Genomic DNA, 57,671 nt, shown 5'->3' on the forward strand with positions numbered 1-57,671 from the left:
GAAGTAGTTTGGCTGTTAGAACTCAATCTGTACGAGTGCCCACACAGATGATTGCTTTATATTGTTAAAGAACGTTTTGAGTCGCTTTAGCGTCTCAAGGGATGCGAATAATACACCCTTTATTTTTCGAGTCAACACTTTGTTTTAAACTTTCTTTCGACAATTTAAAACCGAAGTTTTACTTAACTCTCTGAGTAGTTCGTGCCTTGCTATGCTTCAGCGTTTCCCGTCTCAGTGGGGTCGCATTATAGGGAGATCCGAAAACAGATCAACCCTTTTTTGAAGAAAACTTGAAATAATGTGCTGTTCGCCGAGTATTTGAGCTAAACGCTCAAAAACACAACTAAACTACCACTATTAATAGGTTAACAGAGCTATTTAAAGTGAAAATTATTATAACTACTAACGGATAGAGACACATTTCGATCATCTATGCAGAAAAACCAACCAATAGAGCAAGATTCATATTGCTAAAAATCATTTAAATTAATCAAAAGCTGAGAATTGAATTGATCAGGTTATATTTAATAATAGTTTTACGTATTTAAGAAGGAAGTTTACTTAGGCCGTAATTGTTAACTTTACTATGAGGTTCTTAGTACCGGTATATAGATAAGAGCGCGCACGTTATATCTTCTAATCAGCTCTATAGTTGAAACTTCGTTAGAAATTGATCTAATTGTAGCTCGATTCACAGCGGTATTATTAATAACTGTAAATCGCTATTATAGTTGAAATGATCTTTAACTAGAATCTGATAGGCTATTTTGGATGAATGACAGGTAAAGGTTAACCAGGTAGAGCTATTAAAGCAGCTGTCAAAACAACTTATCGATTCAGAATCTATGAGTCGATGTCCATAATAGAAGGTAATTACTGGTTCATATAGTTTGACAAATTTTAGGCAAGAAAAAGCCGAGCATAAGCTCGGCTTTTAGGTTTCTTTAAGACTTACTCTGCAGACTGTGCGTCTTCTTGAACTGCTTCGCTAGTCGCTGGGCGACCAACTAGTTCAATATAAGCCATTGGTGCATTATCACCAGTACGGAAGCCACACTTAAGAATACGAGTGTAACCACCTGGACGATCCGCATTACGTGGACCGATTTCACTGAATAACTTACCAACAACTTCTTTATCACGCGTGCGAGCAAACGCTAAACGGCGGTTTGCTACACTGTCAGTCTTAGCCAGTGTGATTAAAGGTTCAATTACACGACGTAACTCTTTTGCTTTAGGCAAAGTAGTTTTGATGATTTCATGTTTCACCAAAGAACCTGCCATATTGCTAAACATCGCTTTACGATGGCTACTGTTACGGTTTAATTGACGACCACTCTTACGATGGCGCATGACCCTATCCTTCTAACTAAACTAATATAGTGATTTAGATTATTCAGCTAGACTTGCAGGTGGCCAATTTTCTAGGCGCATACCCAGAGAAAGTCCACGTGAAGCTAGCACGTCTTTAATTTCAGTTAGAGACTTCTTACCTAGATTAGGCGTTTTAAGAAGCTCAACTTCAGTACGTTGAACTAAATCACCGATATATTGAATTTGCTCGGCTTTCAAACAGTTAGCTGAGCGTACTGTTAGTTCAAGATCATCAACTGGACGAAGTAGAATAGGATCGAATTCTGGCTTCTCTTCTTTCTCTTCTGGCTCAGTTACATCACGTAAATCTACGAATGCATCTAATTGCTCAGCTAAGATAGTAGACGCACGGCGGATCGCTTCTTCTGGATCTAAAGTGCCGTTTGTTTCCATATCAATGATTAACTTGTCTAAGTCTGTACGTTGCTCAACACGGGCTGATTCAACCGAGTACGCAATACGTTCAACTGGGCTAAATGATGCATCAAGCAACAATCTACCAATTGGACGCTCATCGTCATCAGAGGATAAACGACTAGATGCCGGCACATAACCACGACCACGTTCAACACGAATACGCATGCTGATCTCGCTGTTATTTGTTGTTAAATTACAAATAACGTGATCTGGATTAGCAATTGTTACATCGCCATCGTGCTGAATATCAGACGCAGTAACAGGACCTACACCAGATTTAGTCAGGGTCAGAAAAACTTCATCTTTGCCTTCTAACGTTACAGCCAAACCTTTTAGATTTAGTAGTATTTCAATGATGTCTTCTTGTACGCCTTCTTTCGCGCTGTACTCATGCAATACACCGTCGATTTCAACTTCAGTTACTGCACATCCAGGCATAGATGAAAGCAATATACGGCGTAAGGCATTACCCAGAGTATGACCGAAGCCACGCTCTAATGGTTCTAAAACTATTTTAGAACGCGTTGGGTTAATAGCGTCGATGTCGACTAACCTTGGTTTTAGAAATTCTGTTACAGAACCCTGCATTTTATCCTCTCTTAACTCTTAACTTTACTTAGAGTAAAGTTCGACGATTAGTTGTTCATTGATGTCCGCAGACAAGTCTGAACGCTCAGGTAGACGCTTAAAGCTGCCTTCCAATTTCTTACCGTCAACTTCAACCCAAGTCGGCTTTTCACGTTGCTCAGCCAACTCTAGAGCAGCGATGATACGTGCTTGTGTCTTAGACTTCTCACGGATTACAACAGTATCTTCTGGTGTAATTACGTATGAAGGAATGTTCACAACACGACCATTAACTAAAATCGCTTTATGGCTTACTAACTGACGTGCTTCTGCACGTGTGCTAGCAAAACCCATGCGATATACAACATTGTCTAAACGTTGCTCTAATAGCTGTAACAAGTTTTCACCTGTATTGCCTTTTAGGCGAGCAGCTTCTTTGTAATAGTTACGGAATTGCTTTTCTAATACACCGTATATACGACGTACTTTTTGCTTTTCACGTAATTGTAAACCGTAATCAGATAAGCGACCTTTACGAGCGCCGTGCTGACCAGGTGCAGTCTCAAGTTTACACTTAGAGTCGATAGCTCTTACGCCGCTCTTAAGGAACAGGTCAGTACCTTCACGACGACTCAGCTTGAGCTTAGGGCCCAAATATCTTGCCATGTTATTTCTCCTAACCTATTGTTAAACGCGACGTTTCTTCGGTGGACGACAACCATTATGTGGTATAGGCGTCACGTCAGTAATGTTGGTAATACGGTAACCAGCAGCATTCAAAGCACGTACAGCAGATTCACGACCTGGACCTGGACCTTTAATGAAAACTTCTAGATTTTTTAAACCGTATTCTTGAGCAGCAGTACCTGCACGCTCTGCAGCAACTTGAGCAGCAAATGGTGTAGATTTACGTGAACCACGGAAACCTGAACCACCGGCAGTAGCCCATGATAATGCATTACCTTGACGGTCGGTAATCGTTACAATAGTGTTGTTGAAAGACGCATGAACATGAGCCATACCATCAGCAACTTGTTTTTTAACCTTTTTACGACGAATTGGTGTCTTAGCCATAATACTATCCCCTTATCGCTTAATAGGCTTACGAGGACCCTTACGGGTACGCGCGTTAGTCTTAGTTCTTTGACCACGTAGTGGTAAAGAGCGACGGTGACGTAGGCCACGATAACAACCAAGGTCCATAAGGCGCTTGATATTTAAAGTAACTTCACGACGAAGATCACCTTCAACAGTGTACTTGCCAACTGCATCACGCAATACGTCAAGAATTTCGTCTGAAAGTTCACCGATTTTTGTGGTTTCGGCGATACCAGTCGCTGCTAAGATAGCCTTAGAGCGAGTCTTACCTATGCCATAAATAGCTGTTAAACCAATAACTGCATGTTTATGATCAGGGACGTTAATGCCAGCAATACGGGCCACTAACACATCTCCTATATTCGAATTTGGTAATCATAAGTTTGAAAAGCCCGTAAGGATACTCAAACGAAGACCAAATTACTACTAAAAACACAGGCCGAGAAAACTCAGCCTGCACGCTGTTTACTTAACCTTGCCTTTGCTTATGCTTAGGCTCACTGCAAATTACACGTACAACACCAGCACGTTTAATTACTTTGCAGTTACGGCATATTTTCTTAACGGAAGCACGTACTTTCATTGCTCAACTCCGTAAACTGACCTTATCGACCATAGCCTTTAAGGTTCGCTTTTTTCAGCACAGAATCATACTGATGAGACATCAGGTGAGTCTGTACTTGTGCCATAAAGTCCATGATCACTACAACGATAATCAAAATTGATGTACCGCCGAAATAGAATGGCGTTTGCCATGCCATCGTCATGAATTCGGGCACCAGACAGATAAAGGTTATATACAAAGCACCTGCCAATGTCAGGCGTGTCATCACTTTATCAATGTATTTAGATGTCTGCTCACCTGGACGAATACCTGGGATAAATGCGCCAGATTTCTTAAGGTTGTCTGCTGTTTCACGTGGGTTAAAAACCAACGCTGTATAGAAAAAGCAGAAGAAGATAATAGCCGCAGCTAAAACAAGTGAGTACAACGGTTGACCTGGAGTCAACGTAGTAGCAACAGCTTGTAATACATCAGCGACTGGACCTTCACCTTGGCCGAACCAGCTAGCAATTGTACCAGGGAACAGAATTATACTGCTAGCGAAGATTGGTGGAATAACACCCGCCATATTTACTTTTAGTGGTAAATGCGTGCTCTGGGCAGCAAATACTTGACGACCTTGTTGGCGTTTAGCGTAGTTAACAACAATACGACGTTGTCCACGTTCAAAAAACACTACAAGATAAGTAACAGCGAATACGATTACCGCAACCATCAACAGTACAAAAACATTCAAATCACCTTGGCGCGCCATTTCGACTGTCGAACCAATAGCAGACGGCAAGTTAGCTACAATACCAACAAATATAAGAACTGAGATACCGTTACCGATACCACGCTCTGTAATTTGTTCACCCAACCACATAAGGAACATAGTACCAGTCACTAAACTCACCACAGCGGTGAAATAGAAACCCATACCAGGGTTAACAACTAACCCTTCCATCATGCCCGGTAAGCTAGAAGCAATACCGATTGATTGAATAGTAGCTAGCACAAGCGTGCCATAGCGTGTGTACTGGCTAATTTTTTTACGCCCTTGCTCACCTTCTTTCTTAAGCTCTATAAACGGAGGATACATATGCGTTAATAGTTGCGTAATAATCGAAGCCGAGATGTACGGCATAATACCCAGTGCTAACACTGAAGCTCGCTCAAGTGCACCACCACTGAACATGTTGAACATTTCAACAATGGTGCCCTTTTGTTGCTCGAAGAAATCGGCAAGTACAGCGGCGTCAATCCCAGGGATCGGCACAAATGAACCTAGACGGTAAATTATGATAGCACCCAATACGAAGAGTAATCGGCGCTTCAATTCCGAAAGTCCACCTTGTGCACTTTGTGTATCTTGACCTGGTTTAGCCATTAGTACTTCCTTAGTCTTCTACCTTGCCTCCGGCAGCTTCAATAGCTTCGCGTGCACCTTTAGTGGCTTTTAGGCCCTTAACGGTAACAGCGCGTGAAACTTCGCCAGATTTAACAACTTTAACGAAAAGAACGTTCTTTTTAACTAGACCAGCTGCTTGTAACGCGCTTAGGTCTACCACATCGCCTTCAACTTTAGCGATTTCAAAAAGGTTTATTTCTGCAGATACTAAAGATTTGCGAGAAGTAAAACCAAATTTAGGTAGACGACGTTGCATAGGCATTTGACCGCCCTCAAAACCAACGCGTACTTTGCCGCCAGAACGTGACTTTTGACCTTTGTGACCACGACCACCAGTCTTACCTAGACCAGAACCGATACCACGACCAACACGTTTTGGAGCAGTTTTTGAACCTGCAGCAGGTGAAAGTGTATTCAAATGCATCGAATTAACCCTCTACCTTAACCATGTAAGAAACCTTGTTTATCATACCACGTACACATGCTGTGTCTTCTAACTCAACAGTGTGGTTGATACGACGTAAACCAAGACCGCGTAATGTAGCTTTATGTTTCGGTAAACGACCGATAGAGCTTTTTACTTGTGTTACTTTTACAGTTTGATTTGCCATGGTTACCCCAGTATTTCGTCTACGCGAAGGCCACGTTTTGCAGCGATTGACTGTGGAGAATTCATATTCTCAAGAGCCGAAATCGTTGCACGTACCACGTTGATCGGGTTAGTAGAACCGTAACATTTAGAAAGTACGTTCTGCACACCAGTAACTTCTAGTACTGCACGCATAGCACCACCTGCAATGATACCAGTACCTTCAGAGGCTGGTTTCATGAACACTAGTGAGCCAGCATGACGTCCCTTAACAGGATGCTGTAATGTGTTGCCATTTAGGTCTACGTTGATCATGTTACGACGTGCTTTTTCCATTGCTTTTTGAATAGCAGCTGGAACTTCACGTGCTTTACCATAACCGAAACCTACTTTACCTGCGCCATCACCAACTACAGTTAGTGCAGTAAAGCTAAAGATACGACCACCTTTAACTACTTTAGACACACGGTTCACCGCGATTAGCTTTTCAGCTAGATCAGGCTGTTGTTGCTTTGCTTCTACGTTAGCCATAGTCTACTCCTAGAATTGCAAACCGGCTTCACGCGCAGCATCAGCTAGCGCCTTCACACGGCCGTGATATTTAAAGCCACTGCGATCAAAAGCAATCTTTTCGATGCCTTTGTCAGCCGCACGTTCAGCAACCGCTTTGCCAACTGCTTGCGCAGCTTCAACGTTACCGGTGCCTTTAACTGTTTCGCTAATAGCCTTTTCAACAGTAGAAGCAGCAGCCAGTACATTACCCTCAGCATTTACAACTTGAGCGTATATGTGACGTGGCGTGCGGTGGATAACAAGACGCGTTGTGCCTTGTTCAATATAATTTCTACGAGTGCGCTTAGCACGACGTAGACGAGCTGTTTTTTTATCCATCGTCTTACCTTACTTCTTCTTAGCCTCTTTACGGCGTACATTCTCATCTGAATAACGAACACCCTTACCTTTATAAGGCTCAGGTTTACGGTATGCACGAATGTTAGCAGCTGTTTGACCAACTAACTGCTTATCTACGCCCTTAACTAGAACTTCTGTTTGGCTTGGAGTTTCAATCGTAATTCCTTCAGGAACTGCGAAATTAACTGGGTGTGAGAAGCCAAGAGTTAAATCTAATGTTTTACCCTTTGCTGCAGCACGGTAACCCACGCCTACTAACTGAAGTTTCTTCTCGTAACCTTCATGCGTACCAACAACCATGTTGTTGATTAGAGCACGAGCAGTACCTGCTTGAGCCCATGCATTAGCTACGCCATCACGAGGTAAAGTAGTAATAACGTTGTCATTAACTTGTACTTCAACAGCGTTGTTGATAATACGAGTAAGTTCACCGTTTTTGCCTTTAACTGTGATTTCCTGGCCTTTTAATGTAACTTCTACACCGGCAGGAACAGTAATTGGTGCCTTTGCTATGCGAGACATAGTTCCCCTCCGATTAAGCTACAAAACCAATGATTTCACCACCAACACCAGCACTACGTGCTGTGCGGTCTGTCATTAGGCCTTTAGAAGTTGATACGATAGCGATACCAAGACCACCCATTACCTTAGGTAATTGGTCACGTTTCTTATAGATACGTAGACCAGGGCGACTTACACGCTGGATATTTTCAATTACAGCTTTGCCTTCGAAGTACTTCAACTCGATAGAAAGCTCAGGTTTCGCTTCACTGCTAACAGCGAAATCTACGATATAACCTTCATCTTTTAGTACTTTAGCTAATGCTACTTTCAGCTTTGAAGTTGGCATCGTTACAGATACTTTCTTCGCTGATTGACCGTTACGGATACGTGTAAACAAATCCGCGATAGGATCTTGCAAGCTCATAGTCTTACTCCCATGATTCTATTACCAGCTAGCCTTTTTAAGGCCAGGAATTTCACCGCGCATAGCTGCTTCGCGAACTTTAATACGGCTCATGCCGAATTTGCGAAGGTAACCATGTGGGCGGCCCGTAATGTTACAACGATTACGTTGACGTACTGGGCTAGAATCACGAGGTAAAGCTTGTAGCTTAAGTACCGCGTCCCAACGATCATCTTCAGATGTATTAACATCTGCGATGATAGCTTTTAGTGCTGTACGCTTTTCAGCGAATTGAGCAACTAGTTTTGTGCGCTTAGCTTCGCGCGCTTTCATAGAATTCTTTGCCATAACCCTACCCTTATTTCTTAAATGGGAAGTTAAACGCTTCTAACAACGCACGGCCTTCCTCATCAGATTTCGCAGAAGTAGTGATAGTAATATCCATACCGCGTACACGGTCTACTTTATCGTAATCGATTTCTGGGAAGATGATTTGTTCACGTACGCCCATGCTGTAGTTACCACGTCCATCAAAAGACTTAGCACTTACGCCACGGAAGTCACGAATACGTGGGATAGCGATTGATACCAAACGCTCAAAAAAGTCCCACATACGCTCGCCGCGTAGGGTTACTTTACAACCAATCGGGTAACCTTCACGCACTTTGAAGCCAGCAACAGATTTGCGTGCTTTAGTGATTAGAGGTTTCTGACCAGAGATTGCTGCTAAATCCGCTACTGCGTGATCTAAAATCTTCTTGTCAGCTAGGGCTTCGCCCACGCCCATATTCAATGTGATCTTTTCGATCTGAGGGACTTGCATGACAGAGCTGAAACCAAACTTCTCTTGAAGCTCAGCAACTACTTTGTCTTTATATACTTCATGCAGTTTCGCCATCATTCTACTCCAACTATTAGATAGTTTTACCAGTAGATTTAAAGATACGTAATTTCTTACCATCTTCAATCTTGAAACCTACACGATCAGCTTTACTCGTTTCCGAGTTGAAGATCGCAACGTTTGATGCATCCATAGATGCTTCTTTCTCAACAATGCCGCCAGCTTGGTTCAATTGTGGAACCGGCTTTTGGTGTTTCTTGATCAAGTTAATGCCTTCGACAAAGATTCGACCAGATTCAGTAACAACTGAAAGCACTTTTCCGCGCTTACCTTTGTCTTTACCTGCTAGTACGATTACTTCGTCATCACGACGTATTTTTGCTGCCATGATTGGCTCCTTACAGTACTTCTGGGGCTAGTGAAACGATTTTCATGAACTTATCATTACGAAGTTCGCGAGTCACAGGGCCGAAAATACGTGTACCAATCGGCTGCAAATTATCATTTAAGATAACAGCCGCGTTGCTGTCAAAACGGATCAGAGAACCATCTGGACGGCGAACACCTTTTCTGGTACGCACAACTACCGCATTTTTAACATCACCTTTCTTCACTTTACCGCGAGGAATAGCTTCTTTTACAGAAACTTTAATGATATCGCCAATCGCTGCGTAGCGACGGTGTGAACCACCAAGGACTTTTATACACTGCACTTTGCGAGCGCCGCTGTTATCAGCAACTTCCAGCTGAGTTTGCATTTGGATCATGTTAATGACCTCCGGTGTAGTAATTACAACTTGCCTAAAATTTGTTTAAAAATCAGACATTTCGATTAAATCCCAATCAAAAAACAAACGAGTTGTCTCTTAAGGGCGGGCAATTGTACCAGCATTGAGAGAGTAGCGATAGGTTATTTTTTAATTAATTTGGAGTGCATGGTTATTAAAGTTGAGTAATTACGGCTATGTAGCTATTTTATAGGTGGTTACAAAACAAACAAGGCACTGTAATAAGTGCCTTGTTTGTTTTGACTACAGATGATTAACCGAATAAACCTTTTAATTTATCTTTAATCTTATCCTTTGCTTTATCTTTGGCTTTTTCTTTTGCCTCATCAACCTTCTGCTTAGCTTCATCCTTAAGCGCATTACCCACATCAAGCTTTATACCCACATCGTGGAAAGGCCCTTTTATACGAAGTGGTATTTTAAAACCAGTACTGTCATCAGTGGTTCCCTGTCCTTCGATTGACCCTACTATACCTGTAACCAAACGGTAGTTAAGCGTTGTTTGCGGTAAATCAACGTCACCTTCACCTGATATTCTTATGAGTGGACTAATAAGAGATAAATCAGTATTTTTACCAACACCATTAGTAAAGTTAAAACTTCCAGTTAGTGCAGAGAAATCTGTTTTTTCTGATTCTTCAAATCCGGTATCTAATCCCTCAGATGCTGCACCAAAGTTTCCTGAAATGAGTTCCTTACCTTTACGAACCATCTCAGCTATATTCGCACCTTTTACAGCTCCATCAGCAAACTCAAATCCAAGCTTTCCGTTAAGCGCACCAATAAACGACTTTTGACTTTGGCCAGTTGTGTTTAGGTTCCAATTTAAAGACCCCTTACCCATTAGCTTGTCAAAACCTGCCGCATCCGTTAATAAAGGCTGTGCATCTATTCCAGCTAAGTCAAAGTTAGTTGATATTTTATAAGGTACTTGTTGTGCGTTTACATTAATAACGCCTTTACCTGACCCTTCATAAGCAGAAAAGCTATCTAGGCTAAGTTTTGCAATGCTATTTTTTAAAGCAACAGTAAATTGATTTGCACCCAACTTAATATCGTTAGCTTTTAATCCACTTGAGCGAATAACTACATTCGCATCTAGTGAATTTAACGCACTTAGATCAATTTTAGTGTCATCCCATACTATTGGCTCTGCAGGTTTATCATTTTGCTCTACTGGCTCTTCTTGTTTTGCTACTGCTTCAGGTAGGTACGGGTTTAAATCAAGCATACCTAAATCAATATCAGCATTTACAGCTAAACGCTTACCTAGGTTAAGTTCGCTCTTACCTTTTATTTCCAATGCGTCTAACGTTGCAACTAAATCGTCTAAATTAAATTTTTCACCTGCTAGGTGCATTTTACCGTTTACACTAAATGCGTTAAAAGCATTGTCTTTAGCGTCTAACTCTACACCTTGCCATTTTGCAATACTTTTAACAGACTCACCGCTTAGTGATAACTGACCTTTAATATCTTGGCCTTGTTTAGCGATGCTCCCTTCGAACGTTAAATCAACTAAACGAGAATCTAAGGTTTGTTTAACATTAAAAGTAGCACCTTCAATTGCTTTAGCAGGAGTATCTAATTTTATATCAAGCTCAAAACGCTCTTGCATATAAGTAATACCCCCTTTTACTTCTAATGTTTTACGAAGTGAAGGAAGTAAAATAGCGAGTTCTAAATCGCTAATTTGTTGTTTGGCACCGGTTTGACCATCTAGATAAGTAAATGTGCCGCCATAAATAGCAACCTCACCTAACTCAATATCAAAGCTATCTGGAAGCTTTATCGCTTCACCTGATTGGCTTTGCTCTTTAGGTTGCTCTGCAACTGCATCAAACAACTGCCAATTAGCTTTACCATTTTTGTCAGTTTCTAATAGGATATTTGGCTCGTTTATAACAAACTTATCTAATTTAAACTCACCACCAAATAATGAAAACCAAGGTATGTGTACAGCAAGCTGTTTCATACTCGCCATATCGGCGCGCGAACCTGATTCCATATTTGCAAAATGCACGTCGTTAAGTTCTAATTTTAATGCAGGGAATACGCTAAGTGTTTTATCACCTTTAATAGTAAGAGTGCGCCCTGTTGTTTGTTCTACCTGCTGCGACACTTTATTAAAAATAGTATCAGTAGGGATTAAAAACGGTGCGGCAACAATTAGTGCTATACATAGTAAAAGTATTACACCTACAATTTTAAGTAAGGTTTTCATGATCGTCCTTTCAAACGTGCAAATAATGTTCTTATCATAGCGAGTGTTAGCCTTAAAATCATTGTCGTTCTGATAAAAAAGCTTTTTATTAGATATTACATTCTTCTCCTGAATCGCCCCTGAAACATTTTGATACCTTTAGGTTACAAATAAATATTGACTCAATGAAACCTTAAGGTTACATTGATACCTACAGGTTACAAAAAATACTCAATACAATTACAGGATGATTACTATGAAACAACAAGATATAAAAACAGAAGAACAATTTATGAGACATAATATACGGTTTTGTATAAGCGCTGGCGTAGTTTGTTTACTTCTCAGTGTTTACTCACTAACTAACCATAATATAGAAGAGATGATAATTGTTGGAATGAGCGTTTTATTTTACATGGTTGTAACCGCTATTTTTATGATTAAAGCAGGCTTTCCGCTAAAAATGTATTTTAAATATGCTTATAAAGATGAGTTTCTAAACACCATTGACATTAATGCCTATAAACATACAACTTGTGCATTTGGGGTTTGCCTTCTTGGTGTTTTGTATAATAACGATTCAATACCTAGCGAGGTTTCGCATGCAAATATGGCAATATTTTACTTAGGTATTATGATCTTAGTATATGGAGTATCATTGCTTTGGCAAAGTCGTGATTAGGAGTGGATATGCAAAATAACATAGCAAAGTATCGAAAAGAGGCTGGGGTTTCACAGCAAGAACTTGCTGATGCTATTAGTGTATCGCGTAAAACAATAAGTACAGTAGAAACGGCACGATTTACCCCTTCGGTAATAATTGCTCTAAAAATAGCAAAGCATTTTAATACCTCAGTTGAAAGTCTCTTTGTACTAGATGAAAACGATTGATACATATTAAAGCGTTAGTCTCATACTATTAGTAAAAACACCGATTTAGCATCTTCAATTACAACGTATGGAGGACAGCGCTGTTGTTATTGGTGTAATTGCGCTAAAATAGACCAGCAAAAAAATATATATATAATCCGGAGATTCTACAAGGCATGAAAACACTGCTAATTTCACCGTCAAAAATGACGCTAGGCGAACAAGAAAATCAAATCTATCAGAACATTCTGAAGCAATCCTCAGAGTTAAGCCTTAACCTTATGGCCGTGAAAGTAGAAAACCACCCTGATGATTTTTTACCTTGGTGCTATGAGCTACTTAATGCAAGTAGAGATCGTCTGAACTACGATTTACTAGAACCACAACAGTTACCTGTGCTTAAAAAGCTACATGACCTACTTACTTCGGCTATTAGTTTTCTACAAGTTAAAACACTACGCGTAGCCCCTTGGCCTGTAGTTAGCGTATTTGTTGAACAGCATAAAGACGTGATCGCACTTGATGAGCAACTTCGCTTAGTAAGCTACATTAAAAGCATTCGCGAACAATCTCTTAAAGATATGATCCCTGAAGACTTACTTGCGTTTAGCGGTAAGCACATGGCATCACTTGATCCAAGCACATACAACTTTGACGTTGAATGGTTTGCATCGACAAAGAGTGCTAAAAGTTTTCATCAAATGCTTGGTGATTTACCAGGTGATTTTGACGACGCATTAGCAAATATTCCACTTGAAGGCGATATCACTCAATACGAATATCAACAATTTGTTGCTGCTTACTCAAAAGTATTTACCGACAATAATGAAAAGCCAACTCTTGCACCTGCAACTCGCTTGTTAGCAATGCGTCGCCCTGATTTATTTACACCGATTACCAACAATAAACTAGATGCATTATGTGGTGCGCTTGGTGTTTCTAAACTTAAAAATAGTGATTTTGAGCGTTACTGGCAAGATATCGTAAAAGGTATTCAAGCTATGTCATGGTATAAAATGGCAAATGCAAGTAACGAACTAGAGGAACAATTAGTTTCAATAAAAGCACTAATACCATGTTTCTTTTACTATGCAGATGCTAAAACACCTGATAACTCTAACTACATCAAGTTACTTAGCAAACCAAAGCGTAGTACAACAACGACTGGTAAAACTCAACGTAGAGGCAAAGAGTCTGCAGAAATTTTAGTAGACCGCGCACTTGCAGCTGACGATATCCCAGAGCATATTCGTAGTAAACGTGATTCTATCATTAATGAAGTTCAAAAAGGTCGCGGCGTTAACGAAACAATTAGTCTTATGCGCACTATTTTTGGCTAAATAAATCTAACCTAGCTGTATTTTTCTGGTGCAGCTAGGCTAATTTATGCACCACTGATGTGCGCAACATATTCCCTCAAGCTATATCCTCCCTTTATCCATAAAGTATAAGCTATTGTTTTTAATATATAAAAAACAATCTTTAATAAAAAACAATGAAACTGGCACATACAGTGCAATTATCCCGTTAGTTAAACAATAAATAGTAACTAGTCAAAGGTTCTGAGTAAATAATAAAAACCTAGGCGAGCAAAAATCATATAACGGGAAATGAACATGCTAAAACTAAAAAAACCATCGCTATCAGTGCGATAGCTTTAATGGGTGCAACATCTTTAACATCAACAGCAGTGCATGCTGAAGTAACTGCTAACGCTGCAGCAACATCAAACTACTTATGGCGCGGTCAAGAGCAAACTGGCGGAGACGCAGCCATTTCAGGCGGTATTGATTATGCTGATGAATCGGGCTTTTACGCAGGTACTTGGGTTTCAAATGCATCGTGGGCAGATGAAATGACCTATGAGCTAGATTTATACGCTGGCTTTGGTGGCGACATTAACGAAAGTGTTAGCTACGATGTTGGTTATATTTATTATGCTTATCCAGACGCTGCATCAGGTGCAGATGCCGATTTTTCTGAAATTTACGGTAGTATTAGTGTTGAAGGCTTTACTTTTGGTGCATCGGTTCTTGCAACATCGGCTGCAAGTGGCGATGGTACAGACTTTGGTGACTCACTTTATTTAACAGCTGATTATGGCTTTGCTGTTGGTAGCAACGGTACTGAAATGGCACTACATATAGGTCATTACTCTGGTGACTTTATTGGCGATGACAATATCCTAGACTACGGTGTATCTATTTCAAAAGACGGTTTTACATTTGGTTTGTCTGACACTGATATAGATGGTTCAGATATTAAAGCTTACGTTGCTTATTCTGTAGACTTTAATTTATAAAAAATGTGTTACTTGCTGCAACACGAAGGGCCTTTTGGCCCTTTTCTCGTTTTTGAAAAAGACATCTCACACCTGTTAACAAACCGTTACAATTGAATGAAAAAAATACATACTTTTTCCTTTATTCTATTACCTAGTCACTGGGCATTTATAACTGCCTAGCCATAAAATAGGTATAAAGGAATAATAATGAAATCACCTAACGCGTTTAGCGCCCTACTCGATATTTATATAAGTCCTAGTAAAGCTTTCAATGGTGTTGAACACGCCAAAGGTTGGTCATGGTTAGCATTTATATGTATTACCCTTGCTAGTATCGCTAGTGTTTATATTTTTTACTCTAGTGTTGATATGCAGTTTTTGATTAATGAGCAAGTAGCAGCATCAACTATTGATGCGACGATTGGCGAGCAAAAAGCAATTCGTCAAAGTATAGAGCTAAATGCAGAAAACCAAATTTGGTTTGCTCTGTTTGGCAGCGTAATGGGGCTAGCTATTATGAATGCACTCATGGCACTTTATTATATGCTTGTGGCTAAACAAGATCCTGAATCAGAACATAGCTACGGAGCTTGGTATGGATTCTCTACCTGGACAGTGATGCCAGTTGTTATTTCAAGCCTAGGCACAATTGCCCTTGTACTTAGTGCAAGTACCGATCAAATATCTCAAACAGCGGTATTTAGCTACGCATCTATTAACCAATTAATAATAGGACTTGAAATTGGCCATCCTTTTTATAGCTTATTAGAATCAATAAACTTATTTAGCTTTTGGAGCATTGCGCTGGGAATGATCGGCTTAAAATGTTGGACTAATTTTTCAACTAACAAAGCACTCCTATTCTCTGCACTTCCTTCAATTATTATTTTTGGTGTTTGGGCAATCATTGCAGCAATATAACTCTTAAGTGGAGGTAGATACTAACTCCACATTACTTAATTCACGGATAGATAAAATGAAAAAAGCAATAATCATCATACTGGCTGTAGGCGCATTTATAGCCCTAATTGTATCAAAAAAAATTTCTGGCGACGAAAAACAAGCTGAAGTAAATATTGCTCAAGTAGAGCTAGGCGACATTGCTGACTCAATAATGGCTTCAGGTAATTTAGTTTTTAATACACAAGTGCAATTACGCTCTGAAGTAACAGGCCGAGTAGATAAAATATTTGTTCAAGAAGGCCAGGGAGTTAAACAAGGCGATATGTTAATGCGCCTTGATACAACTGCTTTTGAATCAGAAGTTACCCGCAGTAAAGCAATCCTTCGCGCCACAGAAATTGAAATTAAACATAATAAAACACGCCTTGCTAACCTAGAGCGCCAACTTAAAAGACAAAAAGATTTATACGATGTAGGTTTAGGTAATCAAGAAAGCTTTGAAAATATTGAAAGCGCACGCGACCTGGCTAAAATCGATATTGAATCACGAATAGAGTCGTACAACCAAGCACAAGCGTCACTACAAATTGCGCAAGATCGCTTAAGTAAAAGTGTATTTAGAGCGCCAATGAGCGGCTTGCTTGCATCAGTAAATATTAAAGAAGGTGAAACCGTTATAGCTGGTACTACTAATATTATTGGCTCTGATTTAATGCTAGTAGCCGACCCAAGCGCTATTTTAGCCGAGCTACGTGTTGATGAAACCGACATTGCGAGTATTAAGCTTAACCAAAAAGCGAATATTTATGCTGCCGCATACCCAAATAAACCATTTAGCGGCACAGTAATCAATATTGGTACATCAGCTAAAAACCAAGCCGGCTCTCAAGGTTTATCGTTTAAAGTAAAAGTATTGCTCGATACTACTGAGCGCCAGCTATATGCAGGAATGAGTTGTAGAGCAGAGATCGCAACAAGCATTGCCGAAAATGGTTTAAAACTTCCAATAGAAGCAATCCAAAAAGAAGACGATAAAACATTTGTATGGCGACTTAATAGCGATAACACAGTTAGCAAAATTGCCGTAACTGTTGGAATATCATCTGATATAGAGCAAGCAATTACTGACGGCTTAACTGAGGGCGACAAAATAGTTATTGGTCCTGCGCGCCCAATAAGTCTCCTGACTGAAGGTGATGTGGTAAAACTTAAATCAGATGCAGACAAGGAAGATGCCTAATGTCTGCGGTAATCAAACTTGAGCATATTAATAAACAATACAAAATGGGCTCAGAGGTATTCAAAGCACTTGATGATGTAAACGTACATATAATGCAAAACGAGTACGTGGCGATTATAGGACCTTCTGGTTCAGGCAAGTCGACTTTAATGAACTTATTAGGCTGTTTAGATACACCCAGTAGTGGTGAGTACTACTTAAAAGACAAACTAGTAAAAAGTATGACCGAGACAGAGCTTGCTCATCAGCGTAATGAAAGCGTTGGGTTTATATTTCAAAGCTTTAACTTAATACCACGTGCAACCGCACTAGAAAATGTAATGCAGCCTTTAGTGTATCGCTTTATTCCTAGCAAACAGCGCAAGCAACAAGCCCTAAAAGCACTAAAGCGGGTAGGCCTCGGTGATAAAGTTAATCATTTATCTAGCCAACTATCAGGCGGGCAACGTCAACGTGTTGCTATTGCCCGCGCTTTAGTCACTAAACCACATATATTATTAGGAGATGAACCTACTGGTAACCTTGATAGTAAAACGACCCGCGAAATTATGGCTTTATTTGATGAGCTGCATAACGAAGGTCACACTATTATTTTAGTAACACATGAGCAAGAAATTGCCGATCATTGCCAACGCGTAATTCGTTTGGTCGACGGTAAAGTGGTAAGTGATGTCACTAAAGATGAAGGAATTAAGCAGCATGTTTAAATCAGCTCTTGCCATAATGGAAGGCACTAAAGCGGCTTTTTCAGCTATTAAAGCTAATGCAATGCGCAGCGCACTGACCTGTTTGGGCATTATTATTGGTGTTGCCGCCGTAGTTACTGTAGTTGCAGTAATGCAGGGTTTTACAAAGCAAATAAATGATCAATTTGCTGATATGTCGCCAGATGTAACAACAATAAAGGCTTACACCAGTGTCGAACTCGAAATGGTTGGTAAAAATGCCAAGCTTACCTACGACGATTTTTTAGCTTTAAAGTCGCGTATAAAAGAAGCTGAAACGCTAACTGCCCAAATGTTTACCTGGCGTTTTTCGGGCGGCGCTGAGTATGGAAATAAAAGCCATTCATCGCGTGTTATCGGTACTGAGCAAGACTATCAAAAAGCGTATCGTACCTACCCTGAACTCGGCCGCTTTATTCGTGCTGAAGATGATGATAAGCGTAGAAGAGTCGCATTTATCGGCCCTTCAATCATAGAAAAGCTAAACCTTCCTGAAAACCCAGTAGGTGAATATATAAAACTAGGTGGTGAATGGTTTAGAATTATTGGTGTTGCTGAAAAACAAGGTAGCTTATTTGGCTTTGACCAAGATGATTACATTAATATTCCAATTAGTACCATGAGTGCTTTAGAAGGCGGAAATACACAAACTAATGTGCAAATTATGTTTAGGTTAAATGAAGGTACTAACGAAGAACAAGTGCTTGCAAAAATAACCCGTGTATTACGCCAACTACATAAACTAAAAGAGAAAGATGAAAACGACTTTGAATTTGAAACCGCTGAAAAATCTCGCGCCCAAATAGATAAGTTTACCAGCAGTGCTACCGCTATTACTGCGGGTATTGTTGGCATTAGCTTACTCGTTGGCGGCATTGGTGTTATGAACATAATGCTCGTGTCGGTAACTGAACGTACACGCGTTATTGGTACATTAAAAGCACTAGGCGCAACGCCTGGCTTTATTATGCTGCAATTTTTAGTTGAAGCCGTTGTGCTTTCGCTCTTTGGTGGCTTAATAGGGCTTCTTATAGGATATGGCGCTGCAGGGCTTATTTCGTTCTTAGTCCCAAGCATGCCTGATGCATATATACCAGCATGGGCTGTAATGCTATCGTTCGGATTTACATCAATGATTGGAATTATATTTGGTATAGCCCCTGCTATTAAAGCAGCAAGACTAAACCCTATAGATGCACTACGTTACGAATAACTATTTTAAATAATTATTTTGCTTTAAATGGTACCTTATTACATTGTACTTCAACTGTTCTAGGGTACCAAACTGGGCCTACCTGGTTAACAACAACCTCTGCCACTGCATTACTAAATGACTTATAAGTATGCACCGTTTGCCATTGTCCTTGCGGGCAATGCTCACTTAAATCAACTGCATCAGACCCCTCATATAAGGCATATGCAAAGTTATGATGCCACTGAGAGCTTAGATGCGATTGGTTATTAACCTTTTCAGGTACACCATTATCAAAGTAAATACTTGTGCAGCCAGTTAACATAGCAAACGTAATACTACCTAAGAGTAATTTAAGATTCATAACGCCTCCTGCGTATTTTGCTCTTCACACCACACTTTCACGGTATGTGGTGAATAAATACCTAGCGTAATTAAACTCAACGCACCATCGCTAAATGTTTGCTGCGACTGCATTTGAGCAGCTTGCGTATCTGTACAAATCTGTTTTACATCCACACGCTCCTCTCCCACTAACCCCCATAAATAAAATGGACGGCTATCTTCGTAAGTCGCTTTACTTGTAATTTTTGCGATGGCTTGTGGCTGTATGGTAACCGCAGAGCAGGCGTTTAAGCCCAATACTACAAATCCCATTATTAATGATTTCATGTTTGTCCTTACTTGATACTCACTTTCAGTAAATAAACTTTACAGTAAACCAGTAACATAATGAGTAAGAAGCTGTGTGAAAAATGTAGCCAACCTTACAGATTTCAAACAGTTTTTTACACAAAAAAAAGGCCGCAAAATTGCGGCCTTTGAGTAAATGTTGTGTCAGCTATTAAAACTTAGCCAAATTATTTACATTGTCTTTATCAACCAGTTTTACGTACGGATCTACCCCTGCAAATAAAGGTTTTTCTTTAACCTTTAACTCAATGATATTAGTGCCCGTTACTATTTGGTGTTTTTGTGAGTAAATCACAAAATCTTCAGCGAGTAGGTTTTCAGGATCATCGCTAAACAACACAATATCAATTAACTCGTCGAGTGGCTGCTCTGTTTCTTCACCTTGACCATCAGCACGTTGCTTAACAGCTTCAACGTTTAACGTAACGCTATAAAAGCCATCACTGTCGGCTTCGTCTGAAATTGAAACCTCTTTCATTTCTAGCTCATACAAAGTGATATATTTAAACTGATCATCAATAAAGCTTTGCTCAGCTTGCGTTGCGTCTTGTTTTAAATAACTAAGTAAGTCAAGCGTTGTTGGGTATGGCGTTGATTGGTACTGAAATTCATTTAAAAATGCTTTGAGTGCATTATTTAAACGTTTTTCACCTAAACGATCATAAATCGCCATCATCACAACTGATCCTTTATTGTAATGAAGATATTGTTGCGACTGTGTTTTATATAGTGGCATTTCTTCAAACGCTTCCCCAGTGCGGCCCATTAAGTACCTATCTAACTCGTATTTTAAAAACTTACGTAGCTTTTCTGGGCCAAAGCGTTTCTCAAGCACCATAAGCGCACTGTATTGTGAAAGCGTCTCAGACATAACGGCGGCCCCCTCTACATTGGCTCCCGACACTTGATGCCCCCACCACTGATGCGCCACTTCATGTGCGGTTACATAGTAAGGTAGGTCAATTTTACTTTCATCCCTTGAGTCTGTAACAAAACCAATGCTTTCTGAATAAGGCACGGTATTAGCAAAACTTTGCGCAAATGAGCGGTACCTAGGAAATTCAATAATACGTAATTGCTTATGCTGATAGGGACCAAATGCTTGTGTAAAATAATCTATCGAGTCTTGTACCGATTCAATCATACGGTCAACATTCCATGCATGATTTTTGTGGTAGTACACCTCAATATTTACACCGTTATGCTCAACCTTTTTACTTTCCAGTTCGGCCGACTGCACCGCATAAAAGTTTAAAATAGGCGCATCCATTTCATAAACAAAAGTGCGGCGTCCATCTTTTACACTTTCACTTTGTAAATACCCTGGGGTAATCGCAAATTGCGACTCGTCGGTGGTTACCGTCGCCTTAAAGTTAATAAACCCATTAGCTGCACCAAAATCACTTTGTGTATAGTACTGACTGTCTTCTAGCTTATGGGCACGTTCAAGCTCAGGTAAATCATGCTTACGGCGTTCAAATTTATCAGCTACCTGTAAACCACGGTTATAACCAAAACTAGGAAGGAGTTCCAAGTTATTAATAAAAGTGCCATTAGCCACTAACTGTGTATCAGAGCCACTATCGGTAAAGCCTGTATGCTCGCGAGTGACAGACAGCTGCCCTTCTCTTACCTCGTCTGGCATAAGGGGCTGATCAAATTCAAACCATGCAGAATAAAGCGCTGGTAATTTTTCAACAATTTTACCGCCAGCCATTGTTACATCCCAGCTTTTGGCGTGTTGCGGTGAACTTATTAACACTCGCGAAATTGGCTCATTAGATGTATTAGTAAACTTAATTTTTGCCACAGCACTTAAAGCACGCTTTTTTGGAAAAATATCAACAGTTAAGTCAACATCGGTCACCATAGGTAGTGCTAAGTCTTTGTATTGTGCAAACTGCTGCTCATAACTTATTTGCTTGTCTTGAAACTCATCGCTCGTAGTAAACTCATTCAAAACTCGCGTGTTGTTATAAATATTGTAGCCTGCACCAACAAACACTAATGCACTAATAACCGCAATCGCTTGCCCTTTTAACGACATATTGTAACGAAGCATAGACAGGCGTGTACGCAGCGTTTGTGAAGGACCGCGGTGCCATAATGCAAACCCAACAATAGCTAAAATAAGACTTAACGCGCCCCAATATAATGTGTACCAATGCGCTGCTTGTAAAAAGTGTCCATAGCCGTTTATATCAGAATACGGTACGCTACTGCTTTGGCTAAAATGGAACATATTATGCTCAAACCCATAAGAATCCATTACTGTTTGCACTATGTAATACAAAATAAACAAGCCCATTCCTACATATTTATTCGGGCTAATAATTTGTAAAAAGAAGGCGAGTACCGTAAGCATAATTAACGGTAAAATCGATAAATAAACAATCCTAAATAAATACTGTCCTAACTCTAAATTAAATTGACCTTTAAATAACTGAACTGTAATTGTAAGTATCATTCCCACGAGGAACAGCCCAGAAATAGCGGCGATTAAAGCCAGTATTTTTGACACCCAAAAAACACTATTATGCACCGGAAAGCTGTCAACAATATCGCCCATGCCACTTTGACGTTCTCGCCAAACAAGCTCAGCGCTATAAAAAGCGATAATAACAAATAAAAATAAACCCGAAATACCGCTAATAATATTGACCATATTCGCGGTAATTGGCCAGTTAGTTGTACCGTAAGCGCCAATGGGAGCAAACAGTGGGATCATAAGCGTTACAATACTTACACCGGCTAAAATCATAAAAGGAGCACTAAATATAACTTGTTTAAGTTCAAATATACTGCGCATTATTAGCTGAGATTTAGTACTAACCCCCGCTGATTTATAATTTTTAGCACTGCTGATAAGTGCAGCTTGTTTATTTTGTACAAAAGCAGAAACTTTAAATTGCTTTTTCTGTTTTTTAGCTACTATGCGGTTACTTAGTTTTCCAAGGCTAAAAAACATAGCTAAGCCTAGTACAATCCACAAAATACGGTTAACTAACAAATCACCGCTGAGAGTGAGCACTTCAGTATTTTTATCATTTACAGTCCAATAACGTGTTAAATCAATTAACGAACCAGATCCAAATGGGTCGGCGTAAACAACAATATTTCTAAATGCTAAATCATCAAAGTAAACGCCAGCTATTTGATAAACTATAAAAATCACAACAGCTGCTACATACACCGACATCATGGTTTTAAAATAGACCGCTACACTATTAAAAATAGCCGAAAGCACCAGCAAACTTGGTACTGCTAAATAAAGATAAGGTGCAGCGTAATACATTAACTTGTTTGGACCAATCAATTCGCTATCGAGCCAGCCAACCAATAAACCAAATTGCGACCCTAAAAACACACCCAATGGCACGCTTAAAAATACAATAAGTACAACTATGTAAGAACCAAAAAAACGCCCTGCTTGATAAGGCACAGGATTAACAGGTTTACTAAAAACCAGTTCATCCATTTTGCTTTCACTGTTGCGAATAGCGGAGCTGGCAACAAAGTTAACCACTAAAAACATCGCAAGCGTACAAAATGTAACGGTTAAAAGCATAATCGAAAACGGCGAGTTCATATGAACATTAGCCCCACCAAGTGGAAATTTACTACTAGAGCTTATAAAAAACGCCATAATAAAGAACATTAGAAAGGTTATATAAAACGAAGGCTGACGCACAAAATAACGCAGCTCAAACACAAGCATATTAAAAAACATAACGCCTCCTTATGCTACCTGGCTGTTACGATGATTGAGTAAAGTAGAAAAGTACACGTCTTCTAGGTTTGCATGGCTTGGTTGAAAACCTTCAGGGGCTTGTTCGGCTAATACATGCAATATGGTTTGCCCAGCAAATAAGCGTTTAGAAATAACAGGCAGCCGTGGTTCGAGTTCTTGTGCCTCTTCTTGGCTCATGGCTTTGCGCCAAATTTGGCCTTGCAGTTTATCGGTAAGCGCAATCGGGTTACCTTCTAGTAAAATTTTACCGCCAGCCAGTACGGCCATATTAGGGCATAGCTCTGCCACGTCTTCTACTATATGGGTTGATAATATAACGACTTTTTGTTCACCCAAACTAACCAATAAGTTATGAAAACGGTTACGCTCTTCAGGATCTAAACCTGCGGTTGGTTCATCAACGATGAGTAAATCTGGGTCGCCCAGTAATGCCTGTGCAATACCAAAACGCTGGCGCATACCGCCGGAAAAACCACTTACCGCTTTTGAGCGATGTTGATATAAATTAGTGTGCGCAAGTAATCCTTCAACCGACTCTTTACGCTCTGCTTTATTATGAATTCCTTTTAAAACAGCCATATGGTCCAGTAAGTCGTAAGCACTAACACGCGGGTACACACCAAAATCTTGTGGTAAGTAACCTAAGCGTTGGCGCAGTGCTTGTGGGTCTTTAAACACATCAATACCATCAAAGGTAATTGAACCCGCGTCGGCGGATTGTAACGTTGCAATGGTGCGCATTAATGATGACTTACCGGCACCATTTGGCCCAAGCAGTCCAAACATACCTTTACCTATTGATAAATCAACGCCTTGCAGTGCATGTACGCCGTTGTCGTAGGTTTTTGATAACCCTGTTATTGATAGCATTTTTGCTTCCTTCAATATAAGTAATTATTTTTATGATGTTTTATACCACAAGGAAAATAGGAACATAAGTTACTTGCTGGTTAAATTTGTAACAACAAATAAACATATTTTAAACTCATAACACTTGCCTGTACTGTATTCACTCGGTATAAAAACCACATATACTTTTTATAAGAAGCGAAAAGCCATGCAAGAACATAAAAACCAGCCATTGACCGATTTTATAGAATACCCACACGATGAAATGTTAGCCCGTGCAAATGAATTTTTACAAACGAGCCAACGTCGTCATAGTATTCGCAGCTTTAGCAACCGCCCAGTGCCAAAAGAGATTATCGAAACCTGCATAAAAGCAGCGGGTACGGCACCCAGTGGTGCAAACCACCAGCCTTGGCATTTTGTGGCTATTAATAGTGCAGATGTTAAAAAGCAAATACGCGATGCGGCTGAAAAGCTAGAGCGTTCTTTTTACGAAGGGCGAGCAGGCGATGAATGGTTAGATGCATTAAAGCCTTTAGGCACCGATGCTAACAAACCCTATTTAGAGCATGCACCTTGGCTTATTGCTGTATTTAGTCAAAAAAAGGGCGGTGTGAGTACCGATGATAAAAATACAAATTATTATGTGCATGAGTCTGTTGGGCTTGCAACGGGGTTTTTAATACAAGCTCTGCACCGTGCAGGCCTTGCAACACTGACCCACACCCCAAAACCGATGAGTTTTTTAACGGACATTTGTGACCGAGATAAAGACAACGAACGCCCTTACATTCTATTAATTACAGGCTACCCCGATGAGCATGCAACAGTGCCGATGCATGCCCTAGATAAAAAATCGATTGATGAAATAGCCAGTTTTATTTAATACCTTGCAAGGGGGCATAATCAATAGCCAGTACATCCCCTTCTTTGAGGCCAGCAACCACATGCTGCTTATTATTTACCCTGGTGCCTAAACGGACGAAACGTTTAACTAGCGTTTCGTTCTCCAACACATACACCATGCTTAATTGACCAAACTCATGCACCCAGCTTGGCTCAATTAAAATACCTTGAGCGCTTTTTGTGGGCAATTGTAGCTGTGCGTAAAGCCCAGGGAGCAAGCCTAATTGTGTATTCGTGTCTAAACGAATACGCAAGCTGCGCGCGCTATTGTCGGCAACAGGGACTATTTCACTCACTGTAGCCGAAATAGTTAAATTGAGCGATGGCAGTACCACGCTCAAGCTATCCCCTAGTTTTAATTTTACTGCTTGTTGTTCACGTACATTAAATTCAACCTGTAATTGTGATGGGTTATACACAGTAATGAGTGGCTTACCCGGTATTGCGGTATCGCCAGGTTCAGTCAAGCGCTCAACCACGACCCCCGAAATGGGTGCAGTTATTTGAGTATAATTTAGTGTCACTTTGGCCTGTGCTTGCTGCTGCTTAGCGGCGGCTAAATTAGCTGTGAGGTTATCAAATTTAGCTCTAGCATCATCTAATTCGCTAACGGATACTAACCCCTTGGCATTTAAGTTGGTCATTCTGTCTAATTGCTTTTGAGCTTGCGTCAACGATGCCTGCACCGCGTTAATATTAGCGTCGCTTTGTGCCAACGCCGCTTTAAAATCATCTTGCTTGAGGGTAATAAGTAAATCGCCCTTAGTGACTTTATCGCCTGCTCGTACCTTTAGCTGCTCAACCTGCGCCATCACATTTGATGAAATTTGCGTATTTTGTTTTGCAATTACACTACCCGGCACCTGCTCAATACCGGTAATGCTTTGCAGGACAATCGTGACACGCTCTCCCTGATAATTACTGTGTTGTGATTCTTTTAACCCTGCGCTTTTCTGGTCAGAAAAAATGCCAGCCATATAAAACACAGCCATAATAATTACCAATAAAGCGATTAAAGCGCCCAATAGTTTTGATTTACCCTGCATGCGCTTCACCCTCTGAACTTGCAAACACTAAATAATAAACAAGCGGTACTACAAATAACGAAAATACAGTAGACGCCACAATACCAAAAATTATCGCAATCGCGAGCCCGCTAAATACAGGGTCTAGTGTGATGACTAAGTTACCCAATAAGGTCGTTCCTGCGGTTAGTAATACAGGACGCATGCGCACTGTTCCTGCAGCAACCAGCGCATCTTTTATAGCCATGCCTTGGCCTCGTGCTTGATTAATAAATTCAACTAAAATGAGCGAATTACGTACCACAATACCAGCAAGGGCAATCATCCCAATCATCGCTGTAGCGGTAAATAATACCGGCTCAGGAGCGCCTGCTATAACGCGCTCCCCAAACTGATTTAGTAACCAAAAGCCTGGCATAATACCTATGACAGTGAGCGGAATAGCCGACATAATAATTAACGACAAGCTCGCAGATTGTGTTTGTACCCGTAAAATAATAAATATGGCACTAAGCGCAAAGGCAAATGCAATCCCCATATCTCTAAACACATCGATGGTAATGCGCCACTCTCCCTCACCACTAAAGTTGGCATAAGTGCCTTGTGGTAATTGCCATGGCGCAGTGCCCCCGTTGTTAAAAAAGTGGCGGTTTATCCATGGTGTTTTTTCAAAATAGTTAGGCCCGGCGTTAAAATCAGCATTTACGTCTGCAATAACCTCTGCCGGCGTTCGCCCGTTTAGCTCAGCCATAACATAAATTACATCGCGTTGATCTTTACGAACCCGAATATCTGCAACCTGATGTTGCGTAAATTCACCTAATTCTGAAAGCGACACTAATGGCCTAGGTGCACTTTGCAAACCAAATTCATTACTGGTTTTAGCTAAGTCTCTGTCACCTCTTACTTGCAGTGCAAGTAATTGCGAAATTTGATTACGCTCGCTGTACGGTAACTGTAATTTAATATCAACAGGCTCTGTTTCATTACTTACGTAAAGTACACCCACGGTTTCACCTTGCGTGGCAACACTTAACGATTGGGCAATATTTTGAGTGGAAATGGCACTGAGTGCTGCTTTTCGCTTATCGGTTATAAAACGCTGTAAAGGTGCGGGCGCAACCATAGACGTATCCACTTCGACTACATGCGGCTCTTGCTGTAAACGTGCAGCTAATTGGTTGGCGGCTTGGTAGTGGGTTTGCTCATCAACAAAATCATCTCGATAAACCTCAGCAACTAAGGTACTTAATACCGGCGGCCCAGGAGGCACCTCAACAACTTTTATTACTATGCCTTCTTTTACTAAAGGTGCGAGCTGTTTGCGTAAGCGCATAACCACAGCATGTGATTGATGCTCGCGCTCAGACTTATCAATCAATAACACTCTTAGCTCTGCTAAATGTGAAGCTTCACGGCGATAATACCCACGTACCATCGCATTAAAATCCATACTTGAAGGCTTACCAACGTACGCAGCTATTTCACTTACTTCGTTTAATTGCCATGTGAGTGTTTGCACTTGTTGAGTAAAGGCAGCGGTTCGTTCTAAATTTGTTCCCTCTGGCATGTCTATTAATACTTGTAGCTCGTTTTTATTATCAAACGGTAATAGCTTTAAAGGCACTAAACGCATAACCGGTAGCATGGCGCTAATAATAAACAAAATTAATGTGCCCCATAATACCCATTTTGCACGCTGCTTTGAGACAAGCAATGGGCTTAATAACGTTTGATAAATACTTATTTTTGGCTCAATTTCAGTGTGGGTATCTGTATTGGGCTTGAGTAACTTCATAGCAAGCCAAGGCGTTACAAAAAACGCCACAATGGTAGACACCATCACGCTGATTGGAACGTTAAATGCCATCGGTGCCATGTACGGCCCCATCATGCCGGTAATAAATGCCAGCGGAATAAATGCCACCATAATAGTCAAGGTAGACATCAGTAACGCACCGCGAATTTCGCTCATTGCGCCAACTATTTGCTGTTTTTTGTTGCCTTTTTTATTTAAGAAACGGCTTATATTATCAATCCCTGTAATTGGGTCATCTACCAATAACCCTAACGATAAAATAAGTGCAAATAACGTTACTCGGTTAATGGTATAACCAAACGCAAAATCCAGTGCCAGTGTAATGCCATAGCAAATAGGGACAGCTAACCCAACAACAATGGCTGGTCGCCAACCCAAAAATACCCCAACAAATATCACCACCGTAAATACTGCAAACACCAAGCTTGATGTTAGATTATTTACTTTTTCATTGGCGGTCTGCCCATAATCTCTTAATACCGAATAACTCACTTCGGGCGGTAAAAGCGTGCGTGATAACTCAGCCATCATTTGATGAACATCGTTTGCCACCGCCACGGCATTAGTGCCTGTTTGCTTAGCCACACTTAATGTGACCATAGGTGAGTGTTGCTCATTAGATGATTGTGCAAGCCATTGGTAATGTTCAATCTCGCCAGGGCCGTCAATCACGTTTGCAATATCAAGTAAGTAAACACTTTTACCATTTACTACATTAACTACAAGCTGCTCTACTGCAGACTTATTACGTAAAACGTCACCTGCTTGCAGGGCTATTTTTTGCTGGCCATTTATAACACTGCCTACCTGTGTGAGCTGATTAGATATATTCAATGCGTAAAGTACATCGTTTATAGTCGTTTGGTGAGCAGCCAACGCGCTGGCATTTAAATTGATGGTGAGCGTGCGTTTACGCCCAGCAATCACTTTTACCTCGCTGGTGTTTTCAATACGTTGTAAACCATTAGCAATTTCGTTAGCAAATCGCGTTAATTCGTAATCGCCATACAGCTGCGGATCTTTGCTGTAAAGCCCAAGCATAACAATGGGAACATCATCTACTTCAACGGGCCTAATTTGCCAGTGTTCAATAACAGAAGGCATTGTATGCTGGTAACTATTAAGCTTCGCGTAGGTATCTAAAATAGCTTGTTCACGATCATGGCCCACCTCAAACCTAAGTGTCACCACGCTAGCGCCAGTTTGTGTGGTTGAGTAAATATGTTCAACACCACCAAGCTGGGCCAATAGTTTTTCAAGTGGTTGAGTCACCAATCGGGTAACCTCAGGCGCTTCTACGTTAGGAGCCGATACATATATATCGAGCATAGGCACTATTATTTGCGGCTCTTCTTCTCGCGCCGTTTGCTGTAAAGCAAATAAGCCAAACAAAATAGATAACACAAAAATAATAACCGGAATACGGCCGCTTAGGCTGCTTTTAACTGCGTTATCAATTATGCTCATAACCCTTAGCCCTTACAAAATAATCCGTATAGTGTGCCCAACAGATGCACCGCATTTTGATCAATCACCCGGTAATAAATAGTTTGGCTCTCACGGCGGGTAGCCACGACATTAGCTTTACGAAGTGCGGCTAAATGTTGAGAAAGTGCTGATTGAGCTAAAGGTACAGCTTCATTTAATTGCGAAACACTCATTTCTGTTTCTTGCAAACAACATAAAATCATTAAACGATTTTTATTAGCTAAAATTTTTAATAACTGCTCAGCCTGAGCTACATTGCCAGCCATTGCGTTAAAGTCGATGTTCATAACGTGCTCTTATTATAGAAGTGACTAGAGTATAAATATATATATTAGCAATGTCTAACATTAGGTTTTACTAATATAGAAAAATCTAATATAGTAAATGAAATATTTTGTTTAAGTGCGAGCTCATGATTGTTATAACTGTATTGCTACAATTTTTCATAACCCTGATGAATGTGGCTTACTACTTAATTGCACTAAACTTAATCCAATTTGCTTTTAGCAATTGATATCCAATGTTCACACTATTGCGTAAACTTAACGTTAAGGAATAAATCTCATGCTTACATCAATTCCCGATTTACTAAAAATTATCACACCTAACCAACGCCGTATTGACGCAGCGCAAGCAAAACTCGAAATTAGCGAAAACAAGGGTTTACTTATTGATGTACGCGAACCTGCAGAACACGCAACAAAAGCAGCGGTAGGCGCTATTAATATTCCGCGCGGGTTACTCGAAATGAAGTTGATGGAAATAGAAAAAGACGCAGCACGCCCTATTTACGTGCACTGCGCTAGTGGCGCACGCGCAACGCTCGGAGCAGAAGCGTTAACACGTGTTGGTTATGAAAACGTAACCGTAATTACCTGTGACGCAAATCAAATATGTAGTGTGTTTTAAACATCAACTGAATACTTATAATGATGCGCCTAGTAAAGGTAGGCGTTTAACTTTGTGATAAGTCAGTGCTAATTTAATACACTCTTTAACTGGGTGTTCTGGCAATGGCTTCTCACTATTTAATACAATTGCCCGGTTACCTTCAAAAGTGAGAGTGTGTGAATGCAACTCTTTAAATGTGCTTACTAGCTTTGATTGGCAATGAAAAAAATAACACTAGGAGCCCTTAAAGCCTACGCGAATGGGGCTGCCATTTATTGTGTTATAACTTGGCTCTCCCCACTTTAAAGACTCTTCAACAGCTCCTAAGTTTTGCTCTTGTGCTACGGTATAAATTAACTCTCGTAATTGTATAAGCGTACTTTTAGCTGCCTCAGGATGATTATTAAATATATTTTTTATATACGTATCCATAAAAACATCCTTATAAGCGCTCTACCTATACTTAAAGGTAGATTACTTTTGTTGTTTTTCATCAAGTAAAACAAGTAGCATCTGCTCAATATTTTTAACACTATAAGTAAGTGCTCTCAGTAGCTCTTTCTCACTTTGCTCTGTTGCCTGCTGCGACGTTTTACCTTGATTAGCCAATACATCTTTTTGCTCAAGTATCGCCTCTCTAAACTCACTCGCATTAACTACACCAAGTAATGACACCAATGCACCGTGGCCAGACTGCCCTGCTGTTTCAAAACTTAAACGATACAGCCCAAACATGCGCATTATTGGGCCTTGACTTAGGCCTACATCGGTTATTTTTTCGAGCGGTATTGATTTTTCTTCTTTAAAAAACACCCCGCGTTTTACAACTAGTTTTTGCGTAAGTAATTGCGCCGACATAGCCGCTAATATTCGCCCACCCACCAGCCACACTATCGCTAAAACAATGGGTAACAACGGAATCGTCACCAGTGCTAGCACACTAAAAAAAGTGGCCATTAGCATCCAATATTGCTGAACCTTCGGGTCGAAAGATGCACTTTTTAAAATATGTTTTGTCATTGTTTTAATCCTTTATCTATATAACTACAAATACACTCTGCAAACTTCAATAATCTCTACTCAATCTTACAAACTAATAACGACTTTTATCGCAAGGACTATAAATACTACCCCCAGTATTTTATCAAGCCACGGGTTTTGCTTGGTAAAGCCAAAGCGGTTTTTTGAAACCTCTGTCAGTAACGCCACCAGCAAGTACCAGCCGGTATCAATTACAAACACGGTTAAACACATAATTATACCCACACTTAAAGTAAGTAGCTGAGGGTCAATAAACTGTGAGAACAAGGCTAAAAAGAATATAGCAAGTTTGGGGTTCAAAAACGCTATGGCAAAACCATCTTGCAGCGCTTTGGCTGCGCTTACCTCACTTTTTTGTACTTCAAGTTCGTTATTGCTAGGTTTTGCTAGTAATATTTTTATCCCTAAATACGCCAAATAGGCCGCACCTAAATACACCAGTATTTGATAAACAGTTGGAAACTGCGTCATTAAAGCGCCTAACCCTAATAACGATGCACCGGCATACAAGCCAACGCCTATACCATGGCTGAGCGCGGCAAGCATACCGTTTTGCATACTGCCGTTAAGTGAATGCTTTAAAACCACCGCTAAACTTGGCCCTGGCGACATTGCGCCCATCATGCAAATAGCCGCTAGGCTTAACCATACTGTAAATGTCATTTAAAGCTCGTCAATTTCAATAAGTAATGTATAACCGTGCACTTGCCCATAAAAGCCAGTCAATGGCACTGCGTTTATTACTTTCCAGCCATCTTGATTTAATTCCTGTATGCGATCATTCAGTGCGGCTATATCTACCCCACCCAAAAAACGGGTCTTTCTAAATTCGATTACTTTTTGCATTTTAATCCTTGTATATTTTATAACGTGTATTGAAAATCGTAATGATGAACACCGTTTTCAATACGTATTTTCATACTGCCCGTTAACCCTTCTAGCTCATTAGTGCCTGAATCGGGGATTACATTTAAAATTAGGCTATCCTGACCTTTATCCATAGTACCAAAATGCTGCAATACAAAGCTGCCTTTTTTGCCTTCAAGCTCGCCTATTACTTGCTCTATTGCCACATAACCGGCACTGCCTTGCGAGGGTGTCATGGCGCTCAGCATTTCGCCTTGGCTGGAAGCATTTAAGTCACCTTTAAATGTTTTATCAATCGACATGCGTCCTAAGTTAATACCTTACTGCCCTTTGGTATAACCTTCAATAGGCGCTAAAGCCACTGTAAATTCACCGCTTATTATTTTTGTTGTCATAACAATTCCTTATTGATGATATTTAATACTATTGATTTTTAATCCGATGATGCCATATCTATACCTTAACCTTTAAAAAGAATCCACTATGTCAAAAAACACTTCCGCATCCGAGAAAGCTGCTTTTAGCAGTTTATTACCTGTTTTTGCTTTTATAAAACCGTATAAATGGATGGTAGTCGCTGCACTAGCCGCGCTATTGGTCACTGCGGGTGTGAACTTATCATTAGGCCAAGGTGTTAAGTTTGTTATAGATCATGGGTTTATTGCAGGCTCCAAAAATCAATTACAGCAAGCTGTACTGGTACTCATTGGCTTAATCAGCTTATTAGCGATAGGTACCTTTAGCCGTTTTTATTTAATGTCGTGGATTGGCGAACGAGTCAGTAACGATATTCGAAAAGCCGTGTTTAATCGTATTGTTACCCTGCACCCAAGCTACTTTGAAGAAAACCGCAGTGGCGAGCTTATGTCGCGTTTAACCACCGACACCACATTACTGCAATCAATTATTGGTTCATCATTTTCTATGGCGCTGCGCAGTGTACTTATGTTGATTGGTGGACTTGCTATGCTGCTATTTACTAATTTAAAACTTACTTTAGTGGTTGTAGCCTGTGTACCGCTGGTACTTGTCCCTATGATGATATTTGGTCGCAAGGTACGCAAACTAGCCAGCTCTAGCCAAGATGCCATTGCCGACATAAGCACCTACGCTGGCGAGATCATACAAAATATTAAAGTAGTGCAAAGTTATAGCCACGAAGAACAAGAGCAACATGCCTTTGCGCTTGAGACCGAAAAAGCCTTCAACGTTGCTAAAAAACGTATTAAGCAACGTTCATTTTTAATAGCCGTGGTGATTTTTTTAACTTTTAGTGCCATTAGCGCTATGTTATGGGTGGATGGTAACGACGTACTCGCAGGTACCATGACCGGCGGCGAGCTAGGTGCATTTGTGTTTTACGCTATTATGGTTGCAATGTCAGTGGCAACCGTTGCTGAAGTGTATGGAGAACTTCAACGTGCAGCAGGCGCGGCGGCAAGATTACTTGAATTACTTGCTGTTAAAAGTGAGATAGAAAACCCGCTAAATCCACAAGATAGTCATTTACTGCAAAATATTGATAGCCCTGCTATTACGCTTGAAAATATAAGCTTCAACTATCCCTCTCGCCCAGACGTAAGCGCGCTTCATAAAATAAGCCTAAATATAAATCAAGGCCAAACCGTGGCAATTGTTGGCCCTTCTGGCGCAGGTAAAACTACATTATTTGAATTGCTACAACGCTTTTACGATCCGGCCAGTGGGGCCATTAAATTTAAAGATGTAAACATTAAAGATTTATCGCTTAATACTCTGCGCAATAAAATGGGCATGGTAGCGCAAAACCCTATTTTGTTTAGCTCCGATGTAATGCATAACATTCGTTACGGCAACCCAAATGCAACCGATGAGCAAGTATATGCCGCAGCAAAGTATGCGCATGCCGATGAATTTATTAAACAATTACCGCAAGGTTATAACAGTTTTTTAGGTGAGCAAGGTGTGAGGTTATCGGGTGGGCAAAAGCAGCGTATTGTACTGGCCCGCGCTATATTAAAAGACCCTGAAATACTTCTTCTTGATGAAGCCACCAGCGCACTCGATGCTCAAAGTGAGCACCATGTACAAGCAGCGCTTGAGCATTTAATGCAAAACAGAACAACGTTAATTATTGCCCATAGGCTGGCAACGGTTAAACATGCCGATGTGATTGTAGTCATGGAAAATGGAGAGATTATAGCAACGGGTACTCACCAAGAATTGTTAGCAAGTAACCCGTTGTATCAAAAACTGTGTGAATTACAGTTTAATAAAGACTAACCTTCTGTATTTGGCACTATTTGAATTTCTACACGGCGGTTTTGAGCACGACCATTTACACTTTCATTAGTCGCAATTGGACGAGTTTCGCCATAACCTATAGTGCTAACACGTGTAGCCATGATTTGCTGGTTCACTAAGTAGTTTTTAACGCTTTGAGCACGCTCACGCGATAGGTTCATGTTGTAGCTATCTTGACCTGTGCTATCGGTATGACCTTCAACACTAAGGTAGGTTTTTTCGTACTTGTTCATTACTTTTGCAATTGCGTTTAACGTATCGTTAAAGCCTGATGAAATATAAGATTGATCAGTCGCAAATGTAATATTTGATGGCATAACTAAACGTAAGTTGTCGCCCTCACGCACTACTTCAACACCTGAACCCGCTAACTCATCACGAAATGCTTCTTCTTGCTTATCCATGTAATCGCCAACAGCTGCGCCAGCTAGTGCACCAATAGCTGCACCAATAAAAATACGCTTATCTTTATGATTACCCGTAGCCTTACCTAATACACCTCCGGCAGCAGCGCCAATAGCAGCTCCTTTACCCGTGTTATTCATTTCGCAACCCGAAAGTAATACAGCTACTACGGTTACGCTTAAAAGTGATTTAGTTAAAGTCATGGTGATACCCTATTCATTAAGAATTTAGTAAGAGTATGCAAATACATGTATGAACAAACTATGAAGGGCGTGTTAAAAGCAACGCATCTTGCTTGATTGTTAAACAGACCTCAAACTAATGTGCCGTTTTAATAAAAATGTCATACTACGCTGTGACAATTTAATGAATTTTACAAAGGATATTGGCGCAATGTTAATTGCTATTTTTAGACAGTTTTTTTTACTAGGGTGTATGAGTTTTGGCGGCCCCGCTGCACATTTAGGTTACTTTAAGCGCCACTTTGTAGATTCATTAAATTGGTTAACTAGCGCGCGTTACGCACAACTTATTAGTTTAAGCCAAGCACTGCCGGGGCCTGGCTCTAGCCAAGTAAGTTTTGCTATTGGTGTTGAGCGTGCTGGCGTACTGGGTGGTATAGCTGCTTTTGTAGGTTTTACTTTGCCTTCGTTTTTAATAATGGTGCTGCTTGCGGTTAGTGCCCATCAGTTTGACGCTGTTTACTTTGCTATTATTGCTGGCTTAAAGTTATTTGCCGTTGTTATAGTTGCTGATGCAACACTGAGTATGGCTAAAAGCTTTTGTACAAGTGCTGCGCTTAAATTGCTTGCGGTAATGAGTACACTTGCTTTGGTGTTACTTCCAATGATGGGCACTCAAATCGCTATTTTAATAATAGCTGCAACGATAGGTGCTATATGGCCTTTATTAAAGCTTGGTACTCCCACGGAAGATGTTAGCAGTAAAAACAGTAATATTAATTGGATTGCACTGGGGTTATTTGCGCTCTTACTTGGTGTTAGCTTTATTCCACTTGGGCAAGAGTTTGCTTTGTTTGCCCCTTTTTACCAGGCAGGTGCAATGGTGTTTGGCGGCGGACACGTAGTACTGCCGGTACTTCAAGCTGGCGTACCAGCATTGAGTGATGATCAGTTTTTAAGTGCTTACGCCAGTGCACAAGCAGTGCCAGGGCCTATGTTTACTATTGCTACTTACTTAGGCGCACAACTTACCACTGAGCAACCTTTAGTGGGTGCTCTTATAGCTACATTACTTATATTTATGCCTGGTTTTTTACTTATACTCGCGTTTCAAAAGAGTTGGATTAATTTGGCAAGTAAGCCACGTTTTGCAAGCTCAATAGCGGCGCTTAATGCAGCGGTAGTCGGTTTTTTAGCTGCTGCACTGTATTCGCCAATTTGGACATCAGCGGTGCATAGTCTTTGGCAAGTTGCGTTAGTAACAATTGCATTTGCATGGCTGCGATTTAAAAAGCCACCTATTTGGTGGCTCTTAACTTTATTTATTGCTGCGGGTCTTTTTCAGCACTATTTGCCGTTACTTTAAATGTTGGCTTATCTGCTTGCTGCGTATTGGATGGGCTTAATTGCCCACTAACACTTTGATACGCTCTAAGACCAAACACCGGCAAGACCGCAAGTAAATGATCCATTATTTCGGCCTGTAAATGCTCGTACGAAATCCAGCGTTTATCTTCACTAAAGCAATAAAACTCAATCGGTAAACCATGATTTAGTGGTTGTAGCTCTCGTACCATTAACGTAAGGGAGGTATTAATTTTACTGTGCTGTTTTAAATAGCCTTCGGCATAACGACGAAATAACCCTAAATTAGAAACTGGGTTTGGTAATGTCGAAACTCGAATGAATTCATGCAGCGGAATAGCCGCATTAATTTGCTTTCTAAACTCGTCCCCCACTAAACAAATGCTGTGCATATCTATATTGAGTGAACGCTTAATACGCCTGCCACCTGAGTCTTGCATTCCGCGCCAATTTTTAAACGAACCTGCTACCAGCATATAAGTTGGAATTGTTGTAATAGTGTTATCCCAATTGCGTACTTTTACCGTGTTTAAGCCCAAATCAATAACTTCACCATCGGCTCCGTAGTTATCTACTTGAATCCAATCTCCATAGGTTACCAAACGATTTGCCGCTATTTGAATACTCGCCACAAACCCCAAAATAGTGTCTTTAAATACTAATAACGTAACCGCAGCAATAGCACCAAAGCCAGAGAGAATATAAGTAGGTGACTTCTCAAGAAAAATACTCACGATTAAAATAGCACACACAATAAAAGTGATTAGCTTAACAACCTGAATTAAGCCCTGAATAGGGACTTCTCTGGCAAACTCTAATTGGTTATAAATAGTACCTGCAATACTTACAATACTACTAAAAATAAAACCGCCGTAAATAATGAGTAAAGCTTGCCCTATCGTTTTTAGTATTTCTCCTGCAATCTCATTAACAGGGTATACGCTATCAAATGTAGCTAAAAACAATACACAACATAGCATTCCTGCAATGCGCTTGTTTAATTTATTAAGTATGGGAGATAGCGCACCAATACGCTCAGGAGAAAGCTTAGTCACTATTTTTTGAATGCCTGGCAACATTAAACGACGAGTGAATAAATACAGTAATAATAACGACACCACCCCAATTGCTATCGCGGTAATAGAGCTAAGAAAATCCGCATCAGGTACTTTTTCAAACCAAGGAGCGATTAATTCCTGTAGGTGAGTATTGGTCATAGTGTTTCAATTTCCTTACTGATTTGTGGTTCAGGTAAATCTTGTTGAGCATAAATGCCGGCAAGTTGCTGATCTTTCGCAACCCATAGCTCATTAACATAATGTTGAAAATTAACTTTAAATACGTCATCACTTTGATAACTGCCCTGCATATTGTCATTAATGGGCGTTACCTCTATAGAAACATAAATAGAATCCAACTCACCTTTTAACAAGTTACGGCAAACATGATCGGTTTTACCACTATATACTAAACTTGTATTAAGCATGGCATCAAATTGATCGGCTAATACCTCAAGCGCAAAAGCAATGCCGCCCGCTTTGGGCTTTAATAAATGCTTAAAAGGACTTTGTTGCAGATTATGTTTGGCTGGCGTATAGCGTGTACCTTCAACAAAATTAATGATGGTAGTAGGATGATGACGAAAATTACGACAGCTACGCTTGGTGCGCTCTACATCCAACCCTTTCAACTTTGGATTTTTAGCGAGTTGCGCTTTGCTTACCCGTTTCATAAACGGCATACCCATAGCCCACGCACCAGTGCCAATAAAAGGCATGTATTTTAACCCGTCTTTTAAAAAGAACTTAGGGGCAGGCAATGCATGTAATGAGCTCAGTACGGTTATATCTAACCAACTCGCGTGGTTACAAATAAGTAAATACCAACTTTTTGAGTTTAAGTCGCCACTTATATCAACCACAATATTAGGGCAACCTAACCAAAGCCCTAAACGGTTGCCGTTACACCAACCTCGGTAAGCGCTGTGTAATATAGAGTTAACCACAGGCAAAGGCAGTAATAATTTAACAAGGCCCAGTACAAATACTAGCGAGCCAAAAAGTATCATGTTAGAAAACAATACGCAGCCTACAATTAAGCCGTTAAGCCAATTTGGTAACCACTTTTTTAGCATAACTGTAAGCTCATATTTTTACCTTTTACTTATGGTTTTTTTCGAGCGATTGTAATGTTTGCTCTTTGTTTTCCCATAAGCGGTTTAACTCGCTTTGAAAGCGAACTCTAAATTCAGAATCACCGGTGTAGTCACCAATAAGCTCTTCGCTTACCGGCCTTACTTCCACGTGTACGTTGATATTTTTTACCTTTCCACCTGCAAAATCCATAAAAGTAGGAATACCATCAGGGTAATGAATTGTAACGTTAACCACTTTAGTAATTTGCTCGCCCATTGCTTGCATTACAAAAGCAATACCGCCCGCTTTTGGTTTTAATAAATGTGGGAACGGGCTATTTTGACGCGCGTGCTTTTGCATAGTAAAACGAGTGCCTTCTACAAAGTTAACCACACTTACTGGCATCTCTTTAAATTTTTCGCAGGCTTTACGTGTGGTTTCTAAATCTTTGCCACGCAGCTTTGGATTCTTTTTTAATTGGCTTTTGCTCGTGCGAGTCATAAACGGAAAATCAAGCGCCCACCAACACAAACCTAAAATAGGCACGTAAATAAGCTCTTTTTTCAAAAAGAAGTTTAAAAATGGGATTTTACGATTAAACACGCGCTGTAATACTAAAATATCGACCCAGCTTTGGTGATTTGCAATTACTAGGTACCAATCTTTTAGTTTAAGGTCTTCAAGGCCAGTTACATTAAGTTTAGTTGGCGTGAATAACTTTTGATTTAAGCTATTAAAGGTCACCCAAATAGTTGCAAATTGCTTAGCTGCCCAGCTCATCAGCTTTTGTAGCGGCTTAATAGGGATAAGCTTTATAAGCCCACAAACAAAAATAGGCACAAACCAAAAAAGTGTGTTTATTGTGTAAAAAATAATACTAAATACACTGCGAATAACTGACATTACTTCCATTCCTTTAAACATTGCGCAGCCACTAATACTGCGCTTTCAGTTGCTTACAAATTAATCTTCAAAATAGGTATAGCCTTCAAGACCTGCATTAAGCTCAGCTAAATAACCTTCTTTACACTGCGTCGATACATCAAGTTTATTAACTTGGTACGCAAAATTGTCAGCTAAAATGGCGCTATCATAGTCAACAAACTTTAATACATCCTTAACGCTATCACCTTTTATGGCATTGGTTAACACGTAGCCATCGTCGTTAAGCTCTACGTGCACCGAATCAGTGTCACCAAATAGGTTGTGTAAATCACCTAAAATTTCTTGATACGCGCCCACCATAAACATAGCAATGTGGTATTGCTCGCCATGCTTATATTCTGGTATTGGTAGGCTGGTTTCGATACCTGCGCCTTCAACATACTCACGAATTTGCCCGTCAGAATCGCAGGTAATATCTTGAATAATTGCGCGCTGAGTCAATGGCTGAGTTAAATTTTCGATTGGCATCACCGGAAACAACTGCTGAATACCCCATACATCAGGCAATGACTGAAATAATGAAAAGTTAACAAAGAGTTTATCAGCAAGCTTTTCGTTTAAATCGTCGAGTACTTCACGGTGCGCGCGCGCGTTATTACTAAGCGATGCACGTACACGATGTAAAATAGTAAAGTAAAGCTGCTCTATTTTCGCCCACTCTAGCATGCTTACCAAGCCATGCACGTACTGATCGTGCGCTTCGCTAAATAAGTGCATAGCGTCGTGATAAATCTCAAGTGCCATACGCGGGTTTAAACGCTGTAAACACTGCCACATTTCATCAAGTACTAATGCGCTATTTTCAAGCGGTGGCTCTGGATTTAAATGATTAGGCGCTTTTTCTACGTCAATTACATCGGTAATTAATACCGCATGGTGAGCGGTTAAAGCGCGCCCCGATTCGGTGATAATTGCTGGATACGTAAGATTATGTTGGTCGCATACCTCTGCAAATGCATTCACTACGTTACGCGCATACTCTTCTACGGTGTAATTCATTGAACACGCACTACGCGAGCCAGAGCCCTCGTAATCAACGCCTAAACCGCCGCCCACATCAACGGTATTTAACGGTACGTTTAATTGTGTAAGCTCAGCAAAGTGGCGGGCGCATTCACGCAAAGCACGGTGAATATCACGAATGTTGGCAATTTGAGAACCAATATGAAAATGCACCATTTGCATTAAGTGCAGCTTATTATGCTTTTTAAGCACTTCTACCGCACTTAGTACTTGGCCTGCCGTTAAACCAAACTTGCCTTTTTCGCCGCCCGTGTTTTGCCACTTGCCTTTGCCTACTGAGTTTAGGCGAATACGAATACCAATAGCTGGCTCAATACCTAGGTTGTCTATTTCTTCAAGTAGTGTGGTCAGTTCTGAAAGCTTTTCTACCACAATTTTTACGCTGTGCCCCATTGCTTGGCCAATACACGCTAAGCGTAAAAACTCACTGTCTTTATAGCCGTTACACACTATTGTGATTGGCTCTTTTGCTACACCTAAAATAGCCATAAGCTCTGGTTTTGAGCCTGCTTCTAAGCCAACAAGCCCACTTGGGTGCGCCAACAATTTACTTACTACAGAACGTTGTTGATTTACTTTAATTGGGTAAACACAGGTGTAATTTCCGTTATATTCACGATTTGCTCGCGCTTGCGTAAATGCGTTAGTAAGTGTGTCTACACGGTTTTTTAAAATATCGGTAAAGCGCACTAAAACCGGTAACGTTAAACCTTGTTGTTTGAACTGCTCAGTTAATTGCGTTAAAGAGATTGCGGCTTTTGTTTGATCTCCATCTGGGTAAGCCACCAGTTCGCCTTGTTCATTAATATCAAAATAACCATCACTCCAATGAGCAACGTTATAAGTAGCGCGTGCTGTTTCTAAACCCCAGGTCATGGCAACTCTTCTTTAGTCAATTAGGTATAAAGGCGCATTTTAATACGTCACTATCCACTAGGCTAACAAAAATTGAACTTTCACTCACTCCTAACTAACTTTATTCGTCAAATCAGTTAAAATGTCATTGAGCAAAACGCCAAGCACTGGCAGAATTGCCCCTTTTTCATACTCAACCTAAAAAGTGTAATAGCAACTATGGCAAATTTAGATCAAAGTAAGTGGTTTACTGAAATTAGCGACCGCGATGGCAGCGCATTTTCATTACGTATTAACAAAAAGTTAGATGAAAAACAGTCTCCTTTTCAAAAGGTAGAAATGTTTGAAACCACAGACTTTGGTAATTTAATGATCATCGACGGGTGTACTATGGTAACCACCCGCGAAAACTTCTTTTATCATGAGATGATCAGCCACCCTGCACTTTTAGCGCATCCAAACCCTAAAAACGTGGTTATTATTGGCGGCGGCGACTGCGGTACTTTACGCGAAGTATTAAAGCACCCAGATGTAGAAACTGTAACGCAAATAGATATCGACGAAGTAGTAACGCAAATGTCGTTAAAATACTTCCCAGAGCTTTGTGAATCTAACAACGACGCCCGTGCAACTGTTATGTTTGACGATGGTATTAAGTACATGCGCGAAGCTGCTGGCGAATCTATCGACGTGGTTATTGTTGATGGCACCGATCCGGTAGGTCCAGGTGAGGGCTTATTTAACCATGCGTTTTACACAAGCTGTTTAAATGCACTGCGCTCAGGTGGTATTTTAGTACAACAAAGTGAATCGCCACTTATGCACATGCCATTATTAGTTGAAATGCGCGAAGCAATGTTAAGCGTAGGCTTTAACGATTTACAAACACTACCATTCCCACAGCCAATTTACCCAAGCGGTTTATGGTCGGTAACACTTGCACGTAAATCACAAGCATTTGACGGTTTCAGAGAAGACGCTGCTGCAAATATTGCACAGCACAGCGAGTACTATAACAATGGAATTCACCACGGCGCATTAGCAACACCAAACTTTATGAAACGCGCGTTTAATAAAAAATAACATATCTTAAAATATTAAAAAGGGGAGCTTATAAAGCTCCCCTTTTTAGTGCGTGTACAGCTGAAACAGTTACACTTTAAACCTATTAACTAACCGGTTAAGCTCATCGGTTAACAGCTCCATTTTATTTGATACATCTTGCGTTGTGCGAGCCAGTTCGCCACCTTCCATGGTTTGATCATTAAGTGATGATAAGTTAAGGCTTATTTCATCAGAAACCGTTGTTTGCTCTTCGGTTGCTTGCGCAGTTTGCATAGCCATATCGTTTACTTTAGTCGATGAGCTTTGCATGGCATTGAGTATATCGTTAGTTTGCGAAAACGACTCCACAGCATCATCGGCAAATTGCTTACTTTCATCTATGGCATTAATAGATTGCGATACGCTTGATGCAAACAACTCAATCATTTGTTGAATATCGTTTGTGCTATCTTGTGTGCGTGTAGCGAGCGTTCTTACTTCGTCAGCCACAACCGCAAAACCTCGGCCATATTCGCCAGCACGCGCAGCCTCTATTGCCGCATTAAGCGCTAATAAGTTTGTTTGCTCTGCTATCGCACGAATCACCTCAAGGGCTTTAGCTATATTGTCAGAGCTTTGCTGTAGCTCGGTAGAGCGAGCCATTGCTTGTTCCATGTTGTTAGAAAGAGAAGAAATGCGCGAACTAGAATTAGCCACCGCACTAAGTCCTTGCTGAGCCAGTTTTAACGAGTTATCGGCTTCGCTTGATGATTGCTGCGCAACACCAGCAACCTCCTTGCTAGCTGCACTCATTTCATGTACTGCGCTTACAATAGATTCAGAGGCTTGACTTAGCGCTTGGTTTACACTGTTATTTTTAGTTGCCACCTGACTAAGCTCTGTACCTAATCCATTTAGCTCTTTGGATTGCGCTAAGATATCGCGTATCAATTGCTGTAAATTACCTAAAAAGGTATTAAATTCGGTGGCCAAGCCTGAAAACTCATCTTTAGACGTTACTTGTATGCGGCCAGTTAAATCGCCATCACCTGAGGCAATATCACTAATACGCTTAGTTACATAATTAATTTGGCGAGTAAGTTGTTTTGGCACAATGTAACTAAACCAACTCGCTGCAATTAAAATAATAGCAACCACTGTAAGCATCATCATCTTTGTTGAAATAATATTTGATGAAAGCTTGATGATTTCTTGCTCAGAGGTTTTTTCAGCCAGCTCGCCTGCTTTATCAAGCTTAACCCTTAAAGTAGCAAAGGCTTGCTCTGAATTGGTTTGTTTAGCTTGGTTATTTTTATCGACCATGTAACTTTTTGAAGCAGCGAGCCATGTATTAAAATCGTTTTCAAAGCCCTTTAACTCTTTGGCTATAGTAGGGTGATTTTTCATTAATGATAAATACTGATTTAATTTATCAATAACTTGCGCTGCATTTTCTTCATGCTCTGTCTGGTACTTTTCTGTATTGTTTGAATGAGTCACTAAGTTTAATTCGGCGACCTTAGCTTGGTATAGGTCGCGGTCTGCGTTTAAAGCAAGTGACAACGCCTTAATAAACGTTTCAGACTGCACATCAAGTGCATTTTTTTGTAAGGTTATTAAATAGGTGTAACCTACAATTAATGAGAGTATGGCAAGTCCTAACACAACAATAGGAAACGACACTTTGACGCGAATACTATGCAAATTCATTTTATTATCCTACAAGGCCCTAAACGCCTATTACAAATTAAACCTAAAATTGCAGTAGGTTGATAAAACCTAAAACTTCCATTGCGTGTTAATCATTATTTGTTGCTGCGAAGCTCGCTGCTGTAACCCCATTGCAACTCTATTTTCTACAAAACTCTTTAGTGCTGAGCCTTCAATACCTATTTGACCATTTTTACTAAACGCATACCGCCATGATGCAGTTAACCCTTCTCCATGACTACTGTTAGGATCAAATGCGGTAATATCGTTATCGGTTACTTCAAAATAGTCGTAACGTAACGATACCCTGTTTTTACCTTCTTTATGGCTCAGCATGAAATAGTGGCTGTAAAAGGCGTTATCTATTAGTTTATTATCACCCATCTCGGTTTTACCATTTAACGCTTGTGCTATAAAACGCGTTTTTTTATTAAACTTATATAACCAAGCAACGCTAGTAAAACGGGTATCCCAAGCGTATTGTCCTGTACTAATGTTAAGCTTAGTTGGGTCACCATTATTATTATAATAGTAAATCCGAAATTGTGATTTTTTTAAATAATCCCAATGCACACCGCCATAATAGCCAAAACGACCATCCACTTCTTCAAACGGTAAAACATGATTAGCCTGCCAACGCAGTGCAAAGTCATTAAGTGCAGCAACAGGTGCAAACCTAACACCTTCGTTAAATGTAGTTTGTCTATCGTGCATGGCAAACCCGCGCCAAGATAACAACGTGCCTGTGGGGTCGTTACCTTTAAATGTTGCACCCACTAAACTAAAACTATGCGGGCTGTTAAAACGTTTAGCTGGGCGTTTTATTGTTACCTCTGCGCCAACGGTTCTAAGCTCTTCTCCAATCCAACTATTAATTGCTGAATTGGTATAATTGTAAGGAGATGTCCAGCCAATATCTGGATTTTCTAACGACATTAACGGATAAAAACCACCCACTCGTATATGCCATTTATAGTCACTATTCGATAATGGTTGATACTTTATATAAGCTTGCGTAAAACCTAAGCCAACATCTGGGTCCTGATTGAGGTTCGCCACGCCATGAGCAGACCAGCTAGATGCTAAGTCAATATTAAAGTCTAAAATAGCTTGCGATAAAATAAGCTCATCGCTTTTACTGTCGTGGCGATAAAGCCCAATACCACCTTCTTGCCAGCTAAGTAGGTCGTCGCCTTGTACAGCCCTAACTTGCAACAAACCTTTTACTTGTGCGCTCAATGCATTACTAAAAAGTACAGTGCAACTTAATAAAGCTAGCCTTAATAGATTACTAGTAATCATCAAATTCATCCGTAGCAAACTCAATTTGCTCGGTTAAAGTTTGTTTAATTTTATAAGTAAGTGGTTTTGAGCTTACAGATACATCTTCTGATTCAACATTACTAATATCACTAAATCCCGAGTGCCATACATTAAGAGTGTACTCACCTTTTGACGCTGTTAAGTCAACTTTTCCTGCTTCATCAGTAATCGCAAAAATTGTACTATCAACGACCACTATGTACCCCAACATCCAATCGTGAATATTGCAGCCTAGCTCTACAACACCCGTTTGCTCAAACACCAAGGGGGCTTTTGGTTGTTCTTTATATAATTTCAGCTCGAATGTTTTAGCCTTAGAAAAGGAATAAACATGGTGCATAATGGAATCTGCATTTGGAAATTCTACTTTTGCATTTTGCGGTACAACCAAAATACGTGGTGTAAATTCTCTGTCTTTTTGACTCATTGCATAAGGGGTATCAGGAGGCGTGATTATTTCTGAGCCGTTTTTTGTGGTTAACCACACAACGGCGTTTGCCATTGGCTCATCTTTCGTGTTTTTAACTGTTATGTTAACTGCAACAGTTTGCCAGCTTAAAACCATTAATATGATAATAATTAAATACTTGCTCATTAGCTTACTTTTCTTATTTTCAATATATTTTCATTATAGACCGATTAGAGTGCTAATTTTTATTTTTATAGCATTAATTATATATTTAGCGGCATATGTTATTCACAAACTACTTTTATAGTAGGACGTTTAGTGATAGTAAATTTTAAATATAAATTTACTATCACTAAACGTAATTATGTTCATTTAATACACAAGAGTAATTTGCTTTAACTTGTATTTTTTATTGGTAAATAGACCTTCGCACTTAAACCGCCTTCGGGTCGGTTTGAAAGCTTTACTTTACCGTCGTGCATATCGATAATGCGTTTAATAATAGCAAGCCCTAGTCCACTCCCCTCACTGCCTCGTGCCGCATCACCTTGTTTAAAAGGTTCAAACACTGATTCTAATTCACTCTCTGGAATACCAGGTCCATCATCTTTTACTTCAACAACAACGTATTTTTTATTTGAATTATAGTAACTAAGTACTTCAATATCCCCCTCGGAATAACGCCGTGCATTGCCTATCATATTTGTTATAACACGCTTAATAGCAACAGTACTTAATGGAATGTTAGGGATAGTCGGATTACTTTTAAAAGTAATTGCCCGTTGATGCTGCAGTTCTGAATGTACAACTTCGGCTATTAAGCCATTAATATCTTCACAGATTAACTCATCACGCTTATGGTGGCGTAAGTACTCTATAAACTGATCAATAATCCCATTCATGTCTTCTATATCGTAAATAATACCTTCACGTAAATAGTCATCAGTGTCTGCCATCATTTCGGTAGCTAAACGAATGCGCGTAAGCGGTGTACGTAAATCGTGAGATACACCCGCCATAAGTAAGCGGCGGTCGTTTTCAAGGGCTGCGATACCGCGCGACATTTGGTTAAAGGCACGGGTTACCTCTATTACTTCGGTAGACCCTTCTTCAGCGAGCTTTGAGGTAAAGTCGCCTTTACCTACTTTTATTGCAGCCTGCTGCAATGCTTTCAGAGGCCGGTTTAAGTGCCGTGCAAACAACCATCCCCCCAACACACTTAAAAAACCAATACTCGATAAGTAAAAAGTTAAAAACTCTAAGTTATTTTCTTTAAAGCCGGTTAGCGGCACTTTTACCCAATAGCCTGGTGCTTGCGGTGCTTCTACCCAATATATAAGCGGACCTGTTTGGCTAATGCGTACTCGTGAAAAACCACCTAATTGCTCAGACATACTGCGCGACAATCCTGAATACTCACGCGTTTGCCCAAGTCCATTACGCATAGCTTCTCGCTGGGTCATGACTTCAATACCCGTTATTTCAAAAAATTTTTCAGATACCTCGTCGTTTATTTCAACCCCGTCTTCCCAGTCAATAAATACCGTTTTTATTTGCTTAGCGAGCATTAAATTAACTTGTTCAATAGTCGGCTTTACAACGTACAGACTTACAGTTACATAAGACACTATTTGATTTATTAGCAGTAATGCTGCTACCAAAAAAACCGTTTGCCCAAATGCACTACGCGGAAAAAATCCCATATAAATTACTTTTCACCATCAGGAACAAACACATAACCCAAACCCCAAACGGTTTGAATATAACGTGGGTTGGCAACATCTATCTCGATCATGCGACGAAGGCGAGATACTTGCACGTCAATACTTCGCTCAAGAGCACTGTAGTCTCGCCCACGCGCCAAGTTCATTAGTTTATCGCGGCTAAGCGGCTCTCTTGGGTGTGATACAAGCGCTTTAAGTACTGCAAACTCGCCACTTGTTAGTGATATTGTTTTATCGCCTTCACTCATTTCGCGCGTTGCTAAATTAAGGGTGAATTTACCAAATGCAATTAAGTTTTCTTCTGCAGCTGGCGCACCTGGCACTTCTTTTGCGCGGCGGCGTAGAATAGCTTTAATGCGAGCTAGCAGCTCTCGAGGGTTAAATGGTTTAGGTATGTAGTCATCAGCGCCGAGTTCTAAACCAATTATGCGGTCTACTTCGTCGCCTTTAGCGGTGAGCATAACAATAGGGATTTCGTTTTCCTTTTGGCGTAACCTGCGGCAAATAGACAAGCCATCTTCGCCTGGGAGCATTAAATCGAGCACCATTAAGTGAAAATTCTCCCGCTCAAGCAGTCTATCCATTTGCTCCGAATTTCCTGCGGTTCTAACAATAAAGCCTTGCTCTACTAAGTAACGTTCAAGCAAACTGCGTAAGCGCATATCGTCATCAACAACTAATACTTTTGTGGTCTCGTGTCCCATAATCTCTTTCTTATTTTTATATCCAATTACTAGTTAATATAAATGAAAAACTTAATAATCAAAAACTAATTACCTGCTTAGATTGTTACTGAACATTTCAGAAGCAAATTATTACGACAATATAAATTTTAAACTCGACAAATTTTGCTAATTTTAATACCGTGCACAACATTAGAGCTTGAGAAGAATAGACAGTGAAAACAAATTTAGTTACCCGCGAAGGTTACTTACAACTGCAACAAGAACACGACCAATTATGGAATGTAAAACGCCCAGAAGTTACAAAAATAGTGAGCTGGGCGGCAAGTTTAGGGGATCGTTCTGAAAACGCAGACTATCAGTACAATAAACGGTTGCTGCGCCAAATAGATCGCCGAATACGCTATTTGCGCAAGCGCATTCCCGATCTGAAAATTGTTGACTATTCCCCAGTCCAAGATGGAAAAGTATTCTTTGGCGCGTGGGTAGAAATAGAAAATGAAGAAGGTGAAACTAAAAGATTTAGAATTGTGGGTCCTGACGAAATTTACGGTCGTAAAGATTACATCTCTATCGACTCACCTATGGCGCGTGCTTTAATTAAAAAGCAGGTTGATGACGACTTTGAGGTAATGACCCCACTAGGTAAAAAGGAATGGTATATAAACAGTATTTTGTACCAAAAAAATAATTAGTATGCTTTGATTCAGATCATGTTAATTATTTATTGTGTAAGTTAGGTCATTACGATATAAGTGAATTAAATAAACTTATAATTTTTTAGTTTAAAATTAGCCAAGGTAATGGTCATGTCAAACGTAGTACAGCGCATACTAAGCAATGCCGTATTGTTTGCACTTTTAATGGGTGTAAGTTTAACCCTGCATGCCAATGCCAAACAAAGTAATTTAGATCATGTAATAGTTTCGAATCATTTTATTGCTTATGATATTCCTGACCAAGCAAACCTCGACTTTGACGTAGACTCTTACGTTAATGTTATTTCCTTTAAGGCACCTCAACCACTCCCTAAAGATACGAACTCTTTTTATACTAGTCTAATTCTAGATAGACCTTTTAGCACCGCTTATCAGCGCGGACCTCCTCGTTATTTTATTTAACTCATTATTTTAAAACATTGATTAAATCTTATAACTCTATTTAGGTGACTAATATGTCTAACTTTAAAGAATTGCGCACTCAAAATATTTCTCATGGCGTTATTGCTAACACCTTTGCTGATGACCAACCGTTAATTGATTTAACGTCTCCAGCGTTAAAAATGGTAAACAACTTTACTCAAAAAACGCCTGTGCGTGCACAATACGAAACAACGATTGAAGAAGCACTCAAACAAATAAACTCTCAAAAATCCGATTTCATACTCGTAACCGATGATACTCATAAATTGATTGGTATTGTTTCAAGTGCAGATTTACAAAGCTCTAAAATAGCTATTATTGCACAGCGTTTAAACTCACCACACAAAGAAGTAAGCTTACGTCATATTATGACGCCAATAAGCCAGCTAATGGGTGTTAGCATGCAAAGCCTAAGCCACGCATGTATCGGTGATGCGCTACAAACAATGGAACATCAAGGTGTGATGTTTTTATTAGTAACAACGGCTAATAACAAAATTTGTGGATTAGTTTCAGCAAGACAAATTGCTAGAACATTACAAATCCCTTTACATATTACCCCTATAGCTCATTCATTCAGTGAAGTACTGGAAAATGTAGAGCACCCTCACTAAGGGCTCTTCATATTTTATAATTACCTCCTTTATTCCAACATCTTAAAGCAAGTAAAATAGCTTGCTTTAAGAGCTTTTTATTACTACCTCGTGTGATATTATTCAAGCAATTAGTCGCATCAGCTAACTATGTTAACTGGTCTTATTTTTGTTTAAAAAGGTTTTTGCATGAGCGATATCTCTGCACGTTTAGCTATTGAGCTAAATGCACAGCAACAGCAAGTTGTTGCTGCAACAAAGTTACTTGATGAAGGCTCAACAGTGCCTTTTATTGCCCGTTACAGAAAAGAAGCAACCGGCGGTTTAGACGACACTCAATTACGTCTTTTAGAACAACGTTTATCTTATTTACGTGAATTAGAAGAACGCCGTAGCTTTATATTATCAACCATCGAATCACAAAAAAAACTGACGCCAGAATTAAAGAACGATATAAATACAGCACTAAGTAAAACCGAGCTTGAAGATTTATATCTACCTTACAAAGCAAAACGCCGCACTAAAGGCCAAATAGCAATTGAAGCCGGTTTAGAACCTCTTGCAAATGAGTTATTCAACAATGCAAACCTTGACCCTGAACAACAAGCAGAGCAGTTTATTAATGCTGAAAAAGGCTTTGCTGATACAAAAGCAGTGCTTGATGGGGCTAAATTTATTTTAATGGAACGCTTTGCTGAAGATGCAAAGCTGCTTGCTAAGTTTAGAAGCCACATTAGTCAAAATGGCGCCATTGAAAGCTCGCTAATTAAAGGGCAAGAGCAAGCTGGAACAAAGTATCGAGATTATTTTGAGCATCAAGAACTCCTAAAAAAGGTACCTTCGCACCGCGCACTAGCCATGTTAAGAGCTCGTAATGAAGGTATACTTCAGCTAAATGTAAACCCTGAGCCAAGTTCTGAAAATTCAGCACAATTATGCGCACAGATGATTGCAGACCATTACCGTTTGGACATTAAATATAAAGCAGCAAGCCCGTGGCTATTGAGTGTTGTGCAATGGGCGTGGAAAATTAAATTAGGTTTACACCTAGAGAATGAATTTTTTGCAGCTATGCGCGAAAAAGCAGAAGCCGGTGCAATTGATGTTTTTGCTAAAAACTTAAAAGATTTATTAATGGCGGCCCCTGCGGGTCCTCGTACTACACTTGGTCTTGATCCTGGTCTGCGTACTGGATGTAAAATTGCGATAGTCGACAGCACTGGTAAATTACTAACCACACAAACTATTTTCCCGCATGCACCGCAGAATCACTGGGATAAATCAGTTCGCACATTAGAGCTGCTTTGTCGTCAACATAAGGTTGAGCTTATAGCCATTGGTAATGGCACTGCATCACGAGAATCAGATAAATTAGTTGCCGAACTAATGAAAGCAAATACTGAGCTTAAACTAAATAAAATTATGGTAAGTGAAGCAGGCGCATCTGTTTATTCTGCTTCTGAGCTTGCTGCTAATGAATTTCCAGATTTAGATGTATCTTTACGAGGAGCTGTATCTATTGCCCGTCGCCTACAAGACCCTCTTGCAGAGCTTGTTAAAATTGAGCCTAAATCAATTGGTGTTGGCCAATACCAGCACGATGTATCGCAAAGCCAATTAGGTCAAAGCCTTATCTCTGTAGTAGAAGATTGTGTAAACTCTGTTGGTGTGGATTTAAATATGGCGTCTGTGCCACTACTTACACGCGTATCGGGTTTGAACAAAACATTAGCGCAAAATATTGTAAATTATCGCGATGCTAACGGTTCATTTTCTAAGCGTAGTGAACTTAAAAAAGTTGAGCGTTTAGGACCAAAAGCCTTTGAACAAGCAGCTGGGTTTTTACGTATTAATAATGGTAGCGATCCGCTAGATAACTCATCAGTTCACCCTGAGGCTTACCCTATAGTTAAGCGTATTTGCGAGCACAACAGCATTGACGTAAACAGCTTAATTGGTAACAGCGACTTTTTAAATAAATTAGCAGCTAACGACTATATTGACGAAAAGTTTGGCTTACCAACCATCACCGACATTATTACTGAGCTTGATAAACCAGGTCGCGATCCTCGTCCTGAATTTAAAACAGCTGAGTTTAAAGCCGGTGTCGAAAAAATTAGTGACCTAAAACCTGGTATGATTTTAGAAGGTGTAGTGTCTAATGTTGCCAACTTTGGTGCTTTTGTTGATGTAGGTGTTCATCAAGACGGTTTAGTACATATTTCAGCAATCACGAATAAATTTATATCAGATCCGCGCGAAGTTGTTAAAGCTGGTGATATTGTTAAAGTTAAAGTAGTTGAAGTAGATGCAGCACGTAAACGCATAAGCTTTACCATGCGCTTAGATGACGACATTGACACAAGTAATAAGACTGCAGCTCCATCAGCTCAAAAGCCACAAACAGCACGTACTAAAAACTCACAACCTCGTGCCGCAAAGTCAAAACCTGATAACGGTAATGCGTTAATGGGTAATGCATTTGCCGATGCGTTTGCTAACGCTAAAGTTAAAAATAATACTTGTACAACTAAGCTAAAACGAAAAAACCGCGTAAGCGGTTTTTTGTAGTTCCGTTTTACTAAATTATTAACTTAACGCTGAGAAACCACTTTGACTCGCTGGCGATGTAGCCATTTGATAAAAGTTAGCAATACGCCCCGCCCGTGCCTCAACATCGGCATCACGTGTTTGCTCATCACTTTTGGCTGTTTTTGTATCGCCGCTTTCATCGCTAGAGAATGAAGCTTCAAGCTTATTTTTTGCGTCCTCGTCGTCTTCTTTTTCAGGTTGTATAAGCTCAGCTTGAGCCGCTGCTAGCTTTTGCGTAGCGTCTGCAGCAATAGAGCGATCAGCTCCCGACGGCTCTGCAGGGGCTAATGCGGCAGCACGTACCGTTTGCATTTTATCTATAGTTGCTTGCGGGTCACCCGGAATCTCTGATACATCAATTTGTACCTCTCCGCCAACAGCGTAGTTAGTACCATCGGGTCCACGTTGATATTCGTAACTTGGAGATCCTGCATATTGACCACCTACAGAAGCATGTGCTTGTTCGTGTATTCTTACTTCAGTATCTCGTGCTTTCAACTCTGTAATTTGCTGCTGCTCTTGTTCTAATACTTGCTGTTCTTGCTCAGAAGCTTGTTGCTCAGTTTTTTCCTCTTCTGAACTTTCTTGGCCTTCTGGGTTTTGTGTATTATCGCCACGCTCTTGGACTCTTTTTTCGTCTGCTAACTTACCCGATACATCATAGGTTGCACCATCGTTGTTAACTGGTAATTTTGCTTTTTCAGCATCACTTTGAGCTTTGGTTTCTGTGTTGCTTGCGCTACTAGATGCGGGTGCAGGAATAACTTCTCGTAGTTGGTTGTCACGCCGTGCGGTTTCCGTATAAACATTTGCAGTGTTTATATTGATAGACGGAAATGGCGTAACAATATTCATAATACTAGACTTTAATATCGATTAACGTGCCAAGTACATCATCGGCTGTTTGAATTGATTGCGTATTTGCCTTAGCATTAAACTCTTCAACTTTTAAGTTAACAAGCGCTTCATCAATACGAGCTGGCTGTGCTACAGGTGCAGTAATAGCTTCTTCAGGGCGTGCTGCTGTAAGCTGACGTTGTTGCGCTAATTGCGCGTCATCTTGCTGTTCTATACTGGCACGGTTAATCTCAGCGCTGGCTTTTTCAATACCTTGGCTAGCACGATTAAACCCTTCAACGCCATTATTAAATACAGATCCGATTGGCATATTAAAACCTCCACCAAATAAACATTGTTTAATTATCGCTCAGGTTCTGCTCAAAATAAAGCTTTAAACAGCACTATTCTTAGCTCTATTTTAAAGCATTGATTTAACGACAGATAAAAACTCACTTTTATGAGAAATAAATGGCGCGTGCGACGCTTTATCTAGTACTTTGTATTCAAACTCAGCATTTAGTACTGACATTTCACTCATTGCTTTATAAGGCACTAAGGCATCAAGTCGCCCAAATACTCCTTTGACAGGTACTGGGCAATGAGCAAATAAATCACGTAAATCGTCGTTTTGTAAAATATCTAAACCAGCACTCAATGCTTCGCTTTTTGGCGAACTGTATTGGTTTAATAATTGTTTAAGTTGCTTTATATCATCACGTGCCGACTCACTACCCATCGCTTGAATAGCTAAAAAGCGCTCTATCGTTTTCTCTCGATGATTAACTAACTGCTCTTTAAACTGCGCCAATACATTCGCTTTTATTCCAGGCCAATTATCTGCCTCCGCAAAAAAAGGAGTCGATGCGATTAAAATAACTTTTGATACTTTTTCAGGCCAATGCTTAGCAATATAAAGTGCAAATAATCCACCTAACGACCACCCCATTAAAATGGTCTTCGGCTTTAACTGCTCACTTAAAAGTGCTGCTGCATCATGCAAAGTATAAGGGCTTGGGCAAACATGGCTATTACCAAACCCTGGTAGGTCAAGGCTGCGCACATTTCCTGAATATAAAAACTCAAGATCAGGCAGTACTAACTGCCATACTCCCTGATTCATTCCCCAACCATGTAATAACACTAACTCATTTTGCATATTTGCCTAACCTTTACCAAACTTAGGCTCATAATAACGATTAAGAAGATGTTTGCAATGCGAGGTTACAACCAATGACAAAAGCTATTTTTGACTGGCTCTTCCCATCTTATTGTGTGCAATGTGAAAATATTATTAATGCATCACAAGGATTATGCGATTATTGCTTAGAAGACTTACCATTATTTGATTTAAGTAAGCAAACCAACCTATTGCATCGTCCCGATATTGTTGAGATGTTTCCTAATTGCGAATTTGAGCAGTTATTTGCATGCGCATTTTATCAACCTCCATTTGAGGTGTGGCTTAAACAACTTAAATTTAACAATCAAATTCATTACAAAAAAGCACTCCAGCAAATTATTAAAAAGCAACTCATACAGTTTTTTAATAGTACCCCAAAGCAACCCGATGCATTTGTAATTTTACCGCTACATAAAAGTCGTTTTTTAAACCGTGGATTTAATCAAGTAAGTCAAGTATGGCAACCCTGCTTAGGTAATTACGTGCCATTGAGCAATGTCCTTGTTCGTAATAAAAAAACACAAGCACAGTCAGATTTATCAAAAGCAAAGCGCATTAAAAATTTAAAAAATGCCTTTATTTGTAAAGAAGATATGAGCGGAAAAATAGTTGCCATCGTTGATGATGTGATGACAACAGGGGCAACATTAAACGCAGCCACTAGTGCACTAAAACAAGCAGGCGCTAAACAAGTATGGGCTTTTACAACGTGTTTAACGCCAATTTAGTCATTTAATAAATATTATTCACCATTTGCACGAAACGTATGACCAAAAAATAAAGCATTGCTTAGTAGTCGACTAGTACCATACCAATACCCCCTAAATACAGGGTCGTCCGTCATGCCTATTACTGTACCTCGTCCGTATGAGTGAGCAATTAAGCCTGCGCCGCCAGCAACTTGCTCAACATTAACGGCATCAGTAAAACCTGCCAATAATGGATTTTTAGTGTAGGTAAGTACATTTACAAACGGCGCATCGGAAGCTTCGAGTAGCCACGTACTATTTTTGAATACGGGCAATGTATTGCGCTTAAGTGAAAATGTAAGCGGATGAGATAAATCTACATTAGTATTAAAAATAGCACCTGCAATGCGCTGACGCCCTGCTAAATGATCTTTATCGCCATAACTTAAACCTGTTGTTTTAAATGCACTCGCTACATCTTGTCGTGATAGATAGCTTGCCTTGAGTAATTGCTGATCAGCTAAAAATTTAGCACCGCCTTTGTGACCCCAAATAACGCCGCCTTTTCTTACCCAGCTTTTAATAGCCACTTTGTCGGCATCAGATAAGCTATTGTAATTGCCATGAGCAAGCACAATATGACTGTAGTCACTTAACTCGAGTGAACTAAAGCGGTTCATTTCAACAATTGTTGGTGCAACACCTACAAAGCGATCTAGGTAATACCACGCTTCACCGACTTCGTACTGACTTGCGCCTTGCCCGCCAACAAGCAGTACTTTTGGAGCATTAACAACCGCCATTGATCGCGACCCTAAATCAGCGCCTTTGCTTGTTAATCCTGAGGTGATCGGTTTAATTGCAATACCAAACTCATTTTGTGCTTTATTTAGCAAGGTAATCCAATCTGTATTTGTTTGTAGTCCAGCCGGTATAATAATACTTCCAGGTTTAAAATTGATTTCTCCTGATGTTGATTTAGCCGTTAACGCGTTTAGCGCTACGCGTGCTTTAATGCCTTGCTGTAATAAGCTGTTTAACATTTTAGGTGCTAAATAATCATCCCACGAAAAACCAAATGCATAACCCTCTGTGAGTGTAGCAAACGATGGGGCTACTACTTTTTCCCACGCTTTATCAGCAACCTTTAATCCCCAACTACTTTTAACTTTAGAAAATGGAAGATTAAACGCATGCGCTAATGTCCAACCAGATACATCGTAAAAAGTATTATCTGCAAAGTTTTTTTGCTCACTAAAAACCGCTTTTACCAAACGGTATTGTGGTTGCGCTAATGGTACAAAGTAGCTATCAGTACTGAAATTATTACCCTCTACTTTTAATGATTTAGTCAGTGGGTAAGCGTTAATTTGATGCTGCTTTAACAATTCTAAAAAGTGCATAATACGGGTGTTGTCGCTTGCACCTTCTACAACATAACCTTCAAAACTTTCATCGCTGGCTAAATCGGTAGCCTGATTATAAAATTTAGCTTGATAATCTAATAGTGCATGGCGGTTATCAATTGCTGCTTTAAAGGTCGATAAACTTGTTAATAGTTGGTTTTTAATAGTAAAAGGAAAACTTAAAGGTCCGTTTATGGTTTCTTGAATATGCCCACGAGAACTTGCTTGTTCAAATAAAATGCCTATGCCGCCATTTACATCGGGATAAGTTGAGCCTTTTCCATAGTAAAAATCATCAAAGCTTTCTTCTGTAAAATAAAGTGCGTTGTTTTCATCTAGCGTTTTTGCATGGTAGTTAGCAATTGCCTTAGTTAAAGTCACATTCTCATCTGGGGTTATTGGATGCTTACGACTTGGAATACCTGGTTGAAAAAAGTAGCTGCTGTTTGGACCCATTTCATGAAAGTCAGTTAAAATATTTGGTTTCCACTGATGAAACTTAGCAATACGTGCGCGCGATTCAGGGTGTTGTAGTAACAACCAATCACGATTTAAATCAAACCAATAGTGGTTAGTACGACTGCTTGGCCAGTTTTCAACATGCTCGCGAGTTTTAGGGTCAGACGATAAATTCATTCCTCGGTTGCTGTTTACCCAGTTAGCAAAGCGCGCTAAGCCATCAGGATTAAGTGATGGATCGAGTAAAATAACCGTGTTGTTTAGTAACTCTTCTATTTCAGAGCCTTGAGCTGCTGCCAAATAATAAGCCACCAGCAATGAAGCGTTACTGCCCGATGATTCATTACCGTGTACGCTATAACCCATCCATACAACAGCAGGTTCGTCTTGTGCCTTACTATTATTATTACTTAAACGAGCCAAATGAGCTTGGCGTGTTTGCTCTATGCTTGATAGCTTATTAGCCGCAGTGATTGTTAGCATAACGAG

At 40.1% G+C, this 57,671-nt stretch carries 60 protein-coding genes and 2 pseudogenes (1 of these 62 running past the window's edge); 18 read left to right on the forward strand and 44 right to left on the reverse strand.

From position 1 onward, the window contains the following. Positions 1-951: 951 nt before the first annotated feature. The 18 genes from rplQ to P20652_RS10735 form a co-directional block, all read right to left on the reverse strand. Positions 952-1,353 (reverse strand): 50S ribosomal protein L17, encoded by a 402-nt coding sequence (rplQ, locus tag P20652_RS10820; RefSeq protein ID WP_008168098.1) that lies wholly within the window; start codon positions 1,351-1,353, stop codon positions 952-954. 39 nt (positions 1,354-1,392) lie between these two features. Beyond that, on the reverse strand, positions 1,393-2,379 hold the full coding sequence (rpoA, locus tag P20652_RS10815; RefSeq protein WP_008168100.1) for a DNA-directed RNA polymerase subunit alpha: 987 nt from the start codon (positions 2,377-2,379) through the stop codon (positions 1,393-1,395). 24 nt (positions 2,380-2,403) lie between these two features. Next, complete coding sequence (gene rpsD, locus P20652_RS10810) at positions 2,404-3,024, reverse strand: 30S ribosomal protein S4 (RefSeq protein WP_002959461.1); 621 nt, start codon at positions 3,022-3,024, stop codon at positions 2,404-2,406. Between the two features lie 21 nt (positions 3,025-3,045). Further along, positions 3,046-3,432, reverse strand: a complete 387-nt coding sequence (gene rpsK / locus P20652_RS10805) for a 30S ribosomal protein S11 (protein WP_002959471.1) — start codon at positions 3,430-3,432, stop codon at positions 3,046-3,048. 12 nt (positions 3,433-3,444) lie between these two features. Next, positions 3,445-3,801, reverse strand: a complete 357-nt coding sequence (gene rpsM, locus P20652_RS10800; RefSeq protein WP_008168102.1) for a 30S ribosomal protein S13 — start codon at positions 3,799-3,801, stop codon at positions 3,445-3,447. A gap of 124 nt (positions 3,802-3,925) precedes the next feature. Further along, the gene (gene rpmJ, locus P20652_RS10795; protein WP_002959476.1) at positions 3,926-4,039 is read right to left on the reverse strand and encodes a 50S ribosomal protein L36; all 114 of its coding nucleotides are present in this window, start codon (positions 4,037-4,039) and stop codon (positions 3,926-3,928) included. 22 nt (positions 4,040-4,061) lie between these two features. Further along, on the reverse strand, positions 4,062-5,390 hold the full coding sequence (gene secY, locus P20652_RS10790; RefSeq protein ID WP_008168103.1) for a preprotein translocase subunit SecY: 1,329 nt from the start codon (positions 5,388-5,390) through the stop codon (positions 4,062-4,064). A gap of 10 nt (positions 5,391-5,400) precedes the next feature. Then, the gene (gene rplO, locus P20652_RS10785; protein ID WP_008168104.1) at positions 5,401-5,835 is read right to left on the reverse strand and encodes a 50S ribosomal protein L15; all 435 of its coding nucleotides are present in this window, start codon (positions 5,833-5,835) and stop codon (positions 5,401-5,403) included. Positions 5,836-5,839: 4 nt separating this feature from the next. Continuing rightward, positions 5,840-6,022 carry a 50S ribosomal protein L30 gene (rpmD, locus tag P20652_RS10780; protein ID WP_002959482.1) on the reverse strand — a complete coding sequence of 61 codons (183 nt, stop codon included), beginning with the start codon at positions 6,020-6,022 and terminating at the stop codon, positions 5,840-5,842. A gap of 2 nt (positions 6,023-6,024) precedes the next feature. Further along, positions 6,025-6,531: a 30S ribosomal protein S5 gene (gene rpsE, locus P20652_RS10775; protein WP_002959485.1), complete on the reverse strand. Its 507-nt coding sequence runs from the start codon at positions 6,529-6,531 to the stop codon at positions 6,025-6,027. A 9-nt stretch (positions 6,532-6,540) separates the two neighbouring features. Next, complete coding sequence (rplR, locus tag P20652_RS10770) at positions 6,541-6,891, reverse strand: 50S ribosomal protein L18 (protein ID WP_002959486.1); 351 nt, start codon at positions 6,889-6,891, stop codon at positions 6,541-6,543. Between the two features lie 9 nt (positions 6,892-6,900). Then, positions 6,901-7,434, reverse strand: coding sequence for a 50S ribosomal protein L6 (gene rplF, locus P20652_RS10765; RefSeq protein ID WP_008168105.1), 534 nt, complete (start codon positions 7,432-7,434; stop codon positions 6,901-6,903). A 13-nt stretch (positions 7,435-7,447) separates the two neighbouring features. Beyond that, on the reverse strand, positions 7,448-7,840 hold the full coding sequence (gene rpsH / locus P20652_RS10760) for a 30S ribosomal protein S8 (protein WP_008168106.1): 393 nt from the start codon (positions 7,838-7,840) through the stop codon (positions 7,448-7,450). Between the two features lie 21 nt (positions 7,841-7,861). Then, positions 7,862-8,167 carry a 30S ribosomal protein S14 gene (rpsN, locus tag P20652_RS10755; protein WP_033017370.1) on the reverse strand — a complete coding sequence of 102 codons (306 nt, stop codon included), beginning with the start codon at positions 8,165-8,167 and terminating at the stop codon, positions 7,862-7,864. A 10-nt stretch (positions 8,168-8,177) separates the two neighbouring features. After that, a complete protein-coding gene (gene rplE / locus P20652_RS10750; RefSeq protein WP_024610257.1) occupies positions 8,178-8,717 on the reverse strand; it encodes a 50S ribosomal protein L5 in 540 nt (179 codons plus the stop codon). Positions 8,718-8,733: 16 nt separating this feature from the next. After that, entirely contained in the window at positions 8,734-9,048 is a 315-nt protein-coding gene (gene rplX, locus P20652_RS10745; RefSeq protein WP_002959496.1) for a 50S ribosomal protein L24, read from the reverse strand. Between the two features lie 10 nt (positions 9,049-9,058). Further along, positions 9,059-9,427, reverse strand: a complete 369-nt coding sequence (gene rplN / locus P20652_RS10740; RefSeq protein WP_002959498.1) for a 50S ribosomal protein L14 — start codon at positions 9,425-9,427, stop codon at positions 9,059-9,061. Between the two features lie 274 nt (positions 9,428-9,701). Beyond that, entirely contained in the window at positions 9,702-11,672 is a 1,971-nt protein-coding gene (locus P20652_RS10735) for an AsmA family protein (RefSeq protein WP_008168108.1), read from the reverse strand. Between the two features lie 235 nt (positions 11,673-11,907). On the opposite strand from P20652_RS10735, the gene P20652_RS10730 reads away from it, so the two are divergent. The 8 genes from P20652_RS10730 to P20652_RS10695 all read left to right on the forward strand — a co-directional run bounded on the left by P20652_RS10730 (position 11,908) and on the right by P20652_RS10695 (position 18,886). After that, a complete protein-coding gene (locus P20652_RS10730) occupies positions 11,908-12,333 on the forward strand; it encodes a hypothetical protein (RefSeq protein WP_008168109.1) in 426 nt (141 codons plus the stop codon). Between the two features lie 8 nt (positions 12,334-12,341). Further along, complete coding sequence (locus P20652_RS10725) at positions 12,342-12,542, forward strand: helix-turn-helix transcriptional regulator (RefSeq protein ID WP_008168110.1); 201 nt, start codon at positions 12,342-12,344, stop codon at positions 12,540-12,542. 155 nt (positions 12,543-12,697) lie between these two features. Next, positions 12,698-13,861, forward strand: coding sequence for a hypothetical protein (locus P20652_RS10720; protein ID WP_008168111.1), 1,164 nt, complete (start codon positions 12,698-12,700; stop codon positions 13,859-13,861). Positions 13,862-14,121: 260 nt separating this feature from the next. Next, the gene (locus P20652_RS10715; RefSeq protein ID WP_033017372.1) at positions 14,122-14,823 is read left to right on the forward strand and encodes a TorF family putative porin; all 702 of its coding nucleotides are present in this window, start codon (positions 14,122-14,124) and stop codon (positions 14,821-14,823) included. 189 nt (positions 14,824-15,012) lie between these two features. After that, the gene (locus P20652_RS10710) at positions 15,013-15,726 is read left to right on the forward strand and encodes a YIP1 family protein (RefSeq protein ID WP_008168114.1); all 714 of its coding nucleotides are present in this window, start codon (positions 15,013-15,015) and stop codon (positions 15,724-15,726) included. Positions 15,727-15,781: 55 nt separating this feature from the next. Then, the gene (locus tag P20652_RS10705; protein WP_008168116.1) at positions 15,782-16,948 is read left to right on the forward strand and encodes an efflux RND transporter periplasmic adaptor subunit; all 1,167 of its coding nucleotides are present in this window, start codon (positions 15,782-15,784) and stop codon (positions 16,946-16,948) included. Continuing rightward, positions 16,948-17,655: an ABC transporter ATP-binding protein gene (locus tag P20652_RS10700; RefSeq protein ID WP_008168118.1), complete on the forward strand. Its 708-nt coding sequence runs from the start codon at positions 16,948-16,950 to the stop codon at positions 17,653-17,655. Before P20652_RS10705 ends, P20652_RS10700 begins: the two co-directional genes overlap by 1 nt. Beyond that, positions 17,648-18,886: an ABC transporter permease gene (locus P20652_RS10695; RefSeq protein ID WP_008168120.1), complete on the forward strand. Its 1,239-nt coding sequence runs from the start codon at positions 17,648-17,650 to the stop codon at positions 18,884-18,886. Before P20652_RS10700 ends, P20652_RS10695 begins: the two co-directional genes overlap by 8 nt. A 13-nt stretch (positions 18,887-18,899) precedes the next feature. Here the strand turns inward: P20652_RS10695 and P20652_RS10690 are convergent, their stop codons facing one another. The 4 genes from P20652_RS10690 to P20652_RS10675 form a co-directional block, all read right to left on the reverse strand. Continuing rightward, a complete protein-coding gene (locus tag P20652_RS10690) occupies positions 18,900-19,229 on the reverse strand; it encodes a Bor/Iss family lipoprotein (protein WP_008168122.1) in 330 nt (109 codons plus the stop codon). After that, on the reverse strand, positions 19,226-19,537 hold the full coding sequence (locus P20652_RS10685) for a Bor family protein (RefSeq protein WP_008168124.1): 312 nt from the start codon (positions 19,535-19,537) through the stop codon (positions 19,226-19,228). The genes P20652_RS10690 and P20652_RS10685 overlap by 4 nt, the downstream gene beginning before the upstream one ends. A 172-nt stretch (positions 19,538-19,709) precedes the next feature. Beyond that, a complete protein-coding gene (locus P20652_RS10680) occupies positions 19,710-23,288 on the reverse strand; it encodes a M1 family aminopeptidase (protein ID WP_008168126.1) in 3,579 nt (1,192 codons plus the stop codon). 9 nt (positions 23,289-23,297) lie between these two features. After that, the gene (locus P20652_RS10675; protein WP_008168128.1) at positions 23,298-24,179 is read right to left on the reverse strand and encodes an ABC transporter ATP-binding protein; all 882 of its coding nucleotides are present in this window, start codon (positions 24,177-24,179) and stop codon (positions 23,298-23,300) included. 187 nt (positions 24,180-24,366) lie between these two features. Here P20652_RS10675 and P20652_RS10670 point away from each other — a divergent pair, with 187 nt between their 5' ends. Continuing rightward, complete coding sequence (locus P20652_RS10670) at positions 24,367-25,044, forward strand: nitroreductase family protein (RefSeq protein WP_008168130.1); 678 nt, start codon at positions 24,367-24,369, stop codon at positions 25,042-25,044. Here the strand turns inward: P20652_RS10670 and P20652_RS10665 are convergent. From P20652_RS10665 to P20652_RS10655, 3 genes are read right to left on the reverse strand one after another with little or no spacing between them, the layout of a single operon-like run. Continuing rightward, positions 25,037-26,110 carry an efflux RND transporter periplasmic adaptor subunit gene (locus P20652_RS10665; protein ID WP_008168132.1) on the reverse strand — a complete coding sequence of 358 codons (1,074 nt, stop codon included), beginning with the start codon at positions 26,108-26,110 and terminating at the stop codon, positions 25,037-25,039. The genes P20652_RS10670 and P20652_RS10665 overlap by 8 nt on opposite strands. Continuing rightward, on the reverse strand, positions 26,100-29,375 hold the full coding sequence (locus P20652_RS10660; RefSeq protein ID WP_008168134.1) for an efflux RND transporter permease subunit: 3,276 nt from the start codon (positions 29,373-29,375) through the stop codon (positions 26,100-26,102). Before P20652_RS10660 ends, P20652_RS10665 begins: the two co-directional genes overlap by 11 nt. Positions 29,376-29,380: 5 nt before the next feature. Further along, the gene (locus P20652_RS10655; protein ID WP_008168136.1) at positions 29,381-29,683 is read right to left on the reverse strand and encodes a metalloregulator ArsR/SmtB family transcription factor; all 303 of its coding nucleotides are present in this window, start codon (positions 29,681-29,683) and stop codon (positions 29,381-29,383) included. A 277-nt stretch (positions 29,684-29,960) separates the two neighbouring features. Between P20652_RS10655 and P20652_RS10650 the strand changes: the two genes are divergently transcribed. Beyond that, on the forward strand, positions 29,961-30,305 hold the full coding sequence (locus P20652_RS10650) for a rhodanese-like domain-containing protein (protein ID WP_008168138.1): 345 nt from the start codon (positions 29,961-29,963) through the stop codon (positions 30,303-30,305). Between the two features lie 15 nt (positions 30,306-30,320). Here P20652_RS10650 and P20652_RS17915 read toward each other — a convergent pair. The 5 genes and pseudogenes from P20652_RS17915 to P20652_RS17920 all read right to left on the reverse strand — a co-directional run bounded on the left by P20652_RS17915 (position 30,321) and on the right by P20652_RS17920 (position 32,590). Continuing rightward, positions 30,321-30,719 (reverse strand): annotated as a pseudogene (locus P20652_RS17915) (DUF1801 domain-containing protein). Positions 30,720-30,761: 42 nt separating this feature from the next. Next, complete coding sequence (locus tag P20652_RS10645; protein ID WP_008168143.1) at positions 30,762-31,307, reverse strand: PH domain-containing protein; 546 nt, start codon at positions 31,305-31,307, stop codon at positions 30,762-30,764. Positions 31,308-31,373: 66 nt separating this feature from the next. Continuing rightward, positions 31,374-31,991, reverse strand: a complete 618-nt coding sequence (locus P20652_RS10640; RefSeq protein ID WP_008168145.1) for a LysE family translocator — start codon at positions 31,989-31,991, stop codon at positions 31,374-31,376. Continuing rightward, positions 31,992-32,174, reverse strand: a complete 183-nt coding sequence (locus tag P20652_RS10635) for a hypothetical protein (RefSeq protein ID WP_008168146.1) — start codon at positions 32,172-32,174, stop codon at positions 31,992-31,994. 17 nt (positions 32,175-32,191) lie between these two features. Beyond that, a pseudogene (locus tag P20652_RS17920) lies at positions 32,192-32,590 on the reverse strand (DUF3224 domain-containing protein). An 88-nt stretch (positions 32,591-32,678) separates the two neighbouring features. Here P20652_RS17920 and P20652_RS10630 point away from each other — a divergent pair. Continuing rightward, positions 32,679-34,457 (forward strand): ABC transporter transmembrane domain-containing protein, encoded by a 1,779-nt coding sequence (locus P20652_RS10630; protein ID WP_008168150.1) that lies wholly within the window; start codon positions 32,679-32,681, stop codon positions 34,455-34,457. Here P20652_RS10630 and P20652_RS10625 read toward each other — a convergent pair. After that, the gene (locus tag P20652_RS10625; protein WP_008168153.1) at positions 34,454-35,086 is read right to left on the reverse strand and encodes an OmpA family protein; all 633 of its coding nucleotides are present in this window, start codon (positions 35,084-35,086) and stop codon (positions 34,454-34,456) included. The two genes, P20652_RS10630 and P20652_RS10625, sit on opposite strands and share 4 nt — an antisense overlap. Positions 35,087-35,276: 190 nt before the next feature. Between P20652_RS10625 and chrA the strand changes: the two genes are divergently transcribed. Further along, positions 35,277-36,431, forward strand: coding sequence for a chromate efflux transporter (gene chrA, locus P20652_RS10620; RefSeq protein WP_008168155.1), 1,155 nt, complete (start codon positions 35,277-35,279; stop codon positions 36,429-36,431). Here the strand turns inward: chrA and P20652_RS10615 are convergent. From P20652_RS10615 to speA, 4 genes are read right to left on the reverse strand one after another with little or no spacing between them, the layout of a single operon-like run. After that, positions 36,388-37,647 carry a mechanosensitive ion channel family protein gene (locus P20652_RS10615; RefSeq protein ID WP_008168157.1) on the reverse strand — a complete coding sequence of 420 codons (1,260 nt, stop codon included), beginning with the start codon at positions 37,645-37,647 and terminating at the stop codon, positions 36,388-36,390. The two genes, chrA and P20652_RS10615, sit on opposite strands and share 44 nt — an antisense overlap. Then, positions 37,644-38,564 (reverse strand): acetyltransferase, encoded by a 921-nt coding sequence (locus tag P20652_RS10610; RefSeq protein ID WP_008168159.1) that lies wholly within the window; start codon positions 38,562-38,564, stop codon positions 37,644-37,646. Before P20652_RS10610 ends, P20652_RS10615 begins: the two co-directional genes overlap by 4 nt. A gap of 25 nt (positions 38,565-38,589) precedes the next feature. Beyond that, positions 38,590-39,468 (reverse strand): acyltransferase, encoded by an 879-nt coding sequence (locus tag P20652_RS10605; RefSeq protein WP_008168161.1) that lies wholly within the window; start codon positions 39,466-39,468, stop codon positions 38,590-38,592. A 60-nt stretch (positions 39,469-39,528) separates the two neighbouring features. Further along, positions 39,529-41,409, reverse strand: a complete 1,881-nt coding sequence (speA, locus tag P20652_RS10600) for a biosynthetic arginine decarboxylase (RefSeq protein WP_008168162.1) — start codon at positions 41,407-41,409, stop codon at positions 39,529-39,531. Between the two features lie 198 nt (positions 41,410-41,607). Here speA and speE point away from each other — a divergent pair, with 198 nt between their 5' ends. Continuing rightward, complete coding sequence (gene speE, locus P20652_RS10595; protein ID WP_008168164.1) at positions 41,608-42,471, forward strand: polyamine aminopropyltransferase; 864 nt, start codon at positions 41,608-41,610, stop codon at positions 42,469-42,471. Between the two features lie 69 nt (positions 42,472-42,540). Here speE and P20652_RS10590 read toward each other — a convergent pair whose 3' ends face one another. The 5 genes from P20652_RS10590 to ompR all read right to left on the reverse strand — a co-directional run bounded on the left by P20652_RS10590 (position 42,541) and on the right by ompR (position 48,302). Beyond that, on the reverse strand, positions 42,541-44,142 hold the full coding sequence (locus tag P20652_RS10590) for a methyl-accepting chemotaxis protein (protein ID WP_008168166.1): 1,602 nt from the start codon (positions 44,140-44,142) through the stop codon (positions 42,541-42,543). Between the two features lie 69 nt (positions 44,143-44,211). Continuing rightward, positions 44,212-45,444, reverse strand: coding sequence for a hypothetical protein (locus tag P20652_RS10585; protein WP_008168168.1), 1,233 nt, complete (start codon positions 45,442-45,444; stop codon positions 44,212-44,214). Continuing rightward, positions 45,434-46,060: a methylamine utilization protein gene (locus tag P20652_RS10580; protein WP_033017376.1), complete on the reverse strand. Its 627-nt coding sequence runs from the start codon at positions 46,058-46,060 to the stop codon at positions 45,434-45,436. Before P20652_RS10580 ends, P20652_RS10585 begins: the two co-directional genes overlap by 11 nt. Before the next feature lie 209 nt (positions 46,061-46,269). After that, positions 46,270-47,577 (reverse strand): two-component system sensor histidine kinase EnvZ, encoded by a 1,308-nt coding sequence (gene envZ, locus P20652_RS10575; RefSeq protein ID WP_008168172.1) that lies wholly within the window; start codon positions 47,575-47,577, stop codon positions 46,270-46,272. A 5-nt stretch (positions 47,578-47,582) separates the two neighbouring features. Continuing rightward, positions 47,583-48,302: a two-component system response regulator OmpR gene (gene ompR, locus P20652_RS10570; RefSeq protein WP_008168174.1), complete on the reverse strand. Its 720-nt coding sequence runs from the start codon at positions 48,300-48,302 to the stop codon at positions 47,583-47,585. 194 nt (positions 48,303-48,496) lie between these two features. Between ompR and greB the strand changes: the two genes are divergently transcribed. The 4 genes from greB (at position 48,497) to P20652_RS10550 (ending at position 52,587) form a co-directional block, all read left to right on the forward strand. Further along, a complete protein-coding gene (gene greB, locus P20652_RS10565; protein ID WP_008168175.1) occupies positions 48,497-48,976 on the forward strand; it encodes a transcription elongation factor GreB in 480 nt (159 codons plus the stop codon). Between the two features lie 114 nt (positions 48,977-49,090). Next, entirely contained in the window at positions 49,091-49,402 is a 312-nt protein-coding gene (locus tag P20652_RS10560; RefSeq protein WP_008168176.1) for a hypothetical protein, read from the forward strand. Positions 49,403-49,455: 53 nt separating this feature from the next. Next, positions 49,456-50,037 carry a CBS domain-containing protein gene (locus P20652_RS10555; RefSeq protein ID WP_008168177.1) on the forward strand — a complete coding sequence of 194 codons (582 nt, stop codon included), beginning with the start codon at positions 49,456-49,458 and terminating at the stop codon, positions 50,035-50,037. Positions 50,038-50,205: 168 nt separating this feature from the next. Continuing rightward, positions 50,206-52,587 (forward strand): Tex family protein, encoded by a 2,382-nt coding sequence (locus P20652_RS10550; protein WP_008168178.1) that lies wholly within the window; start codon positions 50,206-50,208, stop codon positions 52,585-52,587. Positions 52,588-52,605: 18 nt separating this feature from the next. On the opposite strand, the gene P20652_RS10545 is transcribed toward P20652_RS10550, so the two are convergent. From P20652_RS10545 to bioH, 3 genes are all read right to left on the reverse strand, one after another. Then, positions 52,606-53,463 carry a putative metalloprotease CJM1_0395 family protein gene (locus P20652_RS10545; RefSeq protein WP_008168179.1) on the reverse strand — a complete coding sequence of 286 codons (858 nt, stop codon included), beginning with the start codon at positions 53,461-53,463 and terminating at the stop codon, positions 52,606-52,608. A 4-nt stretch (positions 53,464-53,467) separates the two neighbouring features. Further along, the gene (locus P20652_RS10540) at positions 53,468-53,776 is read right to left on the reverse strand and encodes a hypothetical protein (RefSeq protein ID WP_008168180.1); all 309 of its coding nucleotides are present in this window, start codon (positions 53,774-53,776) and stop codon (positions 53,468-53,470) included. A gap of 90 nt (positions 53,777-53,866) precedes the next feature. Then, positions 53,867-54,604, reverse strand: coding sequence for a pimeloyl-ACP methyl ester esterase BioH (bioH, locus tag P20652_RS10535; protein WP_008168183.1), 738 nt, complete (start codon positions 54,602-54,604; stop codon positions 53,867-53,869). A 74-nt stretch (positions 54,605-54,678) separates the two neighbouring features. On the opposite strand from bioH, the gene P20652_RS10530 reads away from it, so the two are divergent. Continuing rightward, positions 54,679-55,356 (forward strand): ComF family protein, encoded by a 678-nt coding sequence (locus tag P20652_RS10530; RefSeq protein ID WP_008168185.1) that lies wholly within the window; start codon positions 54,679-54,681, stop codon positions 55,354-55,356. Positions 55,357-55,370: 14 nt separating this feature from the next. Here the strand turns inward: P20652_RS10530 and P20652_RS10525 are convergent, their stop codons facing one another. After that, positions 55,371-57,671 carry the 3' portion of a M14 metallopeptidase family protein gene (locus tag P20652_RS10525; protein WP_008168187.1) on the reverse strand. It continues 249 nt past the right edge of the window, so only the last 2,301 of its 2,550 coding nucleotides appear in the window; the start codon falls outside the window, past its right edge — the gene reads right to left on this strand; the stop codon is at positions 55,371-55,373.

It is taken from the genome of Pseudoalteromonas sp. BSi20652 (assembly GCF_000239855.1).
GTDB lineage: Bacteria > Pseudomonadota > Gammaproteobacteria > Enterobacterales > Alteromonadaceae > Pseudoalteromonas.

Coding starts and splice junctions, on each gene's coding strand:
- rplO (WP_008168104.1), bottom strand. CDS start 5,835: ATGCATTTGAATACACTTTCACCTGCTGCAGGTTCAAAAACTGCTCCA.
- P20652_RS10610 (WP_008168159.1), bottom strand. CDS start 38,564: ATGCTAAAAAAGTGGTTACCAAATTGGCTTAACGGCTTAATTGTAGGC.
- P20652_RS10580 (WP_033017376.1), bottom strand. CDS start 46,060: ATGAGCAAGTATTTAATTATTATCATATTAATGGTTTTAAGCTGGCAA.
- P20652_RS10550 (WP_008168178.1), top strand. CDS start 50,206: ATGAGCGATATCTCTGCACGTTTAGCTATTGAGCTAAATGCACAGCAA.
- speA (WP_008168162.1), bottom strand. CDS start 41,409: ATGACCTGGGGTTTAGAAACAGCACGCGCTACTTATAACGTTGCTCAT.
- rpoA (WP_008168100.1), bottom strand. CDS start 2,379: ATGCAGGGTTCTGTAACAGAATTTCTAAAACCAAGGTTAGTCGACATC.
- rpsD (WP_002959461.1), bottom strand. CDS start 3,024: ATGGCAAGATATTTGGGCCCTAAGCTCAAGCTGAGTCGTCGTGAAGGT.
- P20652_RS10625 (WP_008168153.1), bottom strand. CDS start 35,086: ATGACTTTAACTAAATCACTTTTAAGCGTAACCGTAGTAGCTGTATTA.
- P20652_RS10660 (WP_008168134.1), bottom strand. CDS start 29,375: ATGAGCATAATTGATAACGCAGTTAAAAGCAGCCTAAGCGGCCGTATT.
- rpmJ (WP_002959476.1), bottom strand. CDS start 4,039: ATGAAAGTACGTGCTTCCGTTAAGAAAATATGCCGTAACTGCAAAGTA.
- P20652_RS10560 (WP_008168176.1), top strand. CDS start 49,091: ATGTCAAACGTAGTACAGCGCATACTAAGCAATGCCGTATTGTTTGCA.
- rplQ (WP_008168098.1), bottom strand. CDS start 1,353: ATGCGCCATCGTAAGAGTGGTCGTCAATTAAACCGTAACAGTAGCCAT.
- P20652_RS10670 (WP_008168130.1), top strand. CDS start 24,367: ATGCAAGAACATAAAAACCAGCCATTGACCGATTTTATAGAATACCCA.
- bioH (WP_008168183.1), bottom strand. CDS start 54,604: ATGCAAAATGAGTTAGTGTTATTACATGGTTGGGGAATGAATCAGGGA.
- P20652_RS10645 (WP_008168143.1), bottom strand. CDS start 31,307: ATGACAAAACATATTTTAAAAAGTGCATCTTTCGACCCGAAGGTTCAG.
- speE (WP_008168164.1), top strand. CDS start 41,608: ATGGCAAATTTAGATCAAAGTAAGTGGTTTACTGAAATTAGCGACCGC.
- rpsE (WP_002959485.1), bottom strand. CDS start 6,531: ATGGCTAACGTAGAAGCAAAGCAACAACAGCCTGATCTAGCTGAAAAG.
- rplN (WP_002959498.1), bottom strand. CDS start 9,427: ATGATCCAAATGCAAACTCAGCTGGAAGTTGCTGATAACAGCGGCGCT.
- P20652_RS10605 (WP_008168161.1), bottom strand. CDS start 39,468: ATGTCAGTTATTCGCAGTGTATTTAGTATTATTTTTTACACAATAAAC.
- P20652_RS10630 (WP_008168150.1), top strand. CDS start 32,679: ATGTCAAAAAACACTTCCGCATCCGAGAAAGCTGCTTTTAGCAGTTTA.
- P20652_RS10710 (WP_008168114.1), top strand. CDS start 15,013: ATGAAATCACCTAACGCGTTTAGCGCCCTACTCGATATTTATATAAGT.
- chrA (WP_008168155.1), top strand. CDS start 35,277: ATGTTAATTGCTATTTTTAGACAGTTTTTTTTACTAGGGTGTATGAGT.
- P20652_RS10640 (WP_008168145.1), bottom strand. CDS start 31,991: ATGACATTTACAGTATGGTTAAGCCTAGCGGCTATTTGCATGATGGGC.
- P20652_RS10530 (WP_008168185.1), top strand. CDS start 54,679: ATGACAAAAGCTATTTTTGACTGGCTCTTCCCATCTTATTGTGTGCAA.
- P20652_RS10725 (WP_008168110.1), top strand. CDS start 12,342: ATGCAAAATAACATAGCAAAGTATCGAAAAGAGGCTGGGGTTTCACAG.
- P20652_RS10585 (WP_008168168.1), bottom strand. CDS start 45,444: ATGATTACTAGTAATCTATTAAGGCTAGCTTTATTAAGTTGCACTGTA.
- P20652_RS10685 (WP_008168124.1), bottom strand. CDS start 19,537: ATGAAATCATTAATAATGGGATTTGTAGTATTGGGCTTAAACGCCTGC.
- rpsK (WP_002959471.1), bottom strand. CDS start 3,432: ATGGCTAAGACACCAATTCGTCGTAAAAAGGTTAAAAAACAAGTTGCT.
- rplE (WP_024610257.1), bottom strand. CDS start 8,717: ATGGCGAAACTGCATGAAGTATATAAAGACAAAGTAGTTGCTGAGCTT.
- P20652_RS10700 (WP_008168118.1), top strand. CDS start 16,948: ATGTCTGCGGTAATCAAACTTGAGCATATTAATAAACAATACAAAATG.
- envZ (WP_008168172.1), bottom strand. CDS start 47,577: ATGGGATTTTTTCCGCGTAGTGCATTTGGGCAAACGGTTTTTTTGGTA.
- P20652_RS10615 (WP_008168157.1), bottom strand. CDS start 37,647: ATGACCAATACTCACCTACAGGAATTAATCGCTCCTTGGTTTGAAAAA.
- ompR (WP_008168174.1), bottom strand. CDS start 48,302: ATGGGACACGAGACCACAAAAGTATTAGTTGTTGATGACGATATGCGC.
- rplX (WP_002959496.1), bottom strand. CDS start 9,048: ATGGCAGCAAAAATACGTCGTGATGACGAAGTAATCGTACTAGCAGGT.
- rplR (WP_002959486.1), bottom strand. CDS start 6,891: ATGGATAAAAAAACAGCTCGTCTACGTCGTGCTAAGCGCACTCGTAGA.
- P20652_RS10590 (WP_008168166.1), bottom strand. CDS start 44,142: ATGAATTTGCATAGTATTCGCGTCAAAGTGTCGTTTCCTATTGTTGTG.
- P20652_RS10690 (WP_008168122.1), bottom strand. CDS start 19,229: ATGAATCTTAAATTACTCTTAGGTAGTATTACGTTTGCTATGTTAACT.
- P20652_RS10705 (WP_008168116.1), top strand. CDS start 15,782: ATGAAAAAAGCAATAATCATCATACTGGCTGTAGGCGCATTTATAGCC.
- rpmD (WP_002959482.1), bottom strand. CDS start 6,022: ATGGCAAATCAAACTGTAAAAGTAACACAAGTAAAAAGCTCTATCGGT.
- rpsN (WP_033017370.1), bottom strand. CDS start 8,167: ATGGCAAAGAATTCTATGAAAGCGCGCGAAGCTAAGCGCACAAAACTA.
- P20652_RS10735 (WP_008168108.1), bottom strand. CDS start 11,672: ATGAAAACCTTACTTAAAATTGTAGGTGTAATACTTTTACTATGTATA.
- P20652_RS10635 (WP_008168146.1), bottom strand. CDS start 32,174: ATGCAAAAAGTAATCGAATTTAGAAAGACCCGTTTTTTGGGTGGGGTA.
- rpsH (WP_008168106.1), bottom strand. CDS start 7,840: ATGAGCTTGCAAGATCCTATCGCGGATTTGTTTACACGTATCCGTAAC.
- P20652_RS10680 (WP_008168126.1), bottom strand. CDS start 23,288: ATGTTTTTTAATATGCTTGTGTTTGAGCTGCGTTATTTTGTGCGTCAG.
- P20652_RS10540 (WP_008168180.1), bottom strand. CDS start 53,776: ATGCCAATCGGATCTGTATTTAATAATGGCGTTGAAGGGTTTAATCGT.
- P20652_RS10695 (WP_008168120.1), top strand. CDS start 17,648: ATGTTTAAATCAGCTCTTGCCATAATGGAAGGCACTAAAGCGGCTTTT.
- P20652_RS10555 (WP_008168177.1), top strand. CDS start 49,456: ATGTCTAACTTTAAAGAATTGCGCACTCAAAATATTTCTCATGGCGTT.
- P20652_RS10720 (WP_008168111.1), top strand. CDS start 12,698: ATGAAAACACTGCTAATTTCACCGTCAAAAATGACGCTAGGCGAACAA.
- P20652_RS10655 (WP_008168136.1), bottom strand. CDS start 29,683: ATGAACATCGACTTTAACGCAATGGCTGGCAATGTAGCTCAGGCTGAG.
- P20652_RS10665 (WP_008168132.1), bottom strand. CDS start 26,110: ATGCAGGGTAAATCAAAACTATTGGGCGCTTTAATCGCTTTATTGGTA.
- P20652_RS10650 (WP_008168138.1), top strand. CDS start 29,961: ATGCTTACATCAATTCCCGATTTACTAAAAATTATCACACCTAACCAA.
- P20652_RS10545 (WP_008168179.1), bottom strand. CDS start 53,463: ATGAATATTGTTACGCCATTTCCGTCTATCAATATAAACACTGCAAAT.
- rplF (WP_008168105.1), bottom strand. CDS start 7,434: ATGTCTCGCATAGCAAAGGCACCAATTACTGTTCCTGCCGGTGTAGAA.
- P20652_RS10730 (WP_008168109.1), top strand. CDS start 11,908: ATGAAACAACAAGATATAAAAACAGAAGAACAATTTATGAGACATAAT.
- P20652_RS10675 (WP_008168128.1), bottom strand. CDS start 24,179: ATGCTATCAATAACAGGGTTATCAAAAACCTACGACAACGGCGTACAT.
- secY (WP_008168103.1), bottom strand. CDS start 5,390: ATGGCTAAACCAGGTCAAGATACACAAAGTGCACAAGGTGGACTTTCG.